The following is a 56496-nucleotide window of genomic DNA, read 5'->3' as shown; positions in this document are numbered from 1 at the left end:
AGCCGACGGCCTGACCGGCGCCGGGCGAGGCGGCGTGCAGCAGCCGTCCGGCGCCGATGCCGGGGCCGAGCGGGGCGCCCGTACCCCGGATGTCGAAGAAGTCCCCGTTCACGGCAGCGACCACGCGGCGGCCCGGACCGGCGGGGTGGCGGGCGGCGGAATCGGCGAGGGTGGCGGCGCCCCGGCCGCCGAGGTACTCCACACGCACGCCGGAGGCGGCGCCGGCGCCCGCCACCGCGCCTGCACCCCCGCCCGCGCCGGGCCCCGGACCCGGACCCTTACCCGGACCCGCCAGCTGGACGTCGAGTTCGTCGATGCGGAGCCACCGGCCCGCTTCGAGCCGGTCGTACGACTCGAGCCGTACGCCGGGGGCGATCTGCCGGGCGGTGCGGGCCGTCTCGATCCCCTCGCGCTCGCCGCTCGCGGAGGCGTGGGCCTGCGGGGGCGCCGGGGCCACGAGCAGCGCGGTGAGCAGGGCCGGCAGCATGACGGGCAACAGCGGGCGCAGGGTGGACATCCAGGCAGGATCATCCAGCGCCATGCATATGAGTACATGAACACAGCGCGAGGCCGGCGAGTATCAGCCATTCGCCCGCACCCGTCCCGGGAAGCCGTCCGCTCGAGCCAAGCCGTTCAAAGGTGCGCTCTGAAACCTTGGCCCGGCCATTGCTTCGACCGTGATCGCATGGCGGCGGGCCGGCGGGCCTTCTGCCCGTGTCACCTGTTCCCGGGGGTACGACTTCATGTCCATCAGCGCGACCGGCTCGCCGCCGCCCGTCGACCCCGCCCAGCAGAGACCGCCGCAGGCACCCTCCCCGCAGGTACCTTCCCCGGAACCCCTCGCCCTGCTGCGCCCGCCCGGTGGGCTCGCGACGGCAACGACCGTCCTGCTCGCCCTCTCCGGCCTGTACGCCCTGCTCCTGGCCGGAACCGGCCTGTACCTCGGCTCGGCCCTGCGCGCCGGGAGCTACCCGGACGCGGGAACCGAGGACGGCGGCACCCTGCCGGACACCTTGATGGCGCTGGCGGGCCTCATGGAGATTCCGCTGCTGATCATCACGGCGGTCCTCTTCGTCAGCTGGTTCCACCGCGTCCACCACAACGCCCTGGTGCTCGACCGGGACGCCGTCACCCGCTCCCCGGCCTGGGCCATCGGCGGCTGGTTCGTCCCCTTCGCCTTCGTCCGCATCCCGTACAAGATGGCGAAGGAGCTCTGGGCCGCCAGCCTGCCGCCCGGGCCGGACGGCGCCCGGCGTCCCGTCTCGAACGCGCCCATCACCACCTGGTGGCTGGTGTGGATCACCGCGCTGTTCGCCAACCGCGTCTACGACACCCTCTACGGCCGCGCCGACGACGCGGACGGGCTCGCCACCGCCGCCACCGCCGAAGCCGTGTACGGCGTGGTGCTGCTCGCGGCCTCCGTCCTCGCGATCCGCTTCGTGCGCGGGCTGACGGCGATGCAGCTCGCCAAGGCCGCGCAGGGACCCTACGCACCCGAACAGCAGCCCGCGAACCCGTTCCCGGCTGCCGCTCCACCACCCGCCCCGGCAGCCCGGCGCCTACACCGCTCCGGGCTCCGGAGACGGAGGGGCGGGAGCCGGGTGGGCGGGAGCCGGGTGGGCGGGAGCCGGGACGGCGAACTCGCACCACACGCATTTCCCGCCGCCCCGGGGCTCCACTCCCCAGGCATCCGCGAGCCGGTCCACCAGCATCAGGCCGCGCCCCGACACCGCCCAGTCGTCGGCCACCCGGCGCCGCGGCAGGGCGCTGCTGGTGTCCTCCACCTCGATCCGGATCCGGCCCTCCGGGGTCAGCCGCATGCTGACCCCGCCGACTCCGTCCGTGTGGACCAGCGCGTTGGTCATCAGCTCGTCCGCCGCCAGCTCGATCTCGTCGGCCTGTTCCCACGCACCCCATGCCGCGGCGGCCGCCCGGATCAGGTGGCGGGCCATCGCCGGGGCGTCCGGGTCCCCGGGGGTGAGCCGGTGGCGCAACGGGCCGCCGCCGCGCGGGAGCGGGGTGCCGCGGCGGCGCAGCAGGAGCAGGGCCATGTCGTCCCCGCCGCCCGAGTCCCCGACCAGCTCGCACAGCACGTCGGCGAGTTCCTCCACGTCGGCCGGCCCGTCCCGGACCGCCTCCATGAGCTCGCGCAGACCGGCGTCGGGATCCCGGCCGGGCCGTTCGGTCAGCCCGTCCGTGCACAGCAGCAGGGTGTCCCCGGGGTGCAGTTCGAGGCTGGTGACCGGGTATCCCGTACCGGCGGCGCCGGAAGCGCCCCGGGCACCGGAGGCACCCGCACCGGCCGCCCCCGGCTCGCGCGCCGGCAGGCCCAGCGGCAGCCCGCCCGCCACCTGCACCCGGTGGCAGCTGCCGTCGCCGCGCCGCACCACGGGATCGAGGTGCCCGGCGCGGACCAGCCGGGTCATGCCGCTGGTGAGGTCGATGTCCGCATACGTACAGGTGGCGAAGCGTTCCGTCTCCAGGTCCCGCAGGAAGGCCGAGGCCCGCGCCATGGCCGCGCCGGGGTCGTGGCCCTCGGCGACGTACGCGCGCAGCGCGATGCGCAGCTGCCCCATCACGGCGGCGGCGTCCGTGTCGTGGCCCTCCACGTCGCCGATCATCACGCCGACGCGGCCCTCGCCGAGCGGGACCACGTCGTACCAGTCGCCGCCGATGTCCCGCCCCATCCGGGCGGCCCGGTACCGTACGGCGATCAGCGCACCCGCCACTTCCGGGATCCGGCGCGGCAGCATGGCCTTCTGGAGCCCCTCGGCGAGGTCGTGCTCCTGCTCGAAGAGGATGGCGCGCTGGAGGCTCTGCGCGATGCCGCTGCCCAGCGCCATCAGTACGTTGCGCTCCTCGGCGTTGAAGTCGCCCTCCCGCGTGTAGAGCAGCCCGAGCGCGCCGACGGGACGGCCCTGCGCGATCAGGGGCAGGTAGACGCCGCTGCGGACGGACAGCGGCTCGATGTACGGCCACAGGTCCGGGTAGCGCTGCTGGAACTCCTCGCGGGAGCCGATGAACACCGGCCGCATCGTCCGTACGGCCTCGCTCAGCGGCAGCGGCGCGTCGATCCGCGTGTACTCGGTCTCCGGTACGTACGCGCCCAGCTGCCCCTCCGCGACCAGGTGGATCCGGCCGCCGTCGACCACGCCGAGCATGACGCTGACCGCGCCGAGGTGGCCGAGGGCCTCGGGGTCCTTGAGGACGTCGGTGACGTCGTTGACGGTGCGCGCGTGCGCCAGGATCGCCGTGGTCCGCTCGACGACCCCGGTCATGCGGCGCCGGCCCTCGTCGCGCTCACCGGCCGCGCCGGGCTCGCCGGGGTCGTGGACGGCGTCGCGGACGATCCCGATGATCCGGTACGGACGCCCGTGCGGGTCCCGCAGGATGCGGCCCTGGACATGGGTCCAGCCCGGGGCTCCCTCCCGGTCGCGGCTGCGCACGTAGGCCCCGTAGTGACTGCGGCCGGCCTTCAGCGCCTGCGCGACCCGCGCGTCGAGCCGGAGCTCCTCGCCGGGCGCGAGGCGGACCCGCAGTCCGGCGGGGGTTCCCGCGAACTCCTCGGGGCGCAGGTCGAGGACCTCGAGGGCGGTGGTGTCCAGAAACATCTGCCCGCTGTCGAGGTCCCAGTCGAAGGTGCCCATGCGGTTGAGCGACAGGCTCGTGTCCGTCCGGGCAGGCCACTCGACCTGGGGGGTCACTCCCCTTTCGGCCACACCCTCAGGGTCTCACCCTTCGGCGGTGTGCGCCGGTCTGCGGGGGCTTGCCCCGGGCGGTAGGGGGAGGGCGCGGGTTCGCAGGGAGCGCAGGACGGATCCGGCGTGTCGACGGCGTCTCGCGCCCCTTGTGCGCTAGCGACCGCCCAGGACGCCGAATATCGGGACGAAAAAGGGCCAAAGTCCCGGCCTGTCGTGACTTTCGCCTAATAGGCGACTTGTACGATTTCGCGAAGATCGATCCGTTCATGATCATCTTTGCTGGCGTCAGGAACCCCCCGGCACGGGGTCGTTGACGCCCATGGCTGTGTGGGGTGTGGCTTGTCGCAAGCGCCGAAGACGACCGGAGAACCGGCCGGAGCACCGAGGGGAGGAGTGGAAGGAGGACCGGAGGGACGGGTGGAAGGAGGGAGGGAAAGGGCGCAGGAAGGGGCGCAGACCCCGGGCCGAATATCAGCCTCGCTCGCCGACTCCGACTGCGACTCCTACTGCGACTGCGACTCCCACTGCGGTTCCGGTGACCATGGCGGTGACCATGGCGGTGGCGATGGCTCCCGCGGGGCCCGCACCGGGCGCGGGAGTCTGGTCGTGCAGCCGTACCGGGATCCGCTCGTCCTCGGCCCGCTCTTCCGCGACGAGGAACAGGCGGGCGCCCGCGCCACGGCCACCGTCCGCCCCGACGGCTCCGGCGCCCCCGGCGGCCCGGCCGGTCCCGGCCGACCCCACGGACCCCACGGACCCCACGGACTCGGCGCACTCGGCGCACTCGGCGCACGCGGCGGAGCCGGGACCCCCGGCAGCAGCCCCGACCACCCCCGCGGACGCCGCGGATCCGCCGAGCCCGACACCCTCCGGCAGGCGGCCGTCCATGCCGCGATACCCCGGCCCGCCGGACCGGCGATGGCGGCGCCGGCCGCCCCGCGGACCCTCCCCGCCGTGCTCGACCCCGAGCTCACCGAACGCCCCGCGCGGGCCTGTTCGGGCTGGTGGGCCCTGCTCACCGCCGCTCTGGCCACGGCCGGCGCCGCCGTCCTCCCGCGGTTCGAGGAGCTCCGCCCCTCCACCTCCCCCACCGAGGCCTGGCCCCTGGCCGCCGTCGTGTGCTGCGCGCTCCTCACGCTCGCCGCGCTCTGCGGACTGCGGCGCGGCCGCGCCGGCCAGGCCTGGTCACTGACCCTCTTCGGCCGCTACCGCGGCACGATCCGGCGTACCGGCCTCCTCTGGTCCAACCCGCTGCCCCGGCACACCCGCGTCGACGTACGGCTGCGCCACTGGCGCAGCGAGCCGCTCTGCGTCGTCGACTCCGAGGGCACCGCACTGCGGGCCGTGGTCCTCGTCGTATGGCGGGTCAGGGACACCGCCCGCGCGCTGCTCGCGGTCGACGACCACACCGCGTACCTGAGCGGGCAGGTGGAGTCCGCGACCGCCCGGGTTCTCTCCCGGATGCCCGCCGACTCCTTCGGCCCGGAAGCGGCCGAACCGGAAACCCTGCGCGACACCGAGGCCGTCGGCGACGAGCTGACCCGGCTGCTCGCCGCCGAGTGCAAGGCCGTCGGCGTCGAAGTCTTCTCCGCCCGGCCGCTGCACGTCGAGTACGCCCCCGAGGTCGCCGCCGCGATGCAGCGCCGCCGGGTCGCCTCGATCGACGCCCGGCACCGGGACTCCGTCCTCACCTCCGTGCTCGACGCCGTCGACGACACCGTTCACCGGATGTCGGACCGCGGGCTCGTGAGCCTGGACGACTACGAACGCAAGGCCCTGGTCAAGGACTTGACCGTGGCCTTCTACACGGCGCGCGGCCCTGCCGCCGACGCCCGTTGAAGCACCCCCGATAGAAAGCCCCCGATGGATAAGGAACCATGCATGCGCACGCCCGAGTTCACCGAAGAAATACCCGACAGCTGTGACTGCACCGGCTGCGCGCGCGGCACGACGGCCATGACGGCCGCCGCGGCCCGCCGCCGCCGCTGCACCCTGCGCGGCGCCGTGGTCGCGGCCGTCGGCGCCACGCTGCTGATGGGCACCGGAGTGGGCACCGCGTCCGCCGAGCCGGCCCCGGCACACGCGGGCTGGGACGGCTCGAAGTACTGGTACAAGGACGCGACCGGCTGGTGGCGCTGGACCCAGCACTACAGCAAGTACGTGGCGAGCAGCGGGCGTTCCTCCGCCGGCGCCTCCTCTTCCTCGTCTTCTTCCCCGTCCTCCTCCGTACGCACCTCCGAGCCGACCTTCCGCGGCCGCGCGGGCTGGGACGCGACGGACCGCGTGTACTGGTACAAGGACGGCACCGGCTGGTGGCGCTGGACCCAGCACAAGGACAAGTACGAGCGCTTCGCCGGGGGCTCCGGATCCGGCTCCGGCTCCGGATCTTCCTCAGGCTCGTCCGGTTCCTCCGGTTCCTCCGGTTCCTCCGGTTCCTCCGGCTCTTCGGGGTCCTCCGGTGCCCCCATCCGCCAGGGCACGGAGGGCGCCATCTCCTTCGCCAACCGCCACCTCGGCGACCCGTACGTCTGGGGCGGCAACGGCCCCCGCGGCTGGGACTGCTCGGGCCTGGTCCAGGCCGCGTACCGCTCCGCCGGCATCAGCCTCCCCCGCGTGGCGTCCGACCAGTACCGGGCCACCACCCCGATCTCCCGCTCCCAACTGCGCCGCGGAGACCTGGTGTTCTGGACCTCGAACGGCAGCGCCTCGGGCATCCACCACGTCGCCATCTACCTCGGCGGCGGCAAGTACATCGAGGCCCCCCGCCCGGGCAAGCAGGTCCGCGTCTCCAGCTTCAGCGCGTACAACCCGAACATGTACGGGCGCGTCCGCTAGCAGCCGCCCCCCGCATGACGGCACAGCGGCCTAACGGCACGACGGCATAACGGCGCGACCAGACCTCCCCGAGGGCCACCGGCCCTCGGGGAGGTCTTCGTGTCGGGCGGGACCCTAGCGGGTGCCGTTGGCGCTGCCGTTACCGGCGGCCGGACCGCCATCCGAGCCCTCGTCGGTACCCGGTCCGGGCCCGACCGGGGAGGGCGGGGGCGGGGGCGGGGGCGGGGGCGGGGGCGGGGGCGGGATCAGCGAGGTGACCGGGGGCGGCGGGGGCGACGGCGGCAGCACGGGCCGCACCTCGGTCGCCGGGGGCTCGGGAACCACCGGCGCCGCCGAGGAGATCTTGGGCGGGGCCGGAGGCTGCGGTTCCGACGCGCTCCGCGGGGGCGACGGCACCACCGCGCTCTTCGAGGGCGACACGGACGGCGTCGGCGAGGTCGCCCGCCGGTCCACGGACGGTGACGTGGAGGGCGACTCGGACGGCGACTTCGACGGCGACTTCGACGGCGACTTCGACGGGGACTCCGAAGGGGACTCCGAGGGGGACTCCGACCCGGTGACCGACGCCGACACTGACTCCGAAGGCGACTCGGACGGGGACTCGGAAGGCGACTCCGAGACCGACTCCGAAGGCGAGACCGACTCCGAAGGCGACTCGGACGGCGACTCGGACGGCGACTTCGACGGGGACTCGGACGGGGACACCGTCGGAGACGGCGAGGTCGGCGACGGGGAGGTCGGCGACGGGGAAGTCACCGTCGGGGACGGCGAAGTGAACGTCGGGGACGGCGCGGTGAACGTCGGCGACGGCGGCGGGGTGGTGAAGATCGGCGTCGGGATCACCGGCGGCGGGATCGGCCTGTCGCGCCGACCGCGGTCGTCGCCCCGGTCGCGCTCGTACCAGCGGCTGTCGCGGTAGTCGTAGATCACGAACTTGTTCACGATGGTCACGGACGGCGCGATGACCACGACCCGCGACGGCTGGTACGAGGTCCAGGGCTGCCCGAACCGCTTCGGGTTGGCCTTCAGCGCCACCGGCGGCCCGAGCGGGTTTCCGCAGGCGCAGCGCACCCGCGGCACCCCGCGGTCGTCCACGAGCACCGCGGTCCCGGCCTGGAGCACGGCCTGGTAGCTGGTGGGCGCACCGTCCCGGTAGCCGTGGTTGGTGACCCGGGTGTCCACCCGGAGCTGCACCGGGGTGAGGGAGCGCAGGTACGCCGGCACGGCCGTCGGCTGGATGCCGAGCGAGGAGGCGAAGGCGGCGTTCTTGGCGGGCTGCGCCGAGAGCACCCGTATCTGCTTCTCGACGTCGCAGCTGGCCACGTTCCTCGTGCCCCCGTACAGCTCGGGCGAGGCTCCGCTGACGCTGCGGGTGGCCGTGGTTCCCGTGGCCGACGGGGCCTTCGACTCGGGCTTCGTCCCCGTCGTCGGGGGCGGCGGGCTCTCGGGCGGGGCCGTGGCCTCCTTGGCGGCGGTGGACTCGGTGAAGGGGTCGGGCCCGGACGCCGCCGCGGGCTGCAGGAAGACCTCGTTGCCCGCGGAGGTGGTGGTGCCCCCGCCGCCGGTGGGCCTGGTCAGTACGACGGCCAGGGTCACGGCGGCGGCGAGGGCGACGATCGTGGTGGCGAGCCGGGGAACGGAGCGCCACCAGGCCTTGCGCGGGGGCTCCGGCGGCCCGGGGGGCACCCCGCTCCCGGATCCTCCGGGAGGGGCCGGCGGCGGAGGTGGCGGGGGGCCCTCCCGGCCCCCTGACAGGGGCCCGGAGGGCGGGCCCGTGGGGCGCCCGGACGAAGACGACGGCGGCTGCGAGGGCGGCTGTGACGGCTGTGTCGGCCACGGCGGCTGCTGGCCGGAGGGTTGAGTGGTCACGGGCTCTTCTTCCCAGGCGGAGGGGTTCCGGTCCCCTGTGGACGTTCCGCTGCGGACCCTGCGGACTGCGGGCCCTGTGAACCGCGGGCCCTGGACTGCGGGCCCTACGGCCCCTGCGGCCACTTCGGACTTCGGACGGTGCTCCGTGGACGTTCCGTTATGGAACTTCCGCGGATCATCAGCGGAAATCTCCGGATTTAGTGCACTCCTGGCGACCATTGTGTGCGCCGTCCGGGTGGTGGCCGCAAGCGGAGCTGCCTACGGTGGCAGGGTGAGCCCTACAACGGCACCGGCCGCGCGAGCCTGGCGCGACGCCCTCGTCGCGGTCCTGGCGGGCTTCGCGGTCATGGCGGCCGTCGCCTCCGCGGGGCTCGCCCTCGCCGGCGCCGGCGATCTGCCCGGCGGCGCGTTCCCGCACGTGGTGGCCGCCGTCGTACTGATGGCCGCGGGCGGCTCGGTCGACGTGACGGGCGGGGCCGGCTTCCTGGCGGGAGCCGACGCGAGCCTGTCCGTACTCCCCCTCTCCGTCAGCCTGGCCGGCGCCCTGACCACCGGCTGGCTCTTCCTGCGCCCCCTGCACAACCGGGCGGTGGCCGGGGCGCGCGAACTGCTCGCCCGCGCCACGCCCTTGGTGCTGCTGTGGCTGCTGGCGCTGACCGGCGTCGCCCTGCTGGCCCGCCAGGACTTCGCGATCTCCACCGGCGATTCGATCCTCGGCGACATCGGTGAAGTCCTCGATGCCGGCCCGACAGTGGGCTTCGAGGCCGCGATCCCCGCCACCCTCGGCTTCGGACTGCTGTGGATCCTGGGCCTGTTGCTGATCTCCCTGCTGGTGTCGCGGCGCGCGCCGCTCCCCACGGGACTGGTCCGCTTCCACACGGCGGTGCGGCCGGCGGCGTTCGCGGTGGTCGCGCTGCTCCTCGCGTACGTCGTGATCGGGATCGGCGCCGGCCTGGTGGTGGCGGGGACCCGCGGGCACGCGGACCGCACCCTGGCCGTGATCCTGCTGGGCCTGCCCAACCTGGTCTGGCCCGCCCTGACCCTCGGCTTCGGCGGGGCCTGGGAGGGCAAGGCCGAGGGACCGTTCGGGCTGCCCGTACCGAAGGTCCTGGACGAGGTGCTGCGCGCCACCGGCCAGGGCTCCGGCTCCACCCCGGACCTGTCCACCATCGACGTGGCCTCGCTCGCGGAGCGGGACTCCCGGGCCTGGTGGCTCGTCGTAGTGGCGGTCGTCCTCCTGCTCGGCGCCGGCGCGCTGGCCGCCGCCCGCTCGCCCGCGCACGTCCGCCCCTGGCAGCACGCCCTCCACCTGGCCGTCGCCCTGGCCCTGGCCACCCTGGTGGTCTGCCTGCTGGCCCGGATCCAGGCCCAGTTCGGCCTCTCCCTGCTGGGCATCGGCGACGTCTCCGGCCTCAGCGGCAAGGTGGAGCTGAGCCCGCTGCTCTGGCGTACGGTCGGCCTCGCCTTCCTCGCGGGCGCGGTGGCGGGCTTCCTCGGCGCCCTGGTCCCCGGCCGCCGGGGCGAACCCGGCCGCCGGGCACCCGCCGAGCCGGCCGGTCCCGCGGGCCGCTGACCCGGCCGCCCACCCCGCCCACCCCGGCCACCCCGGCCACCCGTTGCGCCGTTCGAGTGAACAGGCGCAAATCGGCTCATCGGGGGATCGTTTCCGCATGACACGCTCGTCTCCGTGAACATGACCAAAGGCCTGTTCCGGCCGCTTCACGCCGCTGGCCTGATCGCCCTCTCCGCGCTCGCCCTGACCCTCTCCACCGCCCTCCCCACCCAGGCGACAGGCCCCGGTGCACGCCACCTCTCCGGCGACACCGGCCGCAAGGACGCCTCCGCCCAGGCGGTGTCCGTCAGCAGGGTGTTCTGTCCGCGCGGCACGGCCGTGCAGTCCGGCGGGTACTCCACCACCCACTGGGACCACGGCCGCGACGGCACGCTCCGGCACACCGTCCTGGCCTCCCACCCCGTCGTCGACGAGGACGGCCGCAGGGGCTGGTACGCCTCCGCCGCGCACGCCGAGGTCACGGCCCACGTCGTGTGCGCGCCGTCCCCCGAAGAGGACTAGAGGACGAGAGGACGGGGGGCGGGCCGATCGTTGGGTGGGGTTGAGAGGTGCTGGCGGATGTGCCGGCGGCGGGCCGGGATACCCTCGCCGGAGTTTCGCCTGTGGGGGGCCGCTGAGCAGTCGCATCCGTAGGGATGCGGGGTGCTCGACGTTCGTGCGGATCGGCGACATGAACAACGACGAATGCAACGACATGCTGGTCCGCTCTGCCGACGGGAAGCTGCGCCGCTACACACCCCCCCTGCTCGGATTCCATCGCTCCGGGCGTCACCAACAAGCTCATCGGTGCAGGCTGGGGCATCTACGACACCCTCGTCTCGCCCGGTGACGTCACCGGTGACGGCCGCGCCGACCTGCTCGCCCGGGAGACCAGCTCGGGCAAGCTGTACCTCTACGCCCAGACCAGCGACGGACTCTTCGCCCCCCGCAAGCAGGTTCCGGGTGACTTCACCGGCTACAAGCGGATCGTCGGCGCCTCCGACCTCGACAACGACGGACACGCCGACGTCGTCCTGCACGACAAGGCAAACCGCCTCTGGCGCATGAACGGTTCGGGATCCGGCGGGTTCGCCGCTCCCGTCAAGATCGCCGACAACTGTTGCAGCTCCTACAACGCCCTCATCGGTATCGACGGCACCGGCTCCGGCACCTTCAAGGCACCCGTCAAGATCGGCACGGGGTGGCAGACGTACAGCGGTCTGTTCTGAGCCCCACCCGCCCCAACCCCAACCCCAGCCATACCGGACCGGACCGGACCGACCGTCACATGATCCGCCGGACAGAACCTGGACCGCCGGAAGGAGGCTAGAACACCGGCAGCGCCCACCTGGGCGGTGGTGGCGGCGGTCCGTCGGAGGCCGCCCGGGCGGGCGCGCGGACGAACGCCGCCACGCCGGGGCCCGCGCCCTCCCCCGCGCCCGCGCGCCGCAACGCCCCCGTGAATTCCAGGCAGCTCCCCCACCGGTCCTCGGGCGCCTTCGCGAGGGCCCGCGCCAGCACCTCGTCCACCCCCGGCGGGAGGCCTTCCCGCCGCGAGGACACCGCCGGCGGCGGGTCGTACTGGTGGGCCCAGAGCAGCGCCATGTCGTCGTCGCGCTCGAACGGCGGGCCGCCGGCCAGGGTTTCGTAGACCACGCACCCCAGGCTGTAGACGTCGCACCGGCCGTCGACCGGCTTCCCGGCGATCTGCTCGGGCGCGACGTAGTCCAGGGTCCCGACGAACTGCCCGACGCTCGTGAACCCGGTCAGCGACAGCGATTTCTTCGTCAGCCCGAAGTCGGTCAGGTAGACGTGCTCGGGGTGTTCGCTGTCGGTACCGCCCGCGACCAGGATGTTGCCGGGCTTCACGTCCCGGTGGACCAGGTCGTGGGCGTGCGCCGCGTCCAGCGCCGAGGCGACCTGGCCGGCGATCCGGGCCGCCGCCTCCAGGGGCAGCGGGCCCGTCCGGTCCAGCATGGCCCGCAGGTCCTGGCCGGCCACGTACCGCATGGCGATGTAGAGCATTCCGTCGGTCTCCCCCGCCTCGAAGACGGGCACGATGTGCGGGTGGTCGATGGCCGCCGCCACCTTCGACTCGTGCGCGAACCGCTGCCGGAAGACGTCGTTGCGCGCGAGTTCGGGCGCGAGCAGTTTCAGCGCGACCGTCCGGTCCAGCCGTACGTCGTGCGCGCGGTAGACGACCGCCATCCCGCCGCGCCCGATCTCGGCCTCCACCACGTACCCGGCGATCCGCCGCCCCCGCAGGTCGGACTCACGCCCGCGGAACGGCTCCGCAGCCGGATCGGAGCCCATCAGTGCGCCTCGGTCCCGGGCAACTCCACGATCTTCGTGGGTTCGTGCGGCACGTGCGGAACAGGCGGAACAGGCGGAACATCTCGTACGTCGCCACCGCCCTCGGCGTCGGCTTCCTCCGGCGGGGTCTCCCGCGCGGCCGGGGCACCGGGTCCCGTGACGACCGCGTAGGTGGCCAGGCGGCTCCCGTCCCCGTACATCCACCGTCCCGCCGTCTCGTCGTAGAGCCACACGGACTCCCCGTCGACGACGACGCCGACCCGCAGTCCCCGCAGGGACCGCCGGAAGGATTCGGGGTCGAGCCGCCCGGCCGCGAGATCGGTGACGGCCCGCCGGTAGCGTTCCAGTTCCTCGGCGGACCGGGTGAGCAGCGGCTGCGGGTCCTCGACGCGTGTCAGCGGGCGCCCGCCGGTCGGCGGGGGCTGCGGCACGGCGAGGAGCAGGCGGCCGTCCACCCAGGCGGACCACCCGTTGGCGCACAGGATCTCCCCCCACTCACCGCGCCGGGACAGCAGCCGCACGGGGAGGAAGGCGTCGAGCGGCACCGTGGGGCGGGACAGGTCCGGGGTCTCCCAGGCGGGGAGTCCGTCCTGCGGGACGATGTGGGTGGGCCGGAAATCCGCGGCTTGGCCGGGGCTGGTCATCGCGGCTACTTCCGCATGATGGCCGGCTCGTGGCGGCGCAGCACCCGGCCCACCAGGACGCCGAACAGCACGGCCAGGCCGGCGAGCATCGCCACCTCCGTGAGCCACAGACGGGGCTTGTGGTCGAACATCGGATCCTGCGTGATCTTGCCGGGCACGATGGCGCCGAGGTCGATGGTGGCCGCCATGGCCCCCATGGCCCAGCGGGCCGGCACGAACCAGGCGAACTGTTCGATGACCGGGACCCCGGTGAGTTTCAGCAGGGAGCCGCAGAAGACGACCTGCACGATGGTGAGCAGGACCAGCAGCGGCATGGTGACCTCTTCCTTGGACACCAGGGCGGAGATCAGCAGCCCGAGCACCATGGCGGTCACGGACAGCAGGGCGACCACGAGGGTGATCTCGATCAGCGGAGGCAGGAAGAGGCCCTTGCCGCCGGGGGCGTTGGTCTTGACTCCGGCGAGGCCGACCAGGGTGAGGACCACCGCCTGCGCGACGGTGATCGCGCCGAGGACCACCACCTTGGACATCAGGTAGGCCGACCGGGACAGCCCCACGGCGCGTTCCCGCTGGTAGATGACGCGTTCCTTCACCAGCTCGCGGACGGCGTTGGCGGCTCCGGTCAGGACGCCGCCCACGGTCAGGATGAACAGGGCGTTGAGCGCCGTCTCCGGGGTGAGTTCGCTGCCGGCCAGTGCGCGGGCCATGGCACCCATGACGAACGGCAGGGCGACCATGATGATCAGGAAGGTGCGGTCGGCGCTGAGCACGGCGGCGTACCGGCGGATCAGGGTGGAGAGCTGCGAGCCCCAGCTCTGTGCCTTGGGCGGCGGCTTCGGCGGGACGCCCGCGGCCCGTTCGCCGGCCCCCGCCGGCGGGACCCGGCTGGCTACGTCGACATAGCGGCCGTACAGCGGCGAGGTCCGGTGCTCTCCGGCCCAGTCGCGCTCCCGCTCGTTCTCGAAGGCTTCGAAGGCTTCGGGCCACTGGTCGAAGCCGAAGAAGCCGAGTGCCTCGTCGGGCGGCCCGTAGTACGCGATGCGGCCGCCGGGCGCGAGGACGAGGAGGCGGTCGCAGACGCTCAGGTTGAGCACGCTGTGGGTGACGACGATGACCGTGCGGCCGTCGTCGGCGAGGCCGCGCAGCATGTTCATCACCGAGCGGTCCATGCCCGGGTCGAGGCCGGAGGTGGGCTCGTCCAGGAAGAGCAGGGAGGGCTTGGTCAGCAGTTCCAGGGCGACGGAGACCCGTTTGCGCTGGCCGCCGGAGAGGCTGTGGATGGGCTGGTCGGCGCGCTGCTGGAGGCCGAGTTCACCGATCACCTCGTCGACGCGGGCCTCGCGTTCGGCCTTGGCGGTGTCCTGGGGGAAGCGCAGCTCGGCGGCGTAGGCGAGGGCGCGCCGGACTGTGAGCTGTGCGTGCAGGATGTCGTCCTGCGGGACGAGGCCGATGCGGCTGCGCAGTTCGGCGTAGTCCCGGTAGAGGTCGCGGCCGTCGTAGAGGACGGTGCCGTGGTCGGCGGGGCGCAGGCCGGTCAGTGCCCCGAGCAGGGTGGACTTGCCGGCTCCGCTGGGGCCCACCACCGCGAGCAGGGAGGTGGCGCCGACGGGGAAGGAGACGCGGTCGAGGAGGGTCTTGCGGCCGTGGTCGACGGCCACGCCGAGGTCCTGGACGTCGAGGGAGACCTCGCCGGTGTCCACGTACTCCTGCAGCTGGTTCCCGACCAGGCAGAAGGCGGAGTGGCCGATGCCGACGATGTCGCCCTCGCCGATGGCGGTGGCGGCGGCGAGGCGGGCACCGTTGAGGTAGGTGCCGTTGTGGCTGCCGAGGTCGGCGATCTCGTACCTGCCGTCGGGGCGGGCGCGCAGTTCGGCGTGGTGGCGGGAGACGACGAGGTCGTTGATCACGAGGTCGTTGTCGGGGGCGCGGCCGATGCGGACGGCGGCCCGGTCGGCCAGCGGGCGGACCGAGGTCGGCTGCCGGAAGGTGCTGGTCCTGTCCGGGCGGGAGACGGAGGAGGGCCGGGAGACGGCGGCCGGTTCGGCGAAGCGCACGCGCGGGCCGTCGGCGGCGCTGCCGAAGCGCAGTTCGCTGCCGACGCCGACCGCCCACTCGCGGACGCGGTGGCCGTCGACCCACGTGCCGTTGGTGCTGTCCTCGTCCTCCAGCGTCCAGTGGTCGCCGTCCGGGCGCAGCACCGCGTGGTGCCAGGAGACGCGGGCGTCGTCGAGGCAGATCTCGCAGAGGGGGTCCCGGCCGACGTGGTACGTCCGGCGCGGGCTCATCGCGGTGGAGCCCCTGTCCGTTTCCAGGAGGAGCTCTGGCGCGGTCGGCACACCGGGGCGCTGGGCCATGGGGTGATTTTCCCACGATCCGGAGCGCCCGGCATAACCGCAGGTCAGGCGGGCCTTAAGGGTAATGACAACGGTCCCCGTTGCAGCCTTTGCCCATCGCCGCGAGGTGCGCTTCACTTCAGGCGATACGGATACGCCACACGCCACGCCACGCCGGATACGTACAAGCGCCGTCGGCACACCACGACTCACGGGGGACACCATGAGCGCGCACGATCACGCGCCGCACGACCACGACGCCGGCGGCCACGAGGCCCATGGCCACGGGGGCCACGGCCACGGGAGCCACGCGGGCCACAGCCACGGCGTCGCCGCCGACGCCGACCGGCGCTGGCTCGGCATCGCCCTCGGCCTGATCACGGGCTTCATGGCCATCGAGGTGGTCATCGGCGTCCTGGCCCACTCGCTGGCCCTGATCTCCGATGCCGCGCACATGCTGACGGACGCCGTCTCGATCGTCCTCGCGCTGATCGCGATGCGGCTGGCCGCCCGGCCGGCGCGCGGCGGATTCACGTACGGCCTCAAGCGCGCGGAGATACTCTCCGCCCAGGCCAACGGCCTCACCCTGCTGCTGCTCGCGGTCTGGCTGGCGTACGAGGCGGTACGACGGCTGCTCGATCCGCCGCCCGTGGAAGGCGGGCTGGTGCTGGTGACGGCGCTCGCGGGCATCGTCGTCAACATCGCGGCGGCCTGGTGCATCTCGAAGGCGAACCGCACCTCGCTCGCGGTGGAGGGCGCCTATCAGCACATCCTCAACGACCTGTTCGCCTTCATCGGCACCGCCGTCGCCGGTCTGATCGTGCTCACCACCGGCTTCCGGCAGGCCGACTCGATCGCCTCGCTCGTCGTGGTCGTCCTGATGGTCAAGGCGGGCTACGGACTGGTCCGCGAGTCCGGCCGGATCCTGCTGGAGGCCGCCCCGGCCCACGTGGACCCGGACACGGTCGGCGACCGCCTGGTCGGGCAGCCCCCGGTCACCGAGGTCCACGACCTGCACATCTGGACCATCACCTCGGGGCAGGCCGCGCTGTCCGCGCACGTGCTGGTGGCCCCGGAGGGCGACTGCCACGCCGTGCGCCGGGACCTGGAGGCCCTGCTGGCGAAGGAGTACGGGATCACGCACACCACCCTCCAGGTGGACCACGTCCAGGACTCCCTGCTCACGGTCGGCCGCCCCGGCGAGGACCAGGCCGACACGCACTGCGCGGACGCCCACGGCCCGGTCCACCGCCAGGGTCCGCACGACCACTGAGGCGCTGCCTGAGGCGTGCCCGGACGGGGTAGGGATGGGGCCATGACCGCCAAGCGCAGTGCCGGACTCCTCCTGTTCCGCGGGCACACCGGAGCCGGGGTGGAAATCCTGCTCGGCCACATGGGAGGCCCGCTCTGGGAGCGCCGCGACGCGGGCGCCTGGTCGATCCCGAAGGGCGAGTACGGCCCCGAGGAGACCCCGCGCGACGCGGCCCGCCGGGAGTTCGAGGAGGAGATCGGGCTGCCGCCGCCGGAGGGTCCGTACCTGCCGCTGGGCGAGGTGCGGATGATCGGCGGAAAGCTGGTGACCATCTGGGCGGTACGGGGGGACCTGGATCCGGCCCTCGCGGTGCCCGGCACCTTCACCATGGAGTGGCCGCCCAAGTCGGGCCGGACGGCGGAGTTCCCCGAGCTGGACCGGGTGGAGTGGTTCGCTCCCCAAGTGGCCAGAACCAAGCTGGTGGTGTCTCAGATTCCTTTCCTGGAAAGGTTGTTGGACGTACTGAAGAACGAGGATTGACCTCGCCTTTACTTGCCAACAAACCCCACTTGCATGGACATTGCACATATGACGAACGTCGTGCTGGTGGGAACCCTGGACACCAAGGGTGTGGAGTACGGCTGGTTGCGCGAGAGGCTGCTGCGCGCCGGCGTCGAAGTGATCACGGTCGACACAGGAATCATGAACGAGCCCCGCGTGCCCGCCGACGTACCGCGCGAAGCGGTGGCGCGGGCCGCGGGAACGGAACTGTACGAACTGCGCGCGGCCGCCGACCGGGGTGCGGCCGTCACCACGATGGCCCTGGGGGCGGAAGCGACCGTGTTACGCCTGCACGCCGAAGGCCGGCTGCACGGAGTGCTCGCGATAGGCGGCAGCGGCGGAACCTCCATCGCCACCCGGGCGATGCGCGCACTGCCGCTCGGCGTCCCGAAGGTGATGGTCTCCTCGATGGCGTCCGGGGACGTGGCCCCGTACGTCGGATCGGCGGACATCACCATGATGTACAGCGTCGTGGACATCGCGGGGATCAACAGCGTCTCCGCGCCGGTCCTGGCCAATGCCGTCGCGGCCGTCGCCGGGATGGCCGCGGCCTACGAGCGCTGCACCATGGAACTGCGCCGGCCCGCCCTGCTGGGCTCGGGGCCCCGGCCGCTGATCGCGGCGAGCATGGCGGGCGTGACCACGATCGGCGTGGACGCGGCCCGGGAACGGCTGACCGAACTGGGCTACGAGGTGCTCGTCTTCCACGTCAGCGGCTCCGGCGGCCGGACCCTGGAGACCCTGGCCGGCCAGGGGGTCTTCGCGGGCGTCCTCGACCTCACCCTCAGCGAGCTCGCCGACGAGCTGTGCGGCGGCATCCTGACCGCCGGGCCCGACCGGCTCAGCGCCGCCGGGAGGGCCGGGATTCCGCAGGTGGTGAGCCTGGGGGCGCTGGACATGGTGAAGTTCGGCCCGCTGGAGAGCCTCCCCGAACGGGTCCGCCACCGCCGGGTCCGCGTCCACAACCCCTCGATCACGGTGATCCGTACGACCGAGGCCGAGTGCGCCGAGCTCGGCCGCCGGGTCGCCGCCAAACTCCGTGCGGCCACCGGCCCCACGGCGGTCTGCCTGCCCCTGCGCGGACTGTCCACGCTCGGCGCACCGGGCGGGCCCTACCATGACCCCGACGCCGACGGGGCGCTGTTCTCGGCGCTGCGCGAAGGACTGCGGGGCAGCGCCGCCCGGATCCACGACTACGACACCCACATCAACGATCCGGACTTCGGGCGGGCGGCGGCCGACCGGCTGCACTCCATGATCGGAGCGCGGGCCGCGGCTGCCTGACCCGGGCTCCCCCGGCAGGGAACCGGCCGTGGCGGAAATGTGTCCCAGGTGGTGGCCGGTCCCCTGGAAGGGCCGGCTCCGGGGCGCGGTCACGCCACGGCAAGGGGGAAAGGCATGAACGGCGTGTGGTCGGTTCCCGGTTACTCGGAGGTCCGCGAGCTCGGTTCGGGCGCCAGCGGCCGCGTGGTCCTGGCGGTTCACGAGGTCACCGGCACGGCCGTCGCGGTGAAGTACCTGAACGACCGGATGCTCGAGAACCCGGTCTTCGTCCGGGAGTTCCGGGCGGAGGCCCAGCTCCTCGGCGCCTTGCGCTCCCCGTACGTGGTCGGGCTGTACGAGTACGTCGAGGCGCCCGGCGGCGCCGCGATCGTCATGGAGCTCGTGGACGGCATCCCGCTGAACGCCCTCCTGGGGCAGTGCGGGCGGACCGGACCGGAGGCGGCGCTGGTGCTGCTGAAGGGCTCCTTGCTGGGGCTCGCCGACGCCCACCGGGCCGGTGTGGTCCACCGGGACTACAAGCCGGCGAACGTCCTGGTCGCGGCCAACGGGACCTCCAAGCTGGTGGACTTCGGAATCGCCACCCCCCTGGGCACCACGCCCGGGGCGGCGGGCACCCCCGCGTACATGGCCCCGGAACAGTGGCAGGGCCGGCCCGCCTCGCCCGAGGCCGACGTGTACGCGGCGACGGCGACCTTCTTCGAATGCCTGACCGGCCGCAAGCCGTACGACGGGCAGAACTTCGCGGAGCTCGCGGTCCAGCACATCGAGGCGCCGGTCCCGGAGACCGAGGCGCCTGAGCCGGTGCGCCCCCTGATCCGGCGGGGACTGGCGAAGGCTCCCGAACAACGGCCCGAGGACGCCGACGCGTTCGTCGCGGAGCTGGAGGCGGTGGCCCTGGCCGCGTACGGGCCCCAGTGGGAGGAGCGCGGACAGCGCAAGCTGGCCGCGCTGGCGGCCCTGCTGCCGCTGCTGTTCCCCTCGGCGGGCGCCCCGGCGCAGGGCGTCACCGCCCTGGCCACGACGGTCCTGCCGGCGCCGCCCGCGGCCTGGGCCCCGGGCGGGCGCGGGCTGCTCGCGGCGGGGGCGGCGCTCGTGCTCGGGCTGGTGGCCGTACTCGGCTACCAGGCGGTCGGCTCGGAGCCGGGCGGCGCGAAGGCGCTGAACGCGTTCGCGACGTCGAGCGCGTCGGCGCCGGTCCCGGCGCCCGGACCCAGCCTGTCGGCCTCGCCGACCCCGTCGGCCTCGGCGTCCGCATCTCCGTCGCCGTCGGCGTCGGCGTCGCCGTCGGCGAGCCCCAGTCCGAGCTACACGATGCCGGCACCCACCCCGACGCCGAAGCCGACCTGGACGGTGACCAAGCCGCCGGCCCCGACCCCGTCCACGACCCCCACGCCCACCCCGAGCCCGACCCCGAAGGTCACGGTCTCCGCGGTGAACGTCACCTCCTTCCGGCGGACGGCCACGACCACCACCGAGGCCGCGTTCTCCGTCGAAAGCGACGGCGCGGGCCCGTACACCCTGGTCGTCGAGTGGTTCACCGGTGACACCAAGGGCGCCCTGACCGTGCCCGACGGCCGCGAGACGGTCGCGTTCGGCGCCGGGAGCCCCGGTACGCACACCCTCGCGCACACCTTCGCGCAGGGCGCCGGCTGTTACTGGAGCGTCCGCGCCACCACCCAGCCGGCCGCCGCCAACCAGAGTTCCGTCCAGAGCATCTACATCCGGGGGTGCAAGCCGGCATGAGCGATCCCCACGCCCCGCAGGGCGACGACGACTACAGCGCCACCGTGCTCGGCAGCCACTGGATCACCGGACCGCCCCGGGGCACGGAGCGGACCGAGCGGCTCGGTCACCCCGGCGCGACCGGACGCACCGGCCCGACCGCCCGGTTCGACGTGCCGGTCGGGGCCGTGCCGGACCGGGTCGAGGGCTCCGTACTGCGCTTCGGACCGGGGGTGACGGCCGCGCTGCCCGCGCCGTTCCCGCTGTCCCCCGGCCCGGCCCCCCGCCGGCGCCGCGAATGGCGGCGCTACACCCTGGCCGCCGTGGTCCTGATCGGGGTCCTCTGCTACCTGGGCTGGCAGCGCTACGGCCCGGCCCTGGAGGTCGGGGACGTGGTGGTGACCACCGATGCCCGGGGTCCCGGCTGCGACGGGACCGCCGACGTGGTGGCCGTCGTAACGACCAACGGGCGGCCGGGGGTCCTCACGTACCGCTGGCTGCGCAGTGACGGAACCCGCTCGGAGCAGCTCACCGAGCGGGTGCCGAGCGGCCGGAAGGAGGCCCGGCTGCACCTGCTGTGGACCTTCCAGGGCGTGGGCACCTACCCCGCGAAGGCCGAGCTCGAGCTCGTCTCGCCCGTACGCCGGACGGCCGCGGCGGAGTTCACGTACCGCTGCCGCCCGTAGCCAACGGATCTGGGGCACCGACTCGCTCGGCGTGACCTGTGGTGCCGCGGTCGACGGCGTGCTGGTGCCGGGTCAGGTCCTGCTGTACCGGGGGACCGAACAGCTCGACCGGGCGGGCACGCGGATCACCGCGAGCCCGCCGTCGAGGTCCACGCGGGAGCGGGGCGGGGCGCCGTCCTCCTCGTCGTCGCGCATGACGAGGGCGCTCTGGCGCTCCTTGAGCTCGTTCTGCTTGCCCGGCGAGAAGCTCGCGTGCAGTTGCTCGAAGCCGGTCGAGGACATCTGCCCCTTGCGGCCGTTCCAGCGCCAGGGCAGCAGGCCGGCGCGGCCCGCGCGCTCCAGCGCGAGGTCGAGGAAGGCGATCGCGGTGAGCAGCAGAGCCAGCCCCGGGAGGGTCATGAAGACGACGAAGGCCATGGCCCGACCCTAACCCCGGTCCGCGGCTCCGGTCCCCCCATGGCCCGGTCCTCCTTTCGGCCGACGGCCGGAGCCCGCCGACCCGTCCTTCCGGCCGGGGGATCGTGGCCGTGCGGCCGAGGCGCCGCCACCCCCGCCCCTGGTTGACTCGAATGTGTTGGCGAGGGCATCAGGGATGGCCCTCACGGCACCCTTGCTGCCACGTTCCAGCCGGCGATACACCCCAACGGAACGTGGCTGTCCCGCACGGATGCCAAGTCCGCGCGGGAGGCCCGCAGCCGCTTTGGGGAGTGGCTGCGGGCCGTCTTGCCTGCCCGTCCGTGGCGGGCAGCTTCAGGCCGCTCCCTCGTCAGAAGCGGGCGTGTGCGGTGATGTCCGCCGCGAACTCCCCCGTCATCGCCGGGGTCACCGTCGGCCGGCACTGCGCCACCGCCGCCAGGTAGTCCTCCGTGCTCGCGCCCAGCTGGGCCGCCGCCGCGCCGCGCGCGCCCACCGCCTCCAGGTCCCGCTCGAAGGACACCTGCGCCGCGATCCGCGCCGCGTGCTCGATGTCGGCCGGGGTGAACAGTTCGCTCGCCCCGACCAGCGCCGCCACGTCCACATCGGGACGGCCCGCCGTGTACCGGGCCCAGATCGCGGCGCGGGCGCCCGCGTCCGGGGTGCCGATCGGGATCAGGTAGTCGAAGCGGCCGGGGCGCAGGAAGGCCGGGTCGAGGGAGCGGATGGAGTTCGTCGCGCAGACCAGGAGCCGTTCGTCGCCCTCGCGGAAGCCGGGTATCAGCTTGAGCAGTTCGTTGGTCACCCCGTGGATCCCGCCGGGCTGGGCGGGTTCGGTGCGCACGGGCGCGATCTCCTCGACCTCGTCGATGAAGACGAGCACACGCTCCAGCTCGGCGATGCGGGCGAACGCGTCGCGCAGCGCCGCCGCGAGGTTCCCCTCGTCGGCGAGGCGGGAGGGCAGCAGTTCCACGAAGGGCCAGCCGAGCCGGGAGGCGATCGCCCGGGCGAAGGTGGTCTTGCCGGTTCCGGGCGGGCCGAAGAGGGTGATGGCGCGCGGCGGCCGCACGCCATGCGCGGCGGCCCGCTCGGGCTCGGCGAGCGGCAGCACTACGCGCCGCTCGATGAGGTCCTTCTCCGTCTCCATGCCGGCGACCTTGGCCCACAGGTCGTTCGGCAGGAAGCGGCCGCCGAGGTCGTCGAGGAGGCCGGCGGCCGGGCCGTGCAGCGGCTCGGTCTTCTCGAAGTAGGCGACGGCGGGCTGGCGGGTGTAGCCGGCGTTGAGCAGGCCCTCGCCGAGCAGGTCCTCCTCGGGCAGGACGTAGGCGATGCGCCCGACGCGGGCGGCGATGAGCCGCCGCTCCAGCTCCACGAGCAGCGCACTGGCCAGGCCCCGGCCGCGCCAGCCGGCGGCGATGGCGATGCGCATGACCCAGGCGCGTTCGCCGGTGACGCAGGCGAGGGCGGCGCCGATGGGGACGCCCTGGTGGACGGCGACCACGCAGGGCTGCCGGTCGGTGAGGGCGCTGATGCATTCGGCGAGTGAGAAGACCGACTCCTGGCCGAGTTCGGCCGTGGTGTCGATCAGATGGACAACGGCCGCGAGATCGCTCTCACGGTAGTCGTGGATCAGCCAGTTCACCGGGTACCGCCCCTCGTTCGTGCTCCTGCGTGCCTGCTGCGTGCCTGTTGCGCACCTTGCTGCCGCGAGGCTAGGGGCGGACCCGCCCGTTGATCACGCTCCGTCGTGCACAACACCCGGTCGGGGAACCCTCCGTATCGTCCATAGACTGGTGGTTTCCGCCCGAACTGCTGCCCGAGGATCGTCAAGCCTTCATGACTTCCCACATATCCACCGGCCTGCGACGGCCGTATCTCGTGTGGCTGGTTCCGGTCCTCTGGACGCTGTCGCTCGGACTGTGGGGGCTCTCCCGGCAGAACAGCGTGTGGCGGGACGAGGCGGCGACCTGGCAGGTGGCCGGGCGCTCGCCCGGTGAGATCTGGCATCTCCTCGGACATGTGGACGCCGTCCACGGCCTGTACTACCTGCTGATGCACGTGCTCTTCGAGGTGTTCGGGGCGAGCACGACCACCCTGCGCCTCCCCTCGGTGCTGGCGGTGGCGGTCGCCGCCGGCTGTGTGGCGCTGATCGGGCGCCGGCTGGCGGGCCCATGGGCCGGGCTGGGCGGCGGGCTGGCACTCGGGCTGCTGCCGGCCGTGCAGTTCCAGCTCCAGGAGGGCCGGTCCTACGCGCTGATCGCGGGCGGGGCCGGGCTGTCGACCCTGCTGCTCGTCTCGCTGATCGCGCAGACCGGCGCCGGTCCCGTGCGGCGGACCCGGCTGCGCTGGACGGCGTACGGGGCTCTCGTGCTGGTCTGCGCCCTGCTGAACTGGTTCTCCCTGCTGATCCTGCCCGCACACGCGGTGACCCTGTGGTGGGCGCGGGCCCGGCGCGGTGTCGTGGCGCCCTGGCTGCTCGCCTCCGCCGCGGCCGTGGCGGGGGCACTGCCGCTGATCCTGTTCAGCCGGACGCAGTCCGGCCAGGTCTCCTGGATACCGCCCCTGACCTGGCACATGATGATCGGCCCGGGCGTCCTCCTGGCGGTCGGCGTGCTGGGCGCGTGGGCGGACCGCCGGGGCGGGCCGCGCACCGGTCTGCCCGCCCGGCTGACGGCGGCCTCGGTCGGGCTGCCGCTGCTGGCGGTGCCCCTGCTGGGGCTGGCCGCCGCCTCGCTGATACAGCCGCTGTTCCTGGACCGGTACGTGCTGTTCTCCATGCTGGGTCTGGCCCTGCTGACCGGTGCGGCGCTGGGCGCGGCCGTACGGGCCCTCGCGCCCCGGTACCCGAAGGCGTCGGGCGCGCTCGTGCCGGTCGTGGTCGCGGTCTCGGCGGTGGCGCTGCTGCCCGTGGCGCTGGCCGACCGGTCTCCGGCCAGCCGGGTGGACGACGTACTGGCGGTGGCCGGGGAGGTGTCCGCGCTGAAGCGGGACGGCGACGCGGTGCTCTTCGTCCCGGCGGCCCGGCGGGACACCGCACTGGTCTCGCCGGGGGCGTTCGCCGGCCTGAAGGACATCGCCCTGTCCCGCGGCCCCGCGGAGTCGGGCACCCTCAAGGGCGAGGAGGCCTCCCCGGCACGGATCTCGGCGGCCCTGCGGGAGCAGCGGCGGGTCCTCCTGGTGACGGACTCGCGGAAGGCGGCCAAGCCCTCGGGCTCTGCGGCGGACCGGGCGAAGGCGGCCGTCCTGCGGGCGGAGTTCACCGTGGTGGAGGACCGGGAGGTCCGCGGCCGCCGGGTGACGGTGTACGAGCGGCACGGCTGACGGGCGGTGCGGCTGAGGCGGGCGGTGCGGCTGAGGCTGACCGGCAGTGGGGGCGGCGGGCGGTGCGGCCGGCGCTCAGCTCTCCGCCGGTTTGCGGTCGACCGGGGTGGGGACCTCGATGGGGCCGCCGCCGCGGCGGCGGGGGCCGGACCAGGGCGCGGGTACCGCGTCGATGCGGTAGGCCAGGGCATAGGCGACCGCCTCGTAGTTGACGCGCCAGCCGCAGAAGTGCGGCCAGGCCTGCTCCGGGTCGCGCGCCATGGTCACCCCGCGCTCGCGCATCCGTACGACCCCGTCGAGGAACTCCTCGTAGGTCAGCTCGATGGGGTCGTCCGGCAGCGGATCGGGGTCGTAGGCGATGCCCTCCTCGTGGGCCAGGTCGCGCAGGCAGTTGAAGCCCGCGCGCAGCGTCACCCGCATCTGGGTCTGTGGGGCCGTGGGGTTGAAGGCCAGGTGGAGCGCGGCGGCGTCCAGGACGGCGAGGAGGCTGATCAGCCAGTTGCGCTCCCAGCTCGGTGAGCGGAAGTGGATCAGCCCGGGGTGGTTGGTGTGGCTCTCGCTGACCTCCGCGGCCCAGCGCTCCCAGTCCCGGAACAGGTCGGGCAGGGTGTCCACCAGGTCGACCTGGGCGTGCCGGGCCAGCAGCTGCGGACCCCAGGACGGTACGCCGCCGCGGATGCGCAGCAGGCTGACCTCGGCCTCCCGGCGGGCGTAGGCGGCGTAGAGGGTCGGCAGGTAGCCGATCTGGAGGCCGATGACGATGGGGCCGGTGGCCGCCGCGCAGAAGTCCACGGCGGTCAGCTGGCCGCGGTCGACGCTGGCGAAGCCGAGGGTGAGGACGGAGGAGCCGGCTTCGCGCAGGGCGACGGTGAGCGGCATGCCGGAGACGCCGTGTTCGAGGAGCCCGTAGCCGAGGAGGAACAGCAGCAGCCAGATCACCAGCAGGAACAGCATCGCGACCGGTGCGGCCGGGGCCAGGACGCGGTCCTTGAGCTGTTCGGTGGGCATCCGGTCGGCGACGAACCGGTAGGGGGCCCGGATCAGGACGCGCACGATCCGCGGCAGCTTCGAGCGCATGGCCCGGGGCGTCACCAGGGCCTGGGTGACCGACACGAAGGTGCCGAGGACCACGAGGAACCCGACGGCCGAGCTGAGTACCCGCACGCTGCGCCCTCCGCCTCGGGGTGACCGGCCTCCCCCGGCCGCCTCATGCCCCCGGCCGCCTGATATCCCCGACTACCTCACATCCCCGCGCCCGCGGCCATCGGGCGGCGCCCATCCGGTCGGCGGACCGCACGGCGCGCCGGCCGCGCCGACGGCGGAGGCGATCCGGCCCGTGAAGATCCGACCCGTGAAGATCCGGCCCGTGAGATCCGGCCCGTGAGATCCGGCCCGTGAAGGGGCTCGCCGGCCTCCCCCGCCGATTCACAGCGGATTCATATGGATTCCCCGGCTCCGGTCACAGGTTGCCCCGTGAGGCTCGGAGCATGATCCAGCGCCTCCCCTCCCGACCGGACCGCCGCGCCCGTGCCCGCGCCCGTGCCCGTGGCCGGCGCGCTGCGCGGATCCTGCTCGCCCTGGCCACCATGACGGCCCTGCTCGGCATGGACGCCCCCGACGCGTCGGCCGGACCGCCGCTCGGCGTCACCGTCACGGCGGCCGCCGACGAGACGGCCGGGCGGGTGGGGGCGCTCTTCGCGGGCGGGCTCGACGGCGGCCACTTCTGCACCGCGTCCGTGGTGCGCAGCCCGGACCGCGACGTGATCGTCACCGCCGCGCACTGTCTGGGCAGCCCGGACACCACCGTCTTCGCCCCCGGCTACCGCGACGGGGAGGCCCCGTACGGCCTGTGGAAGCTGACCGGCACGTACGTGGCCGCGGGCTGGACGGACGGCGAGGAGGCCGACGCCGACATCGCCTTCGCGACGGTGGCCCCGCTGGACGGCCAGCAGCCGGACGGCCACCCGCTGAACGGCCGGCAGATCGAGGACCTGGTCGGGGGCTTCCCGGTCGCGGCGGAACAGCCGGCCGATGCCACGGTGTCCATCGTGGGCTACCCGAGCCGCGAGGAGGCCCCGCTGTACTGCGCCAACGCCACGACCCTGTTCTCAGCGACCCAGCGCCGCGTCGAGTGCCCGGACCTCGGCGGCGGCACCAGCGGCAGCCCCTGGCTCGTCGACGGCGCCCTGGCGGGCGTCCTCGGGGGCCACGAGGGCGGCGGGACCGTCCCGGAGGTCTCGTACAGCGCGGTCATGGGCGGGCAGGCCGTGGAGCTCTACCGCGAGGCCTCCGGCCACGGCTGAGCCGGGGCGGTGGGCGCCGGGGCGGTCGCCGCCCGCGGCCGGGCGGTCAGTTGCCGGGGCCGACCGGGGCGGGGGCCGCGAACCAGGTCGGCTCGTCCCGCAGGGCCTGGCGGATCCGGTCGACCGCGAAGGACTCCAGCGGCTCCGGCAGCGCGTCCGGCTCGAACCAGGCCACCTCCAGCGACTCGTTGTCGTTGACCCGTGCCGCCCCGCCCGTGGCCCGGCAGCGGAAGGTGATGTCCTGGAACTGGCAGACGTCACCGTTCGGGTAGGTGATCGGCGGGAGCATCTGCACCAGCACCACCCGGTCCGGTACGCACCGCACCGCCGTCTCCTCGTACACCTCGCGCACCGCCGTGTCGGCCGGCTGCTCCCCCGGCTCCGCGATCCCGCCGACGACCGACCACCGTCCGGTGTCGGCGCGTCGGCCCAGCAGGACCCGCCCCCGGTCGTCGACGACGACGGCGGTCACCCCGGGCAGCAGCAGCAACTGGTTACCGGCGGTGGCGCGCAGGGTACGGATGAAGTCAGGTGTGGTCATTCCCCGACCCTACGAGGCCCTGCGCATCCGGCGTGCGAACGTCCAGCCGAGGCCGGCCGCGGCAACGGCCAGCAGGAGGTACTCGGCGAGCGGACCGAAGCGGGTGGCCGGGGTCTGCGTGGAGCGCAGCGGGATCTCCGCGACCAGGGCGTCGGCGGTGAACAGCTTCGTCTGCTGCACGATCTCGCCGTCGGGGCGGATCACGGCGCTGACCCCGCTGGTGACGGGGACCAGTACGGTCCGGCTGTGCTCCACGGCCCGGACCCGGTCCATGGCGAGCTGCTGGTAGGTCATCTCGGTGCGGCCGAAGGTGGCGTTGTTGCTGGGTACCGCGATGACCTGGGCGCCGGCCCGGACGGTGGAGCGGACCGCGTCGTCGAAGGCGGCCTCGTAGCAGGTGACCATGCCGACTCCGCTGCCCGCCATGTCGAAGACCCCGGGCTCCTTGCCGGGGCCGAAGTCGCGCCGCACCCGGTCCACGTCGGAGCTGAAGAGCCGGACGAAGGAGCGCATCGGGATGCGCTCGCCGAAGGGCTGGATCTTGCGCTTGTCGTAGGTGTCCACGGGGCCCTTGACCGGGTCCCACAGGATCATCGTGTTGCGCAGCGGGCCGGTCTCCGGGGCGAGGACGGAGCCGATGGCGACGGGCACCCCGATGGTCTTGACCGCGTTGTCGATGACGCCGTAGGCATCGGGCTCGGTGTATGGGTCGATGTCGGAGGAGTTCTCCGGCCAGACGACGAAGTCCGGTTTCGCGACCTTGCCGAGCTTGATGTCCTCGGCGAGCTGGATCGTGCGGTTGGCGTGGTTGTCCAGGACCTGGCGGCGCTGGGCGTTGAAGTCGAACCCGGCGCGCGGGACGTTGCCCTGGATGACGGCGGCCACCACGGTGCCGTCCTCGGCCGCGTCGGAGACCAGCGGCCGGGCTGCCAGCGCCCCGGCGAGCGGAGCGGCCACGGCGGTGGCGGCGAGCAGCGCGGCGGTGGCCCGGCGGGTGTCGGCGCCGACGCGCAGGACCTCGTACAGGCCGAATCCGCACAGGGCCACGGCGAAGGAGAGCAGCGGGGTGCCGCCGAGCGCGGCGAGCGGCAGGAAGACCCCGTCGGGCTGGCCGAAGGCCAGCTTGCCCCAGGGGAAGCCGCCGAAGGGGGCCCGGGCGCGCAGTGCCTCGCCGGCGATCCAGACGGCGGCGCCCCACAGCGGCCAGGCGGGGAGCCGGCTGACGAGCGAGATGCCGAGGGTGGTGAGGCCGATCAGCAGGGATTCGAGGGTGACGAGCGCCAGCCACGGCACCGGGCCGACGCCCTCGCCGGTCCAGACGAGCAGCGGCAGCAGGAAGCCGAGGCCGTGCAGCACCCCCAGGCCGAAACCGCCGCGCGCGCGGCGCCCGTACAGGCACCAGCCGAGCAGGGCGAGGGCGAGGGTGGCCAGCCACCACAGGGGGCGGGGCGGGAAGCTGAGGTAGAGGAGCACGCCGGACAGGACGGCGGCCCCGGGCCGCGCGGACCGGCCGGCCCACCGGCGCGCGACGGCCCCGGCCTCGGGCGCTTGCGCAGGCCGCCCGCCGGCTCCGTCTTGCCCCGGACCCTGCCCTTGGGACTCGATCCCGGCTTCGTTCCCGGCTTCGTTCCCGGCCGCGCGGGTCGCACTGCTGCTCATCTGGCGGAGTGTACGTCCCCTGCCTGTGCCGGCGGCGGAGTCAGTGGGCCAGGGCACGCAGATGGGCGCGGATCACGAGGACCGCGTTCTGCGCGTCGTCGACCGTCACGGTGAAGAGCTTGCCGTCGCCGAGCCGCAGCTCCAGTCCCTCGCCGCGCCGGACGATGATGGCGGTGCCGCGCTCGGGACGCCAGCGGTAGCCCCAGCCGCCCCACTGCTGCGGGGTGATCCGGGGCACGTACTCGGCGGCCTCCACCTCCGTGAGCCGGATCCTGCGGCGCGGCAGCCCGATGTGCCCGCAGCGCACGTCGATGGCCTCGGCGTCGACGGTGACGGCGGCGTGCACGAAGGCGAGGGTGCCGAAGAGGATGAGCAGGCCCGCGGCGAGGCAGCCGATCACCGCCATGAGCAGCGCGACGATGCCGGCGCCCCAGGCGTGGCCGACGGCGAGCTGGATTCCGAGCGCCAGACAGGCCGCACCGGCTCCGGCGAGGATCCACTGCGCACGGTTGGAGGCCCGGCCCGTCCAGAGCGGACCCGGGGGGTGACCCGTCATGTGTAGCAGCGTACTCACGTTCTGCAGGGACGCCACCGGCCCTCTTGACCTGAATCGCACTTGAGGTCCTACGGTCACGGACATGACGAACAACGAGGCGGCAGAGGTGTCAGGACAGACGATCCCGGAGCGCTATCGCACGGCGGTGGTGCCGCACATCATGGTGGCCGACGCGGTCGGCGCCCTGGATTTCTACGTACGGGCCTTCGGGGCCGTGGAGGAGTTCCGGCTGGACGCACCGGGCGGCGGCGTCCTGCACGCGGAGATCCGCATCGGCGGGGCGGTGCTGATGCTGGGCGACACCGCCGAGGGCGGGTTCACCGCGCCGACGGCGCTGGGCGGGACCTCGGTGGCGCTGCACGTGTTCGTCGCGGACGTGGACGGACTCGTCCGGACGGCCGCGGCGGCGGGCGCGGAAGTGCTGCAGGAGCCCGCGGACCAGTTCCACGGCGACCGGACGGCCCACCTGCGAGACCCGTACGGACACACGTGGATCTTCTTGACCCACCTGGAGGACATGTCGGGGGAAGAAGTGGAACGCCGGCTCGCCGCTGCCGGGACGGCCTAGCCCGGACGGGCTGACCGGGACCGGCTCACCGGGGACGGTCTGACCGGGACGGGCTACCCGGGCAGCAGGCCGACGAGCGCGTCCCGCAGGGCCGGGTGGCGGACGGTCATGAAGCGGTGCAGGGTCCGGGAGCCGAATGCCGCCCGCTGGGCGCTGCGGCGGCGCTCGCCGTCGTACGCGCGCAGTGCGGCGGGCAGGCTGCCGGCGCCGTGGGCGGCCACGGCCCGGGTGAAGGCCTCCGCGTCGAGGAGAGCGGTGCAGGCGCCCTGGCCGAGGTTCGGGGTCATGGCATGCGCCGCGTCGCCGACCAGCACGACCGGCCCGGGCCCGGCCGTGCGGGTGAAGGAGGGCAGCGCCGGGTGGAGGTGACGCATCCGGTAGCGGATCCAGGTCTGCGGGTCGGTGTCGGCGAGCACGCGCGGGATGGGGTCGTGCCAGTCGGCGAAGGCGGCCCGCAGATCCTCCGCCGTGGTGGCCTCGGGCACGGTGGCGTACCAGTTGGTGCGGCCGGGTTCGACCGGGGTCATCCCGAAGAAACGGCCCCGGCCCCAGGTCTCGCCGTAGACGCCGGTCTCGAACCCGGCGGTGCCGATCCAGGCCGTGGTGCCGAGCTCGCGCGGCCGGCTCCCGCCCTCGAAGTGAGCGCCGCGGACCGCGCTGTTGATCCCGTCGGCTCCGACGAGGAGGTCTGCGCCCTGCGCGGCCGAAGCCTCGTAGGCCCGGCCGTACGCGATGTCCGTGCCGCCGAGCCGCGCGAGCTCGGCGAGCAGCGCTTCGATCAAGTAGGGCCGTGAGATGAGGAGTTCGGGGCGGCCTGCCGTACGTTCGATCCGCTCCAGCGGGAGCGCGGCCAGGACCCGGCCGTCGGGGCGCCGGATCCGCGCGTCGCGGTACGGGACCGCGCGCACCCGGAGCGCCCCGCCGAGGCCGAGCCGGTCGAGGGCCGCCTGAGCCGTGGGGTGGATGCCGAAGGCGGTGCCGTACCGCTCCGGCTCGGCCCGGCGCTCCAGAACGGTCACCTCCCATCCGGTCCGGCGCAGGCCGATGGCGGTGGCGAGACCGCCGACCCCGGCGCCGACGACCACCGCCGAGCCCCGCTGCGCACCCCTGCCCCCAGCACTCACGCCCATGACACACCCCTCCTCCGCGCCGCCCACCCACCACCACACCCGTGGTGCCACATCTGTGGTACCACGGGTGTGGTTAAGCTGGCAAGGTGAACCAGGACCGAAGGAACCGGCTGCGGGACGCGGCCATCACGGTGCTCGCCGAAGCGGGCGGGCGGGGGCTGACGCACCGAGCCGTCGACGCGGCGGCCGACGTGCCGCTCGGCACCGCCAAGAACTACTTCCCGACCCGCGACGCGCTGCTGCGCGCGGTCGCCGAGCGCTGCCTGGAGCAGTACCGGGCACTCGCCGACCGGCTCGCGGGGGCCGGCGCCGGCCCCGCCGACCGGGCCGGACTCGCCGCGCTGCTCGCCGGCCTGCTCCGCGATACGGCCGGAGCCGGGCGGCCGCGCGTGGTGGCCTACTTGGAGCTACAGGCCGAGGCGACCCGACGGCCGTGGCTGGCGCAGCTGCTGGACCCGATCGCGGCGGCGGACTTCGCGGCGTTCGGGCACCTGCTGGCCGCCGCCGGACTGCCGGCCGGTCCGGAGCACGCCCGCGACCTCACCCTCTCGCTGCACGGAGCCGTCCCCCACCTCCTGACGGGCGCCCCGCATACCCTGGCCGCGGCCGGGCTCACCGACCTGGACACCTTCACGCGCGGGGTGCTGGACCGCGTATGCCCCGCACCACAGGAGGGGACCCCGTGACCACCCGGACCACCCGGACCACCCGGATCGACCGTGCCGTCGGAGCCGTGCTCGGCTCGGCGGCCGGGGACGCCCTCGGTGCGCCCTACGAGTTCGGCCCCGCCGGGCAGTTGAGCGCCCGAGGCGAGGAGATGCGCGGAGGCGGCGGCTGGGATCCGGGCGAGGCCACCGACGACACGCAGATGGCGGTACTGGTCGGGGAATCCCTGCTGGACTGCGGCGGGCTGGAACTCCCCGACGTCTTCGGCCGGTTCCGGCGCTGGGCGGCCGGGGACCCCAAGGACATCGGGCTGCAGACGAAGACCGTGCTGACGAGCGGCGACCCGTGGGACCTGGCCGCCGCGCTGCACTTCCAGGTCGGCGCGCGGGCGGCGGGCAACGGTTCCCTGAAAAGGCTTCCCAATGGAGAAGTCAAGCCTCGGAGCCCGTGTTGAGCCCGGCGGACCGCGTCCGGCGAGAGTGACGTTCAATTAGCGGGTCGGGAAGGAAGCCAGGGCAAGATCCCACTGGTCTGCTGCGTGAAGCAGTGCAGCCGTATGCGTCCGTACTTCCACGAAGTACTGGTAGATGTCCGGCCTGTCATCGCCCTGGTGCCATGGAGGTATCGCTTCTAGGGACAGGTGGAGGCGAATCGTCACCCCGGTTTCGTCTCGGTAGGCGAGACTGAAGGCCAGGACTGGTTCGTTGAACCATGTATCCGGGGACAAATAGCCTTCGGCATCAGGCCGCGTCACAGCTACCGTCCCTGCGGCTGCCGCACGCATCCACGCGCTGACCTCGCGGGCTTCGTCGGTCAGCAAAGCCGGATCGCTGAAGGACCAGCTTCCGTCGGGAGTCGTCACCGTGCCACCAATGACGAGCCAGTTGTCGTCGTAGCGGTCGCCCTGGGCCGCAGAGAACTGATAGTTCAGTGGGCAGAGCTCGACGCTGTTTGCATGATCACTCAAAAGCACTGCCGCAGGATGTCACGGCCCTCCCGGCTTGCCCAGCATTGGCCGACGATCAGGGCGACGCCGTGACAGGCGGCGGTGTGATCTCGTGGAGGCGGCGGTCTCGGATCAGAGCCCACAAGACGTTGACGCGGCGGCGGGCGAGGGCGATCACGGCCTGGGTATGACGCTTTCCCTCGGCTCGTTTGCGGTCGTAGAAGGTCCGGGAGTTCGGGTCGTAGCGGACGCTGGTCAGGGCGGACATGTAGAAGACGCGCTGGAGACCGCGGTGGTAGTGGCGGGGACGGTGGAGGTTGCCGCTCTTCTTCCCCGAGTCGTGCGGCGCCGGCGCAAGCCCGGCGAACGCGGCCAGCCGGTCCGGGGTCCCGAAGAAGTTGAGGTCGCTGCCGACTCCGGCGAGGAACTCGGCGCCGAGGAGCGGTCCGATACCGGGCATGCTCGTGATGATCTCCGCAAGGTCGTGAGCGCGGAAGCGGTCCTCGATAAGCTTCTCGTTCAACACCCGCACGTCTGCGGCGAGAGTCCGCACCAGCTGGGCGATGACCGCCTCGCCGGGGACCGCGGTGTGCTGCTGTTCGGCGGCCGGCTCCGTGCCCTCTTCGCAGGTCACAGTCCCTCTCCTGCCACCGCGAGAGACGTGGCACGCGTCAAGAGTAGGGACAGGGAGAAGACAGGGGGGATGGAGCAGGCGACGGGGTCGTACCGGATACGGGCGGAGCGCCGGCGCGCGGTGCGCGGAACCGGGGAGGCCCGGGACGATGGCTGGATGCGCACCGAGGCGGACGGTCAACTCCTCGCGCTCGCGACGCGGTACGGGACGCTGACCCTCCAACAGGCGGCCACCGCGTGCTGGGGCGGGAGGCGCGAGACGGCGCGCCTGCGGATCCGGGTGATGGCCGAGGCCGGGCTGCTGGACCGCTCCGCAGAGGTGAGGTGGGCGGGCCCCATCGTGTGGACCACCGAGCGCGGAGCGCACATCGCGGGCACCCGGTTGTCGGGGCCGTCCCGCCCGGGCGAGCGGCTGCTGCACCGCCTGGCGGCCGCCGACGTCGGGCTCGCCCTGGAGACGGCCGGGAACACCGTGCTCACCGAGAGGGAGGTCCGCACGGCGGAGTCGGTCCCCTGAAGGCCGGCGGAGCTCCTCGCGGACCTCGGCGTGCCCGGAGTACACGAGGGTGCCCGGCGCGGGGAGACCCTCACGGTCCCGTCCGGCGCCCGCGCGGTGCACTGACCCGACCTGGTCCTGCTGTCGCCCGCCGGCCCGGTGGCCGTCGAGGTCGAGCTCACCCCGAAGACCCGCAGCGAGCTGCGGACGAACCTGCGTGCCTACCGGCTGGCCCGCCGTCCGGTCGTCTACCTCGGCACCGCACCGGTCGTCCGCCAGCTGCAGGGCCGTCCCGGCCCGGGCGGCTGGTGGATCGACGGCGTCGCCCAGGAGGCCGGGCTCCTCCCGTCCGGAGGGCCCGACCCGGGCACCGGCGGACTCCTGCGCGTACGGCCGCTCACCGTCACGGACCGGGGCGTCGCCCGTCAGGTCAAACTCCAGGCCGGACGCACCGCGACCTGGCGTGACCCGACCGCGCGGAGTCCGTACACGCCGCGCGGACCCGCACCCGGGTGGGAATGGGCGGGTGCATGAGGGGAACGGGGAGACGTCGGGCCCATCCCGTATACGGCACTCCTGACCTACTCCAGCGCCCATGGGCAGACCTCATGACGCAAACTTCCCTTCGCCTCATCGAAGCCGCTCACCGCCAGACCAACGGCGACATGGAGGTTGAAAGCCTGGAGGAACTACGAGAGGACGGGAAGGAGATACATCGCGCGATTGCTGCCGACCTGGTGAAATGCACGGAAAAGCTCGACGGCACCACTGTGCTGTCCGTGGCGTACGCCCCAGCACCTGGCTTGCCCGCTGACAGGTAGGTGAACCGGCGCGGGTGACGGGGCCGGGCCCTCACGGATTCAAGATCATCCCATGGCCCCTTCTGGGCTCACCTCGGCGATACCCCTTGTCCGGGCTCTGGGACCAGATCGGGAAGGATGTCCTGCCGTCCCACGGGACTGGACAGCGGCGCATGGACCCCGCTCCGGCAGGAGGCCTGGTGCTTCTGCGGTCAGCTGGGTCTTGTGGCGACGAGCAACGCCGCGACGGTGACCACGAGTGCCATCGCAGCGAGCGCCCGGTCCTGTCCGCATCGGCAGCGACAAGGCCCTTGGGGAGGATCGCACCGGCCAGTAGCAACTCCGCGTAGAGGGCACGCCGCACTCGTACTGACCGACCTCGATCCGGCCGGTTGGGTTACGGAAGAGGATGTCGCACACCCGAGGCCGGGGGCGGGCCGTCGTTTCAGCGTTTGACGCGGTTTCGGACGGCGAGGATCGCGAGGCCCAGGAGGATGGGTTCGGTGAGGCGGGAGGTCATCTCGATGTAGGTGCCGGCGGTGGTCAGGTCCTGGCCGGAGGAGCGGAACACCACCGAGTTGAGCGTGACGTTCAGCGCCTTCTCGAAGCGCTTTCCGGTGTACCGGTTCCCGGTGGGGTTCTGGGGATCGGCTTTGTCCATCTCGAAGGTGGCCTTGCCGCCGCCGGCCGGCACGGTGCCGGTGGCCCGCTGCTTCGGGTCGTCCTGGGGCAGCCCGAATCCCATCATCAGCACGATGGTGGCCAGCATGGTGGCAGCGAGCCAGCCCAGGGCGCGGGAGGCCCGCAGGCCGTAGCCGGACATCGCCCAGTAGGCGGTCAGAGCTTCGCTCGCTTCGGGGGATGTCGTCAGCGTGGCGGCGCATCTCCATCTCTCCGTAGTAGAAGTCGGCGGCTCCGGGCTCGTGTTTGCCGTCCTCGAACGGTTTGCGCAGCGCCCGTAACACCGGCGCCAGCTGCAGCGGCCCGACACGCCCGGCGCCGGACGCGGCCCCGTTCCAGCCCGGGACCGCTGCAGGCCGTCTGGCGCGCCAGTGGTGCTCTTCGGCGAGCGTGCGGCGCTGGGTGAACTGCACTGGGCGCCAGCCCCGCCAGTGTCTGCCGGACGGGACTGCGGCGAAGGAGCAGGCGCCCTCCAAGCGCACCTGGTCCAGGTGCACGGTTCCGGTGAACAGGCACTCCGACAGGTTGATGTCGGACAGGACGAGGTGGGCCGCGTCCACTCCGCGCAGCGAGGCCATCCGCACGGAGGCATCGGATTGGGTGGCGAAGAGGGTCTCTGCCGTCTGCTGTCCGTCGAGGTTCAGGAACGGGTCCGTCTCCGCTGCGATGGTGAGGGGGTACTCGAAAACAGCGTGGGCGAAGTCCACCCTGGTGTAGCGAAGACGTATCTCGGCCGTAGACGACCAGCGGGTGCGTCGACACTCCAGGTGTCGCGCGGCGAACGCGAGGGTGACCGGACTACCGAACACCGCCCCGGACAAGACGACCCGCCCGGCACACGCCAACGGCCCCAGACTGACCGCCCGCTCGAAGGTCGCCGACCCGAAATCGGCGTCGCCCTCGAAGATCGCCGACCTGAAGCCGGCGGCGCCCTCGAAGATCGCCGACCTGAAGCCGGCGGCGCCGAAGCGGGGGTATCCGGTCGCGGGGTCGTGAACTGCGTTGAGGAGGTCGGCGAGAAGGAGCGGGGTGAAGGTGGTGCCGCTGTGGTGATGCTGCTGCCGGGGGCGAGGCTGGTCAGGTAGGTGTTGCGGTCGGCGTCGATCAGGTGGGTAAGACATGCGGTGTGGCCGGGCACGCGAATGCCGGGGCAGCCGACCGGGTCCTGCGGGCTGCTGCCGTGAGCACAGTGCGGCCAGACCGGCGGAATCGGGAGGGGTGCGGGATTCGGCTGCGGCATCCCCCGGAGGACGACTAGGTACAGCTGGACGGTTGCGGGCCGCGCCGCGGGGCGTGCGAGGCAACAGCCCGGCAGCGCAAGCAGACGTTTTCGTGTTCGCCGCTTCGGGAGAACAAGGCCCTCTAGCGGGGTCGCTACTGGCCGGTCCGATCCTCCCCAAGGGCCTCTCCCCCCATCACACAGCAGCGAATCGGCTCCGGTGAGGTGCCGGGGCGGCCGGAGGGTCGGGCGCGTCAGGGAATGGGTAGCGGAAGGCCGGACCTCTGCGGGTGCCGCAGTGCTGCCCTCCGTCGTAGACGTGCATGGTGCACGTCTACGGTTCCCGGGCGGCCTGCATCGGCGTAACCGTCAGCATGTTCTCGACGCGCTCGTACAGCCGGCCGTGACTTCTGCGAGTGCTGTTGTCGACGGTCACGAAATTCCCCATGGCCTGGTTTGGTCCGGGGCTGTTGGGAGTCGCTAGTGTGCTGCGGTGATCGAGATCCCCGAGAGGTTCACGCAGAGCACCATCGAGCGAGAGGGTGAGCACGGTCGAGCCTGGGTTGCGTCGCTTCCTGCTCTGGCTGGTGAGCTCCTGGAGCAGTGGAACTGTCGGCCAGCCGGGCCGGCCGGGCATGGCCAGGTAGGGATCATCGTTCCGGTGCGGTCAGCTGACGGAGCGTCCGCGGTCTTGAAGATCTCGTTCCCCCATCCCGGCAACGTCCACGAACCGGACGCCTTCGCGGTCTGGGGCGGACGCGGTGCCGTGTTGCTGCACCAGCGTGACGACGCGCGCTTTGCCATGCTGCTGGAGCAGGCCGGGGACGGCACCCTGGTCAGTCTCGACGATGTCGACGAGGCCGTGGCCGTGGCCGGTCAGCTCGCTCGGAGGCTTACCGTCCAGGCCCCACCCGACCTGCCACGCCTTCGCGATCAGGTTGCGAGATGGGAGAAGGACCTTCTCAACGGCGCCGAGCGGCTGCCGCGTCCGTTGCCGCAGCGCGTCGTGCAGGCAGCGGTCGCGACCGTCCGAGAACTCGGTCGCGACCAGCCGGACACGCTCGTCCATGGCGACCTGCACTTCGGGAACGTGTTGCGGGCCGAGCGAGAGCCTTGGCTGGCCATCGACCCCAAGGGATATGTCGGTGACCCGGCCTTCGACGCGATCACGCTGGTGCGGAGCCGGTTCGAGGACTTGCTCGCCGCCGATGACCCGAAAGCCGCTCTGCTGCGTCGCTTGGCCATCTTCGCCGACGCTGCCGAACTCGACAGCGAGCGCGTCCGCCGCTGGGTCCAGGCCCGCGCAGTGATGGCTGCCCAATGGGGCCGCGAGCACGGTGATCCGGCATGGCTCATCCAGGTCACCGACCGCATTGCCGAGCTGTTGACCTGATCGACGTCTCTCTAGCCCTTTGAGGGTTTGTCGGGCTTTTCGGTGGAGCTTCGGGTCGCTTGTTCGGCGGTAACTGGGGCCGTTCATGATGACCTGGTGGCTGGTGTTGATCAGCCGGTCGAGGAGGGACTCGGCGACGACGGGGTTGGGGAAGAGCGGATACCAGTCGCTGGGCGCCCGGTTGCTGGTGATGATCAGGCACCGGCCTTGCCGCTCGCTGACCAGTTCGTAGAGGTCGTCGGCCTGGGCCGCGGTGAGCTGGCGCATCGCAAAGTCGTCGAGGATGAGGACGTCGGGGCGAATCAGCTCGCGGATCCGCTTCTCCCAGGTGCGGTCCGCGTGGCCGCCGGCCAGGTCTGCCAGGTCTGCCAGGTCTGCCAGGAACCGGCTGGTCTTGGCGAAGCGGACCGAAACTCCGGCAGTGATCCTCGGTCTCAGTCAGACTGCCGAAGAGAGAGTCACGCCGCCCTCGCGGTCACCGTCCCCATGGGGAATTTCGTGACCGCGAGGGTGGGGAATTACGTGACGCCGAAACCACCCCCAGCTGGGAATTTCGTGACCGCTGACAGCTGTGACCGGGAACGTACGCCGGGTTGGTGCGAGTTGTCTTCCTGCCGGGGGATGTGACGGCACTCGCAGCTGGGTGTGGTGCCCGGTATCCGTTACGGCTTGGTGGTCACCGTGGCGGTGAATCCGCAGCATTCGAACTTCTGGATCGGGTCTCCCGAGGTCTTCGTGATCTTCACCCGGTTCAGCCGTGCGGTGGTGTCGATGGCCGAGGCGATGACCGCGACGCCGCCCCCGCCGCCCCTGATGGTGTCCTTGACCGCGTCGAACGTGCCGTCTTGGAGGGCCATCCCGAAGTAGTCGTTGTCGATGAGGGTGTTGTGGCTGGTCTCCACCGTGCCGAACGCGTAGATGCCGAGCTGATTGCCGGTGAGGCGGTTCTTGGTGACCGCGACCCCGGTGTTGGCCAGGATGCCGGCGTGCTGGGTCTCGGTGAAGAAATCAGTGCCGCACCCCGGATCCGGCTCGCGGCAGGAGTTGTCGCTCACGGTGTTCTGCTCGGCCCGGCCGGTCGCCTCGACGAACTCGATTCCGTCGGTGGAGATGCTCTTCTGGCCGGTGACGACGTTGCGGAGCAACGTGGCGTTCGAGCTCTCGCTGAGCACGACGATGCCGGCGCCCTGATAGTCCGTGATCCTGGAATCCCGGATGGCGGCCGAGCCCGCGCCGACGGGAAAGTCCCCGATGAGGATGGCATTGGCACTCCTGAAGCACGGGGCCATCGGGGTGTCCTTGATGTGGGACACCGCCGCGTGGCTCAGGTCCAGGTGCGCTCCGCCCAGGACCCGGATGCCTGCTCCGAGCGCGCCCGCGTCGCAGGTGCCGGAACCCGGCCCGCTCACCGCGAGGCGGGAGATCGTCACGGACGCCGCATTGTCGAGGAAGACGATCGAGTTGAGGCCGTCGGAGCCCGGCACGAGGTTCTCGGGAGCGAGGATGGTGGTCTTCCCGGCCCCCGCCCCCGTGATGGTGAGGTCCTTGCGGATCGTCACCTGCTCCCGGTAGGTGCCAGGGCGGACGGCGATGTGGTCTCCGGGCTGCGCGGCGTCGACCGCGGACTGGATGGTCGGGTAGGCCGCAGTGGGGACGACCAGGTCGGGTGGGTTCGCCGCGGCGGATGCCGGCGCGAGGGCGCCGGTCGCCGCAAGGGCCATACCCCCGAGCAGCAAACCCATAATGCGTGCAGACCGCATGATGCTCCTTCAAGCCATCGGATAAGCAGGCGAATCCGACCAGGGCATACGCGCCGATCCCGCTTGCGTCGTACGCGTGGGGCCAGGCTGATTCGGCAACATCATTGACAGAGCGCGAGGCAGAGCCCCTGAGCTTCACCTGGGGAGGGCACTCATTGCAGTAGCGGACTCACCTCAACGGCCCACTGCGGACCAGGGCGGACACCATCGCAGCCTCACGCACCCCGTGGAGAGTCACAAAGGTGGTCTTCGCCTGCGCGGAGCATGAAGGGGGTACTCCGGGGTCCGGGGCCGTCCCGATGGCTCCGGCACGGCGGGGCGGCGTTTCATAGGTCGCTCATGAAACACCGCATCGCGCGGCGGCTCATCTTTTCGGCGATCATGTTTCATGAGTTGTTGCTTTACTCGTATGGCTGCCGCCAGGTGGCGGGTAGCTCCCTGTAGTCGCCATTGGCCCGTGGGGATGTCCCGGGGCCAGTTGACCGATAGCCGGGCTGGGGAAGCACTTTGGCGCCCGTCGGAACGCTGACCTGAGAGTCGGCTGAGTTCGGTACTCATGAACTGCCCGGGTCGGCTGAAGGGGACTCAGAGCGGATCCGTAGCAGTGTTCACCGGGTTGCGATGTAGGCGTCCGCGTTGGCGAGGGCCGCTTCGGTGGCCCCTGCCGTGAGGGCCTGGCGTATCAGGGTCCAGGGGGCCTCGGGTTCCTGGCCTGCGAGCTGCTGCAGCAGTTCTGCGGCGAGTGTGGTGGCCTGCTGGCGGATCATGGAGGGGATCTGGGAACGGAAGTACGCGAGGTCCTGGGCCATCATGTGGGTGGCGAGCAGGGTTCCGTGGGTCGGGTTGTCCACGGAGACTTGCTCCAGGAGGCGGATGGGGAAGTCCTCCCGCCTGGCCATGCGGGCGATCAGTGTGGCGGCCACCGAAGGGGCAAGATCGAGTGTGCCCGTAAGGGCCCGGGCCGTCACCTGTGTGGCATCACCCTGGGCGGATGTGGTCTCCATCAGGTACAGCAGGTCGGCTGCGCTACGGGAGTTGAAGCGCAGGAATTGGAGCAGGACCCGGGCGGCGACAGTGCTGTCGGCGCCGGCAACGTGCAGGAACGAGGCGGTGATCCGGCGTTCCGGGGTGTTGTGGCCGGTAAGGCTCCAGTCCACGGCCACGACGTTGAGGACGCGGGCGGTTTGCTGGTGGTCGCCCACCGCCATGCAGTGCAGGACCTCGGTACGGTGCGGCAGCTCCATCAGCAGGTCGGCCGGCTCTTTCGCACCCTGGCCGTCACGCGCGGCAGCGAGCAGGAAGTCGGCAGCGACCGGGGCCGGTGCCCGCGCCAGCAGCGCTTCGGTGGCCCCGAATCCGATGGTCATGAAGCCCACGGTGGTCGAGGCGCGCAAGACGGCGAGTGCCTGGGGACGGGGCACGGCCTGCAGGATGTCGGTGGCCAACGCTGTGTCGTCCTCGCCGAGCCGCCGAAGGACGACGGCGGCGAGCTCTGCGTGGCCCCGCAGGACGAGGGATCCAAGGACGGCCGCCAGCGTGTGCAGGTCCTCCGCGTCACCCTGCCGCAGGGCCAGGACCCCGTCGGCGGCGTTGGGGATGTGGACGCCGTCATGCCCGAGGCTCATCCCGCTGAGGATGTCGGTCCGCGCACTGTCGTTCTCCGGATCGGGCGTTGCCCGGACGAGGATGTCCGTGGCAGCTTGGGCCACGTCACCGCGGCGAACCAGCAGTGCCAGGCGCTTGCCCTCGAAGGCCGTCGGGTCGAGGTCCGCGATGCTCACCGCGGGTACGGCCGGCTCGGGCGGGTCCACAACGTCCGGCACGTCGGGCGGCAGATGACGTCGCACTGCGGCGGCGACATCCTCCGCACAGTCTTCCAGGGCTTGCATCCAGGTATCGGCCATGTCCCGGCGGCCCTGTGCGACTGCCGCCTGGATCACGGCGGCCGCCGCGCCCGGGCTGCGGTTCCCGATCTCCTTCAGCACCTCACCCACACCTGATGCGTCGACCGGGCCGGCATCGGCCAGGTGCTCCGCCACCAGCTCGTACCGGCCTTCCAGGACGAGCCCCAGCAGCGGAACCAGGGGTCCAGGACCGGGCAAGGGCCCCGGATCCGGATCCGGGGCGGGCAGCGCGGTGGCCGCGCCCGTGCCGGGTGCGGTGGTCCGCGACTTCTCCCAGAGTCCGTTGACCTCCTTGAGCCAGCCGTGCCGGTCCTGACCGCCCGTCTCCTCGATGCAGTACGTCACGACCAGCTCGACCACATGCCAGTCGGGTTGTGCCTTGTGCAGCAGGCGGTCCAGGGTCTGCCTCTGCATGCCCCGCCTCTGGGCCGCCTCGGCCAGGGCGCCTCCGGAGTTGTTGACGATCTGGTGGATCCGCGCGATGAGCTCGTTGGCCTCTGGTGACCCGTACGCCATCCGGGCCGGGTCCTCGGCCAGCTTCCGCCCGGGCCGGCGCTTCGGAGTCAAAGTCATCGAATGTCCTCCTGGCCTCGCGCGCCTCGGTGGCTCCGGACAATCCTCGCCCCTGCTGACCGTTCGCGTGATGACATTCGACAAAGTCACGAAAGTGCAGGTCAAAGCATTGACCGGCTTGGTGAATATTTTCCCGGCGCCGTAGAACTGGAGGCACCCACAAGGCCCGCCGGGCAGGCTCCTGCACCTTCGCCCCGGCGGGCCCCGATCCTCACAAGGGAGGGAACCCATGCTCGACCGAAAGCCGCCCACCGGCAACGGGCAGCAGCCCTACACGAACGACCCGGCCCCCCGCAGCCGCCCTCAGGGAGGTGCCGCGTGAGCGCACACTCCCTCCTGCTGCTGTTCCTCGCCCTCACGGTGCTCCTTGTGCTGTGCGCGGTCATCGGCGTCCTCGGCTACGGCACCGCCCGGTTGGGCGGCGCACCGGTGACCACCGCCTTCAACCGGGGTGCGTTCGTCTTCTTCTGCGCGCTGACCGCCGGCCTCGCCCTGGTCGGCATCCTCCTGCCCGCCATCACATAGGCGACGGAGGAAAGCGTGTCCTCTCGGAGGGTGCACACCCGGGAGGACACGTACGTCACCATCAGCATCAGTAGGGATCTAATTACTTGTAACAGACCTGAGCTCACCCTCCCCGCCCGCGGCTTTACCAAGGTCCGGTACCCATAGGTGCGGCGCGAGGCGGGGCCCTGCGCCCTCAGGCGAGTGGGTGGGACGGGGTCTGTTACATATAACTTGATGCTGTGTGGTGCAGGGGTCGCAGCCTCCGTGGCGGCTCGCTCCGAGGCCCCCTCAGCATCCCGAGCCGCGGGCGGCGGGCGGCGGGCGGCGGGCACGGGACGTGACCGTTCCCTCTCGCCGCTCCCCCGGGGTTCCAGTAGTCCTCGCCGAAAAAACAACGGAGTAGCCCCTGAACTGGGGTGATGGGTGTGACTGAGCACGTCACTTGGCCAGTGAGCGGCTGAGTTGACCCGGCCGTGCTCAGCGCGCGGCAGCAGTGGTCGGCCTGTAGGGGTCACGCGCGTGCTAGTTTGTGAGCGATCGTTCAACTACGGGGGGCGTTGATGGGCCGCAAACAGGTCTGGGACCAGGAGGAGGTGCTGGCCTCCGCCATGCGCCTGTTCCGTCGTCGTGGATACCTCGGCGCCTCGCTGCGCGACCTCGAAGAGGCGACCGGAATGCACCCGGGCAGCCTGTACCGGGCGTTCCACAGCAAGGAAGGCCTGTTCAGTGCCGCGCTGGACGCCTACAACGAGCGTGTGGTGGAGGGCAGGGTCCGCGTCCACCTGCGGGACGCGGAGGACCCCGTGGCCGGCATCCACTCGTTCTTCACCTCGGCGTTCGACACCGGCATCGGCCCCGAACCCGATCCGGGGTGCCTGCTCACCAACACCGCGGTGGAGTCGTTCACCGTTCCGCAGGCGACGCCAGGCGTGCGCCGGGGGCTGGAGACGATCGAGTCCGGCTTCGCCGACGCGCTGACGCGCGCCCGTTCCCAGCGGCTACTGCCCGCGGAACTCGACGTCGAGGAGTCAGCCGCCCAGCTTCTGGCGCTCTACCAGGGACTGCTGGTGCTCGTCCGGTCCGGTACGGCCGCCGCCAAACTGCACACCATCACCGACGGAGCCCTGGCATCGATCGGCGCCAGGCAAGCCAAGACAGCCGAGCAAGCCAACGAAGAGGAACAGCGATGAGTGACCAACAGCAGCTCTGGGACGACTACGCCGCGTGCTGGTCGGCCGACCCCTCGATACGGCTCACCGCGCTCGGCACGGTCGCGGTCGACGACGTCACCTACCGGGACCCGGGGACCGAGGTCGGCGGCCTGGCCGAACTGGACGCGTACATGGACGGCTTCGCCGGGGCGTTTCCCGGACACCGCTTCCGCATCGACGAGGTCCTCGACCACCACGACCGGTCACTGGCCCGCTGGACCCAGGTCGGCCCGGACGGTGAGACCTTCATGACGGGCGTGAGCAGCGCGGTGCACCGCGACGGCTTGCTCGCCGACGTGACCGGATTCTTCCTCCCCGCCTGACGACTCCGGCCGGGCGGCCACCTACGTGCATCGCTCGGCGACTTCGACGGCCGGGCACTGCACGGGTGTGTGAACTGTGTCTGAGCACGCTTGTTGGCCACACGGGCCAACTGGCGCCGCTACCCCTCGGACACCACCGACGCCGAGTGGGCCCTGATCGAACCCCTCCTCCCCGTCCCGGCCTGCGAAACCGAGAGCGGCGGGGCCCCGGAGAAACACCCCAGGCGAGAGATCGTCGACGCCATCCGCTACGTCGTCGACACGGGCTGCAAGTGGAGAGCCCTCCCGGCCGACTACCCACCATGGCGCACGGTCTGGGGCTCCACGGCAAGGTGGACTGCCGCTGGCGTCGTCGGCCAGATCCGTGACCACCTGCGCGGACGCATCCGCCGCGACATGGGTAAGGCTCCCAGAGCAGTCGCGACTGTGATCGACTCCCAGAGTGTGAAGGCCGCCGAGACCGTCGGCAAGGCCTCCCGCGGCTACGACGCGGCGAAGAAGATCAACGGCCGCAAACGGCACATCGTCGTGGACACCCGCGGCCTTCCGCTGCTGGTCATGGTCACTCCGGCCGACACGACCGACCGTGACGCGGCCAAGGAAGTACTCTTCCGGCTCCGGCTCATGCACCCCGAGATCACCATCGTCTGGGCTGACTCCGCCTACGCCGGCCAGCTCGTCAGCTGGGCAAAGACTTACCTCAGGCTCACCATCAAGACCGTCAGTCGACCCAAGGACGCCACCGGATCCATCGTTCTGCCCCGCCGCTGGGTCGTCGAGCGCACGCTGGCCTGGCTCATGCACGCCCGCCGCCACGCGCGTGACTACGAGAGGCTCGTCCAGCACAGCGAAGCCCTCATCACCTGGGCTGCCATCACCCTCATGACCCGCAGGATCGTCCAGAAGAAAATCTTCACGGAGCCAAGGGAGGACACGCAAAGATAGGGCCTCGTGAACGACACCTCGAACTGGCCCACCGACAAGCTGACCGCACTCCGCCTCGGGAGGAGGCTGGTGGCGGAAGTCCTGGCCACACGGACTGACCGCCGGGCGTTCGTGGACATCACCCCCAGGCAGACCTCACGCGATTCCAAGGCATGTCCAGCCCCCTTCCGGTGCAACCCTCACTAAAGGGTGTTGCAGAAGGCTCGATTTTGGGGTTTTTGCCTGTATGGGTGGGGTGTTGCGGGCTGAGCCGGTGTGGGTGGAGACGTTTACGGGCTTGCGGATCGAGCAGTTCGCGAAGCTGGTGAAGGTGGTGCGGGAGCGGGGCGGGAACGGGCCCGGTGGCGGCCGGCCCTGGTGCCTGCCGCTGCCCGACCGGGTGCTGTTGGTGGCCGTGTACTACCGCACGAACCTGACCAAGCGGCAGCTCGCTCCGCTCTTCCGGATCTCCTCCGTCGCGGTGACCGCGCCAGTGAACGTCTTGGCCGTGGTGGCGCCGACCACGACGTTCTTGCCGCCGTTGACAACCACCTTGATGATGGCGGTGTCACCATGGCTACCGTCCGCCCGGGCGGCCGGGACGGCGAGGGCGGACAGGGCCAGGGCGCCGGAAACGGCAGCCACCGTGGCACGAATGCGCATGTACGTTCCCCCTGTTCGATGCGATCCCTCCACGGCTCCCCCGGACGGAATCTCGGAGTGCTGAGCGAAGTACGCAACGGCCGCCCCAGAGCCGGTCTGGCTCGGGGGCGGCCGCCGCTTCCCCCTCGAAGGAGGGGGGTCAGTGCTTACTGCACGTCGATGTAGTCACCGGCCGCGGAGACCGCCGGGGTGGTGGTCGTACCCGCGAACGAGTAGCGGTAGTAACCGTCGTACGCCGCCGTGACGGTGGTCGACAGGTCGCCGGTGCTGTTCGTGTTGATCGTCTTGACCGTGGTGTACGTGCTGGTGCCGGCCTTCTTGAACTGCAGCTTCACCGGCTGGGCGCTGTAGCCCGAGTAGGTGAAGGTGCTCCAGTTGGCGCGGGTCAGCTTGCCCGTGACCGTGATGGTCTTGCCCTTGACGACCGGCTCGGGGGAAGCGTTGGCCGTCAGCTTGGAGTAGCGCTGCAGCTTGAAGGAGGAGGCCTTGTCGACGCTGGCGTAGTCACCGTCTTTGGCGTCCACCCAGACATTGACGTACCAGGTACCGGCCATGTCGTTGGAGTAGGCCAGGTCGACCTGCGGGTCCACGGTGAAGCTGGCGGTGCAGGTCGACGTGGTGGCGCTCACGGCGGTGCAGGTCGAGGAGCCGGTCGGGGTGAGCATGCCGAAACCCGGACCCTCGAGCCAGAGCAGGTCGTCGTCGAGGCCCGCGATACCGGAGTCGTCCGTGGCGGTCACGGAGACGGAGAACGTCTTCGCGGTGCTGGTACCGACCGCAACGTTCTTGCCGCCGTTGACAACCACCTTGGTGATCTTCGTGTCGCCTTCACTGTCTGTGGCCGCCTGCGCGGACGGCACGGCGAGGGCGGACAGGGCCAGGGCGCCGGAAACGGCAGCCACAGTGGCACGAATACGCATTCTTTTCCCCTAGGGACACGGAGGCGCACGGGTGAGAAGGTCACCCATGCGCCCCAATGGTTCTGTGGAGTCTCCTGACTCCACAGAACAGACACGCGACTCCCGTAAATGGTTGCGCACTTACGGGAAGAAGATTCTTACTGCACGTCGATGTGGTCACCGGCCGCGGAGACCGGGGGGGTGGTGGTCGTACCCGCGAACGAGTAGCGGTAGTAGCCGTCGTACGCCGCGGTGGTGGTCTTACGAGCCACCGCCGCACCCTCGCGCACCAGATGTTGTTCGCTGGAATGGGACCGTTGCCATCGAAGCAGGATCACGTGTCGTGGGCGGCTACAGGCCAGAAGCTGGTTCGGCGCGCTCCCACTGCTCCTCGAACTCTTCCCTCGTGATCTCCTGGCCTGCCAACTCCGGGTCGAAGAAGTCGACGACCGGCGGGTTGAAGGGCCAGTCGTCAGGTCCGCTCCTGATGCGGCCGCTCCCGTCGTCAGCCAGCTCCACTTCGCGGGTCCGGCGCCCATCCGATTCAACCTCCATGAGATAGACCGGGCCGCCGTCGTCCTCGCTGTCCCAGTGACGCCGCACGTACACGATGGTCCTGTCCGCGAGTGCGCCGAAGCCAGGAAGCCCGCGCTGTGCGTCGCGTTCGACCCGCAGGTCGTCCAGGCCTGGAGGCATCAGTGGCGCCTCGATGTCGACTTCTTCGAGCTTCTCGCCCTCGGCCCAGGTCACCGACTCCGGCCTGGTGACAACCTCGGTCCACGCGAACGTCTCCAGGATCTCCCGAGCCGACCTCGCATGGACCCACCACCATGAACCGCCCATCCCATAGTCGTGCAGGACGAGGAACCGCGTTTTGGCTGCGAGATTGGGAAGGGTCACAGACCGGACCCTAACAACGGAACCATCAGACCTGTTCAGCTGGTCGGTCCACCTTGAGTGGCAAGCGATCCAGGTTCAGCGACAGCAGACAGATGTCATGAACGGCTCAGACACAGGTACTAAGAGGGCGTTTAGCCCACTTCTGCAACCTCTTGCCCTGGTTTATGGCGAGTGACTGGTGAGGCGAGAGGAAGACATGGTGTTGATGTGATGGAAGGGGCCGTGAGGTCGCTGTTGCGCCCTATCTGCTCCTGTTTCATCCCAGGAGGCGCCAGTTCACTCCGAATGCCTCAGCTTCGGCCTCGCGCGCCCTGCCGGGCCGCTCACGGCTGTCGCCTCCTGGAAATATGAGCGAACGTCGACGGTATCCAAGCGACTTGTCCGATGCCCGGTGGGCCCTGGTGGAACCGCTGTTGACGAGCTGGCGGGACGACAAGGCCCGTCACGGACTCAACATCGGCACTCCGCCCCAGCACAACCTCCGCGACCTGCTCGACGCGATCCTCTACGTGGCCCGCACCGGCATCCCCTGGCGCTACCTCCCGCACGACTACCCGCACTGGAACACCGTCTACCACTACTTCGGCAAGTGGGAACGCGACGGCATCTTCGAGCACCTCAATGCCCTCCTGCGGCGCCGGGTCCGCGAAGACGAGGGCCGCGGCCCGGAGCCGACCGGCTTCGTGATCGACGCGCAAAGCGTGAAGACCTCCACCAACGTCCCCACCCGCGAACAAGGCGCTGACGTGGGCAAAAAGATCGTCGGCCGCAAGCGGAGCATCATCATCGACACCACCGGCCTGATGCTCACCGTGCTCGTCACAGCCGCCAGCATCCAGGACTCCGTCGCCGGCGAACGCCTCCTCAACAGGCTCGCCGCCGACCACCCCAGCATCCGCAAGGGCTGGGCCGACCGCGGCTACCGCGAGTACCTCGTGGACCATGCCGCCCGCCTCGGCATCGACCTCGAAGTCGTCCGCAGGGCCCCCGGGACCAAGGGCTTCACCGTCCTTCCCCGCAGGTGGGTAGTCGAACGCACCCTGGGCTGGCTCATGCACCACCGCCGCCTGGCCCGCGACTACGAGGCCCTGCCCACCCGCTCCACCGCCATGATCTACATCGCGATGATCGCCCTCATGACCCGCCGCCTCACCCACGAATCAACACCAACCTGGCGAGGAGCGTGAACCACATTAAGTACGCAGACCGGGATGAAACAACGGGTCAAAACGCCCTCTAAGCAGCCGACCGAACGCGTCCCGGAGCGTACCGGCCTGCCTCAGCCGGTGCCGTCCTGCACCGGATAGTGGATGATGACCGCACCGCCGGTGGCGTAGTTGGCGACATCGGCGGCCAGCCGCTGGCCGTGCGGCGACGCCAGCGCCGCGTCCATGGCGGAGGCGTCAGCGAAGTCGGCTTCGAAGACCGCGAAATACGGCGCTTCTCCCTCGAGCGCCGCCACGTCGAAGCTGTAGCGCCACGCAAGCGGGCCGGGCCAATTCATGACCAGCGGAAGGTGGTTGGTCACGTAGTAGTCGCGGAAGTGGTCAGGGTCGGCGGGCTCGGAATACAGGACAACAAGCTTATGCATGACGACCTCCGTCCAGAGACGTCAGCTGGCTGCCCAACTCGTAGCGACCCCACCCGTGCATGGCGCCAGCCATCGGGAGGTTTCTGGCGAACATGCGGAACAGCCCGATCGGCGGGGCGTCCCCGGGCATCATGCGCGCGAGCAGTGCGCCGGCCTGGTCGGTGTACGGCGGGTCCAGCAGGGCTATCCGCGACATCGGCTCTCCCGTCGAGTTCGTTTCGAAATCAGAAACACCTGGGGTGGATGCTAGTGTTTCGAATAACGAAACGCAAGGAGGGTCATGCCGACACCGCGCCCAGGAACACCGGTTCGTGGATCGACGACCGGCCGTCCCCTCATGGCCGCGATGGACCTGTTCGGCCGTCGGTGGGCGCTGCGAATTCTCTGGGAACTGCGTGCGGGTCCGCTCGGCGCCCGCGCGCTGCTGGCACGGTGCGAAGGGCTGTCATCCAGCGTCCTCTACCAGCGGCTCCGCGAACTCACATCGAGCGGGATCATCGCGCCCTCGGCCGATGGCTACGAGCTCACTCGGCTGGGGGCAGCACTCGGTCACGCCCTCCGTCCGCTCGACGAATGGGCGATCACCTGGGCGCAGGAGCAAGAACACAACGATCAGGAGCCCACGGAGACGTGAAGATCACGCCCGACCAGGTGGAGCGGTGATCTGACGGCCGCCGACTCGGGACACGGGCTCACGCGGCCTGCGAGAAACCCTCGGTCGCCGGCTCGTCGCCGCGCAGAGGGGTGAAGTCGACGTCCAGGCGCGGGTCGTACGCGTCGGGCTCGTCGCCGAGCTCGTGGGTGGAGTATTCGCCGAAGCGCCGGATGTGCTCGGTCAGGTACGGCGAGACCTGTGCCAGGCCGTCCGGGGCGATGTCCATCCCCTCGGCCTGCAGCTGGCGGGGTAGCGGTAGCACTCGCCGCAAAAACAACGGATACCGCTGGCCTTGGCCCTGGGGAGCCCATCTCTGACTACAGGTGCGAGATGGATGTCAGGGCTCCGTGGCCGCGGTCTTTCGCGTCGTCAGACGGCCATTTTCCCTGCCTTCGGCGCCTAGATGATTGATTCCAAGGCCTCAGTGGTCGTAGGCGGTCAGTGATCGGATGGCCGGTCCACCGGTGTTGTGGTTGTGCCAGATCGCCGCGGTGAGGGCGAGTAGTCGCTGTAGGACCCGGACGGTGACCCCGGCGGGCGTGCGGCCGCCGTGCCGTTCGAGGTCAAGTTGTCCCTTGAGGGTCTGGTTGACCGACTCGATCAGCTGACGCAACGGCTTGAACAGCTCGGCTCCGGCCCGCTCGGGTTCACCCTTGCGGGCCGGCCGCAGCAGCCGGACCCCCAGGTCGGCGAGGCCCCTCTCGAAGGCACGGCCGTAGTAGTTCCTGTCCGCCAGCAGCGTCGGTGGCGGCCGGTTGGCGAGCAGGCCCGATTCCACATGGAAGATGTCCAGCAGCACTTCGCGTTCGACGGCCTTGGCGCCGGTCAGCGCGAACGCTATGGGCAGGCCGTGCAGGGTGCAGACCAGGTGCAGGCGCAGCCCCCAGAAGAACCGTGAGTGGCTGGCGCAGTAGCCGTACTCGGCCCATCCCGCCAGGTCGGAGCGTTTCGCGGTCTCGCGGGAGCGTCCGCACTCCACCGGTGTGGAGTCCACGATCCACACGTCATCGCCCCACAGGGCGGTGTCTGTGGCCAGCTCCCGCAGGACCCCTCTGACCAGTGTCGGGAGTCTTGTCGTATCGGGTGTCTCACCGTCCCAGTTCCGGCCTCCTGGTACGTCACGCTCTGGGGCGGGTGAGGCACGTGGAGCCGACGTGAGCCGACCGGTGCACTGATGTCCGGGCGGGGACTCATGGGACATGGCCCGGCACCCGGCTCAGGTTCCGGGGAGGATACGGCGCGTTTCGTAGGCCCACATCGCGATCTCGACCCGGTTGCGGGCGCCGAGTTTGGCCATCAGGCTGGCCAGATGCGTCTTCACCGTGCTGAGGCTGATGTGCAGTGCATCGGCGATCTCGGTGTTGGTCAGCCCGCGGGCGACGGCGAGGAGCACCTGCTCCTCGCGGGCGGTGACGGGGGAGACCGGCTGGGCCACGGGCCGGCCGGCGGGCAGGTCTGCGAATGCCTGGAGCAGACGGACGGTGACGCTGGGCGCGATGAGCGCCTCACCGTCGGACGCCGACCGTACGGCCTGCGCCAGAAGGTCCGGTCCCGTGTCCTTGAGGAGGAATCCGCGGGCGCCGGCACGCAGTGAGCCGTAGACGTACTCGTCGAGGTCGAACGTGGTGATGACGACCACGGCCAGGGGGTCGGCGACGCCCGGGCCGGCGACCAGCCGGGTGGCCTCGAGCCCGTCGAGTACGGGCATGCGGATGTCGAACAGGCAGACGTCGGGGCGTAGTTCGCGGGCCAGACGTACTGCTTCCCGCCCGTCGGCGGCCTCGCCGACCACCTCGATGCCGGGCTGGGCGTTCAGCATGATCCGCAACCCGGTGCGGATGATCGTCTGGTCGTCAGCGACGAGGACGCGAATGGACACCGCTCTCGCTCCTCGCTCTCGGCAGTTCGGCTTCGACATGCCAGCCCCGGTCGGTACCCGGGCCGGCTCGTAGTGTGCCGCCGAGCAGGGTCGCGCGCTCGCGCAGTCCGGTAAGTCCGTATCCGTCGCGACCCCGGCCGGTGCGCCGGCCGTTGTCGCGCACGCTCACCCGTACCGTGTGCCGTTCCGCGGCGACCCGAACGACGAGCTCGGTCGCGTCGACCGCATGGCGCAGCGCGTTGGTCACCGACTCCTGCACGATCCGGTAGACGGCCGCGTCCACGGCCGGGGGCAGCGCGTCCAGTTCGCCGTCGAGCCCCAGGTCGACCCTGAGGCGACCACCCGGGGTGCGCACCAGGCGCTCCAGATCCGCGACTCCGGCAGGGGGCGCCAGCTCGGCGCCGACCCCGCGGTCGCGCAGCGCGGCGACCATGGCGCGCATTTCCTCCAGCGTGCGCGCCCCTTCCTCCTCGATCCCCTCCAGCGCCTCGACGGCGGCGAACGGGTCGGTGCCCGCGAGCACCCGGCCCGCCTGGGCGATGATCACCATGGCCGACACGTGGTGGGCCACCGTGTCGTGCAGTTCCCGGGCGAGCTGTTCGCGCTCGCGGGAGCGTACCTGCTCCAACTGCCGCTCGCGAGCGGTCACCCGGAACCGCACGGCAGCCCCGACCACGCCGGGCAGCAGCAGGAAGACGAAGCCCACGACCTTTTCGACGACCGGGGTCTCGTCCGTGACGACACACAGCGCGCCCGTCGCGAGGATCACCGCGCCGCCCAGCACGATCTCGCGTCCCGATCCCCACCGGGGCAGCGCGTACACCAGCACGAGCACGACCGCGCTGGTGTACAGGCCGACGGGCTCGCGCGGTGCGGCGACGAGCGAGGCCACCGGAAGCAGGATCACCGAGCCGAACGCCAGCGTCACCGTCGCCAGCGGGCGGGTCCGGCGCCACAGGGGCAGCAGGCACAGCCATACGGCCAACACCACCGCCACCGGCCGCCACACGACGTTCTCGCGCAGGGTGGCCTCCAGCACCACACCGCCCAGGCCCGCGGCGAGCAGCGCCCAGTCCCGCCACACCCGGGCGGGCGGGTCGGGCGGCCGGGGTTCGGTCCACAGGGTTCGCAGGTCGTCTCGTAGCACGTTACTCAGCCTAGGGACCGCGGCGTGCCGCGCATCGGCCGAAAGGACGGGTCGTCACTCCGCCCCGGGGCCGAGGGATCCGCGGCCCGCGGGCCGATGCCGCGGAGCGCCGTGTCGAGGAGCCTCGGCATCGGCGGCCGTACAAGGACGGCCGCCGAGGTGGTTGGAGGACCCGATGCTCTCGAAAGCCCTGTTGCGCCTGGGCGCAAGCGCCGCCCGCCATCCCTGGCGGGTGATCGCGGCATGGCTGATCGCCGCCACGCTCGCCGTCCTCGCCGCCGTCGCCTTCGGCGGGCGGACCGCGGACTCGATGACCGCTCCGGGACTGGACTCCCAGCGGGCCGCGGAACTGATCGAGCGGGCAGGCACCGGCCAGGAGGGGATGACCGCCCAAGTGGTCGTCACCCCCTTCGACGGCGCCGCGACGTTCTTCGACCACGACGGCGCGCGCACCGCTCTCACGCGGCTGCAGACCGAGGTGAAGCGGCTGCCGCACGTGCTCGGCACGAGCGACCCGGCGGGGGCACTCGACGCGGGCGGGGACACCGCCGTGCGCGGCGGCCTCGTCTCGGCCGACGGGCGGATCGCGGTCGTCCGGGTGCAGTACCCCGACCAGAGCCGGCTGTCGGCCGAAGACCTCGATGCCCTCGTCGATCTCGGCGACCGGCTGCGCGCCGAACTGCCCCTGCGCATCGAGATGGGCGGGAACCTCTTCTACGCCTTCTCCGACCCCGACGGCGGCGCGAGCGAGCTGATCGGCCTCCTCGCCGCGGCCGCGATCCTGTTCCTGGCGTTCGGTTCGCTCGTCGCCGCCGCGCTGCCGATCGGCATGGCGGTCTTCGGACTGACCGTCGGGGTCGCCACGATGACGGTACTGGCAGGGGTGACAGAGGTCCCCACCTTCGCACCGGTCCTGGGCAGCATGGTCGGGCTCGGAGTGGGCATCGACTACGCGCTGTTCGTGCTCGCCAGGCACCGGGAGTACCTCGCGTGCGGGCTCGATCCGCAGGCGGCGGCCGGACGAGCGGTGGCAACGGCGGGGCGGCCGGTGGTCTTCGCCGGCGGCACCGTCGTCGTGTCGATCCTCGGCCTGGCGGTCGCGAACGTGCCGTTCATGACGGTGGGCGGGGTTGCCGTCTCGATCGTCGTCCTGACGATGGTGCTCGCGTCGGTGACGCTGCTGCCGGCCTTCCTCGCCGCGGCGGGCCCGCGCCTGGCACGGGCCGGCCGGATCGGCCGGGCTCTGCAGACCAGGAAGCTGGGCCGACTCGCACGGCGGCGGGACCCGGCGGCAGGCGCCGCCCACGCCGCCGGGTGGCGTCGCTGGATCGGGCACGTCAGCCGGCACCCGGTGCCGTACGCGGTCGGCGCCGCGGGGCTGCTGCTGACCGCGACGCTGCCCGTGCTCGACCTGCGCGTCGGCCTGCCGGACGACGGCTCACTGCCCCACAGCCGTACCGAGCGCCGGGCCTACGACCTCGTCGCCGAGGGATTCGGCCCGGGCACCAACGGTCCCCTCGTCATCGCCGCGGACCCCACCGGTGATCCGGGAGTGCTGGACCGACTCGTCGGGGCGGTCGCGGCGGATCCGGGCATCGCATCCGTCGCGCCGACGCACATCGATCGGGCCACCGGCATCGCGACCCTCGTGGTGTTCGCGACCACCAGCCCTCAGGACAAGGCCACGGCCGACACCATCGCCCGGCTGCGCACCGACGTGCTGCCCACGGCGATCGGGCACGGCCCGGCCAGGGCCCACGTCGGCGGCGCCGCCGCGAGCCTGTCCGATGTGGGCCAACGCACCAGCCAACGTCTGCCGTTGGTCGTCGCCGCCGTGCTGGTGATGTCGTTCCTGCTGCTGATGCTGGTCTTCCGCTCGATACTCGTACCGCTCAAGGCGGTACTGCTGAATCTGCTGAGCATCGGCGCGGCCTACGGCATCATGGTCGCGGTCTTCCAGTGGGGCTGGGGAGGCACACTCATCGGGCTGGAAGCCACGGTTCCGATCGTGTCGTTCATCCCGATGTTCCTCTTCGCCATCCTGTTCGGCCTGTCGATGGACTACGAGGTGTTCCTCCTCTCCCGCGTACGCGAGGAGTACTTGCGCACCGGCGACAACGGCACGGCGATCGTTGAGGGCGTCTCGCGCACCGCCCGGATCATCACCTCGGCCGCCCTCATCATGGTGGCGGTCTTCCTGTCCTTCGCCGTCGCCGAGGACCCCTCCACCAAAATGTTCGGGCTCGGCCTGGCCACCGCGATCTTCATCGACGCCACGGTCGTACGCATGGTGCTGGTACCGGCGACCATGACACTCCTCGGCCGGACCAACTGGTGGCTGCCGAAGTGGCTGGACTGGATGCTTCCCCGCGGCCCGGTCGGCACCGACGACACCGACGACACCGACGCGGAAATCCACGGGTGAGGCCCCGGGTCCACGGCTGGTCGACCGTTGACTCAACTCCTGCCCGCCCTTGGCGTCCGGCACCTCAGCGCGTCACCCAGGGGCATATCGAGTCGTGATCATCGGGTGGTCCTGGTGAGGTCCTTGATCCAGATCATCGAGGCGCGCAGGTCGAGACCGGCGAGGTAGCTGTCGGGAGTCTTGTCGTATCGGGTGGCGATGCCTCGCCACCCCCGGCGACCGCGTCCCGCCGGATGCGGGGTCGGCCGACGGGCCCGCGTACCCGTACCTTCTTCAGGACGGGGATGAACTGCGGGCTGTCCGCTGCCTGGCCTGTGGTCAGGATGAACGCCAGCGGGCGGCACGTGCGGTCGGCGGCGAGGTGGACCTTGCTGGTCTGCCCGCCTCTGGAACGTCCGAGGAGGGCGGCCTTCAGCCGGAGTTTCCGCCGACGCCGGATGCGTCGTCGTTCTTCCAGCGCGGGATCACTTTCGGTCTCTTGCCCGTTTTGCTCTTCGAGGCCGCCCCCTTTGACCTGGCCTTCTCCTCCTCGGCGGCGGCTTTCTCCAGGGCGGTGACGACGTCCTCGTCGAGGTGCATCCCGGCCGCGTCGTGGTGGGCTCGGGCGGTGGTGGAGTCGATGCTGACCAGGGACAGGTCCACCTCACCCCGCTTCACGGCTTCCGTGATCAGGCCCTCCAGCAGGGCCTCGAAGACGCCGGCGTCACGCCACTGCCGGAAGCGGTTGCGGACGGTCGACCAGGCGCCGAACTCCGTCGGCATCTCCCGCCACTGCCCGCCCGTCTTGAACCGCCAGATCACGCCCTCGAACTGCTGCCGCAGTCGCTCGGGGTACGGGCCGTACTCGCCGATCGGCAGGTACGGCTCGATGAACTCCCAATCCGGATCGGTCAGTTGCAATCGCGTCACGTAAGACCGTCTATCGGACCGGACCGGACCACGAAGGCACATCCCGCAAATTGATCACGACTCGATACGCGCCCTAGTACTCCAGCAGTACTTTGTGGCTTGACCTGGGAAACGTCGAGCGGTGGGAGTGTAGCGGGCAGGTTGCCGT

The 56496-nt window shown here is 71.6% G+C and carries 49 protein-coding genes and 9 pseudogenes (1 of these 58 only partly in view); 29 read left to right on the top strand and 29 right to left on the bottom strand.

The genetic code is table 11. The features are described 5' to 3' along the window. Nucleotides 1-517 carry the start of a phosphodiester glycosidase family protein gene (locus MTF69_RS36835; RefSeq protein ID WP_243340800.1) on the bottom strand. It extends 2375 nt beyond the left edge of the window, so only the first 517 of its 2892 coding nucleotides appear in the window; its start codon is at nt 515-517; its stop codon lies beyond the left edge, outside the window. Between the two features lie 226 nt (nt 518-743). On the opposite strand from MTF69_RS36835, the pseudogene MTF69_RS43930 reads away from it, so the two are divergent. Beyond that, nucleotides 744-1394, top strand: a pseudogene (locus MTF69_RS43930) (DUF4328 domain-containing protein); the annotation flags it as partial. Between the two features lie 165 nt (nt 1395-1559). On the opposite strand, the gene MTF69_RS36825 reads toward MTF69_RS43930, so the two are convergent. Next, nucleotides 1560-3719: a SpoIIE family protein phosphatase gene (locus MTF69_RS36825; protein WP_374325111.1), complete on the bottom strand. Its 2160-nt coding sequence runs from the start codon at nt 3717-3719 to the stop codon at nt 1560-1562. A 588-nt stretch (nt 3720-4307) separates the two neighbouring features. On the opposite strand from MTF69_RS36825, the gene MTF69_RS36815 reads away from it, so the two are divergent. After that, nucleotides 4308-5540 (top strand): SPFH domain-containing protein, encoded by a 1233-nt coding sequence (locus tag MTF69_RS36815; protein ID WP_308401501.1) that lies wholly within the window; start codon nt 4308-4310, stop codon nt 5538-5540. A gap of 42 nt (nt 5541-5582) precedes the next feature. Then, nucleotides 5583-6536 carry a C40 family peptidase gene (locus MTF69_RS36810; protein WP_243340794.1) on the top strand — a complete coding sequence of 318 codons (954 nt, stop codon included), beginning with the start codon at nt 5583-5585 and terminating at the stop codon, nt 6534-6536. 549 nt (nt 6537-7085) lie between these two features. Here the strand turns inward: MTF69_RS36810 and MTF69_RS36805 are convergent. Further along, nucleotides 7086-8291: pseudogene (locus tag MTF69_RS36805) on the bottom strand (DUF6777 domain-containing protein); the annotation flags it as partial. A 385-nt stretch (nt 8292-8676) separates the two neighbouring features. Between MTF69_RS36805 and MTF69_RS36795 the strand changes: the two are divergent. The 4 genes and pseudogenes from MTF69_RS36795 to MTF69_RS36785 all read left to right on the top strand — a co-directional run bounded on the left by MTF69_RS36795 (nt 8677) and on the right by MTF69_RS36785 (nt 11186). Then, entirely contained in the window at nt 8677-9978 is a 1302-nt protein-coding gene (locus MTF69_RS36795; RefSeq protein WP_243340792.1) for a streptophobe family protein, read from the top strand. A 114-nt stretch (nt 9979-10092) separates the two neighbouring features. Beyond that, on the top strand, nt 10093-10479 hold the full coding sequence (locus tag MTF69_RS36790) for a hypothetical protein (protein WP_243340790.1): 387 nt from the start codon (nt 10093-10095) through the stop codon (nt 10477-10479). A gap of 206 nt (nt 10480-10685) precedes the next feature. Further along, nucleotides 10686-10979: pseudogene (locus MTF69_RS43925) on the top strand (FG-GAP repeat domain-containing protein); the annotation flags it as partial. 42 nt (nt 10980-11021) lie between these two features. Next, nucleotides 11022-11186 (top strand): hypothetical protein, encoded by a 165-nt coding sequence (locus MTF69_RS36785; protein WP_243340788.1) that lies wholly within the window; start codon nt 11022-11024, stop codon nt 11184-11186. Nucleotides 11187-11283: 97 nt separating this feature from the next. On the opposite strand, the gene MTF69_RS36780 is transcribed toward MTF69_RS36785, so the two are convergent. The 3 genes from MTF69_RS36780 to MTF69_RS36770 are packed head-to-tail and all read right to left on the bottom strand — an operon-like array spanning nt 11284 to nt 15268. Next, the gene (locus tag MTF69_RS36780) at nt 11284-12270 is read right to left on the bottom strand and encodes a serine/threonine-protein kinase (protein ID WP_243340786.1); all 987 of its coding nucleotides are present in this window, start codon (nt 12268-12270) and stop codon (nt 11284-11286) included. Further along, nucleotides 12270-12914, bottom strand: a complete 645-nt coding sequence (locus MTF69_RS36775; protein ID WP_243340785.1) for a hypothetical protein — start codon at nt 12912-12914, stop codon at nt 12270-12272. The genes MTF69_RS36780 and MTF69_RS36775 overlap by 1 nt, the downstream gene beginning before the upstream one ends. 5 nt (nt 12915-12919) lie before the next feature. Beyond that, entirely contained in the window at nt 12920-15268 is a 2349-nt protein-coding gene (locus MTF69_RS36770; protein WP_243340783.1) for an FHA domain-containing protein, read from the bottom strand. Between the two features lie 202 nt (nt 15269-15470). On the opposite strand from MTF69_RS36770, the gene MTF69_RS36765 reads away from it, so the two are divergent. The 5 genes from MTF69_RS36765 to MTF69_RS36745 all read left to right on the top strand — a co-directional run bounded on the left by MTF69_RS36765 (nt 15471) and on the right by MTF69_RS36745 (nt 20752). Beyond that, nucleotides 15471-16520: a cation diffusion facilitator family transporter gene (locus tag MTF69_RS36765; protein WP_243340781.1), complete on the top strand. Its 1050-nt coding sequence runs from the start codon at nt 15471-15473 to the stop codon at nt 16518-16520. Between the two features lie 42 nt (nt 16521-16562). Beyond that, nucleotides 16563-17039 carry an NUDIX domain-containing protein gene (locus MTF69_RS36760; RefSeq protein WP_243340779.1) on the top strand — a complete coding sequence of 159 codons (477 nt, stop codon included), beginning with the start codon at nt 16563-16565 and terminating at the stop codon, nt 17037-17039. 48 nt (nt 17040-17087) lie between these two features. Further along, complete coding sequence (locus tag MTF69_RS36755) at nt 17088-18344, top strand: Tm-1-like ATP-binding domain-containing protein (RefSeq protein ID WP_243340777.1); 1257 nt, start codon at nt 17088-17090, stop codon at nt 18342-18344. Between the two features lie 114 nt (nt 18345-18458). Continuing rightward, nucleotides 18459-20087 carry a serine/threonine-protein kinase gene (locus tag MTF69_RS36750; protein WP_243340775.1) on the top strand — a complete coding sequence of 543 codons (1629 nt, stop codon included), beginning with the start codon at nt 18459-18461 and terminating at the stop codon, nt 20085-20087. After that, nucleotides 20084-20752, top strand: a complete 669-nt coding sequence (locus tag MTF69_RS36745; RefSeq protein WP_243340773.1) for a hypothetical protein — start codon at nt 20084-20086, stop codon at nt 20750-20752. The genes MTF69_RS36750 and MTF69_RS36745 overlap by 4 nt, the downstream gene beginning before the upstream one ends. A 72-nt stretch (nt 20753-20824) precedes the next feature. Here MTF69_RS36745 and MTF69_RS36740 read toward each other — a convergent pair whose 3' ends face one another. Then, nucleotides 20825-21169: a DUF6191 domain-containing protein gene (locus tag MTF69_RS36740; protein ID WP_243340771.1), complete on the bottom strand. Its 345-nt coding sequence runs from the start codon at nt 21167-21169 to the stop codon at nt 20825-20827. A gap of 349 nt (nt 21170-21518) precedes the next feature. Beyond that, nucleotides 21519-22808: an ATP-binding protein gene (locus tag MTF69_RS36735; protein ID WP_243340769.1), complete on the bottom strand. Its 1290-nt coding sequence runs from the start codon at nt 22806-22808 to the stop codon at nt 21519-21521. A 194-nt stretch (nt 22809-23002) separates the two neighbouring features. Here MTF69_RS36735 and MTF69_RS36730 point away from each other — a divergent pair, with 194 nt between their 5' ends. Then, nucleotides 23003-24487 carry a hypothetical protein gene (locus MTF69_RS36730; RefSeq protein WP_243340767.1) on the top strand — a complete coding sequence of 495 codons (1485 nt, stop codon included), beginning with the start codon at nt 23003-23005 and terminating at the stop codon, nt 24485-24487. Nucleotides 24488-24562: 75 nt separating this feature from the next. Here MTF69_RS36730 and MTF69_RS36725 read toward each other — a convergent pair whose 3' ends face one another. Then, nucleotides 24563-25651 carry a hypothetical protein gene (locus MTF69_RS36725; protein ID WP_243340766.1) on the bottom strand — a complete coding sequence of 363 codons (1089 nt, stop codon included), beginning with the start codon at nt 25649-25651 and terminating at the stop codon, nt 24563-24565. A gap of 323 nt (nt 25652-25974) precedes the next feature. Between MTF69_RS36725 and MTF69_RS36720 the strand changes: the two genes are divergently transcribed. After that, complete coding sequence (locus MTF69_RS36720) at nt 25975-26790, top strand: serine protease (RefSeq protein WP_243340764.1); 816 nt, start codon at nt 25975-25977, stop codon at nt 26788-26790. 46 nt (nt 26791-26836) lie between these two features. On the opposite strand, the gene MTF69_RS36715 is transcribed toward MTF69_RS36720, so the two are convergent. The 3 genes from MTF69_RS36715 to MTF69_RS36705 are packed head-to-tail and all read right to left on the bottom strand — an operon-like array spanning nt 26837 to nt 29546. Further along, a complete protein-coding gene (locus tag MTF69_RS36715; protein WP_243340761.1) occupies nt 26837-27331 on the bottom strand; it encodes an NUDIX domain-containing protein in 495 nt (164 codons plus the stop codon). A gap of 9 nt (nt 27332-27340) precedes the next feature. Further along, nucleotides 27341-28990, bottom strand: a complete 1650-nt coding sequence (lnt, locus tag MTF69_RS36710; RefSeq protein ID WP_243340759.1) for an apolipoprotein N-acyltransferase — start codon at nt 28988-28990, stop codon at nt 27341-27343. A gap of 40 nt (nt 28991-29030) precedes the next feature. After that, nucleotides 29031-29546, bottom strand: a complete 516-nt coding sequence (locus tag MTF69_RS36705; protein WP_243340758.1) for a hypothetical protein — start codon at nt 29544-29546, stop codon at nt 29031-29033. Between the two features lie 82 nt (nt 29547-29628). On the opposite strand from MTF69_RS36705, the gene MTF69_RS36700 reads away from it, so the two are divergent. Then, nucleotides 29629-30114: a VOC family protein gene (locus tag MTF69_RS36700; protein ID WP_243340756.1), complete on the top strand. Its 486-nt coding sequence runs from the start codon at nt 29629-29631 to the stop codon at nt 30112-30114. A 53-nt stretch (nt 30115-30167) separates the two neighbouring features. Here the strand turns inward: MTF69_RS36700 and MTF69_RS36695 are convergent, their stop codons facing one another. Further along, complete coding sequence (locus MTF69_RS36695; protein WP_243340755.1) at nt 30168-31244, bottom strand: NAD(P)/FAD-dependent oxidoreductase; 1077 nt, start codon at nt 31242-31244, stop codon at nt 30168-30170. A gap of 86 nt (nt 31245-31330) precedes the next feature. Here MTF69_RS36695 and MTF69_RS36690 point away from each other — a divergent pair, with 86 nt between their 5' ends. Together MTF69_RS36690 and MTF69_RS36685 are read left to right on the top strand one after the other, a co-directional pair. Then, nucleotides 31331-31930, top strand: coding sequence for a TetR/AcrR family transcriptional regulator (locus MTF69_RS36690; protein WP_243340751.1), 600 nt, complete (start codon nt 31331-31333; stop codon nt 31928-31930). Beyond that, nucleotides 31900-32343, top strand: a pseudogene (locus MTF69_RS36685) (ADP-ribosylglycohydrolase family protein); the annotation flags it as partial. The gene MTF69_RS36690 and the pseudogene MTF69_RS36685, both read left to right, overlap by 31 nt. A gap of 57 nt (nt 32344-32400) precedes the next feature. Here MTF69_RS36685 and MTF69_RS36680 read toward each other — a convergent pair. Further along, the gene (locus MTF69_RS36680) at nt 32401-32883 is read right to left on the bottom strand and encodes a hypothetical protein (protein WP_243340750.1); all 483 of its coding nucleotides are present in this window, start codon (nt 32881-32883) and stop codon (nt 32401-32403) included. A 49-nt stretch (nt 32884-32932) separates the two neighbouring features. After that, nucleotides 32933-33463, bottom strand: a pseudogene (locus tag MTF69_RS36675) (transposase); the annotation flags it as partial. A gap of 96 nt (nt 33464-33559) precedes the next feature. Between MTF69_RS36675 and MTF69_RS36670 the strand changes: the two are divergent. Together MTF69_RS36670 and MTF69_RS36665 are read left to right on the top strand one after the other, a co-directional pair. After that, nucleotides 33560-34006 carry a hypothetical protein gene (locus MTF69_RS36670; protein WP_243340747.1) on the top strand — a complete coding sequence of 149 codons (447 nt, stop codon included), beginning with the start codon at nt 33560-33562 and terminating at the stop codon, nt 34004-34006. 138 nt (nt 34007-34144) lie between these two features. Beyond that, nucleotides 34145-34519 (top strand): hypothetical protein, encoded by a 375-nt coding sequence (locus tag MTF69_RS36665; protein ID WP_243340745.1) that lies wholly within the window; start codon nt 34145-34147, stop codon nt 34517-34519. 711 nt (nt 34520-35230) lie between these two features. Here MTF69_RS36665 and MTF69_RS43615 read toward each other — a convergent pair. Beyond that, nucleotides 35231-35608: a hypothetical protein gene (locus MTF69_RS43615; RefSeq protein WP_308401500.1), complete on the bottom strand. Its 378-nt coding sequence runs from the start codon at nt 35606-35608 to the stop codon at nt 35231-35233. Nucleotides 35609-36255: 647 nt separating this feature from the next. Here MTF69_RS43615 and MTF69_RS43610 point away from each other — a divergent pair. Together MTF69_RS43610 and MTF69_RS36655 are read left to right on the top strand one after the other, a co-directional pair. Next, nucleotides 36256-36462 carry a hypothetical protein gene (locus tag MTF69_RS43610; RefSeq protein WP_308401499.1) on the top strand — a complete coding sequence of 69 codons (207 nt, stop codon included), beginning with the start codon at nt 36256-36258 and terminating at the stop codon, nt 36460-36462. Nucleotides 36463-37178: 716 nt separating this feature from the next. Next, nucleotides 37179-38078, top strand: coding sequence for an aminoglycoside phosphotransferase family protein (locus MTF69_RS36655; RefSeq protein WP_243340743.1), 900 nt, complete (start codon nt 37179-37181; stop codon nt 38076-38078). A gap of 120 nt (nt 38079-38198) precedes the next feature. Here the strand turns inward: MTF69_RS36655 and MTF69_RS36650 are convergent. The 3 genes and pseudogenes from MTF69_RS36650 to MTF69_RS36640 form a co-directional block, all read right to left on the bottom strand. Next, nucleotides 38199-38450: pseudogene (locus MTF69_RS36650) on the bottom strand (ATP-binding protein); the annotation flags it as partial. A gap of 290 nt (nt 38451-38740) precedes the next feature. Beyond that, entirely contained in the window at nt 38741-39838 is a 1098-nt protein-coding gene (locus MTF69_RS36645) for a nitrous oxide reductase family maturation protein NosD (protein ID WP_243340742.1), read from the bottom strand. Between the two features lie 608 nt (nt 39839-40446). Then, nucleotides 40447-42315: a hypothetical protein gene (locus MTF69_RS36640; RefSeq protein ID WP_243340740.1), complete on the bottom strand. Its 1869-nt coding sequence runs from the start codon at nt 42313-42315 to the stop codon at nt 40447-40449. A gap of 318 nt (nt 42316-42633) precedes the next feature. Here MTF69_RS36640 and MTF69_RS36635 point away from each other — a divergent pair, with 318 nt between their 5' ends. From MTF69_RS36635 to MTF69_RS36615, 5 genes and pseudogenes are all read left to right on the top strand, one after another. Then, nucleotides 42634-42840 carry a hypothetical protein gene (locus tag MTF69_RS36635; protein ID WP_243340737.1) on the top strand — a complete coding sequence of 69 codons (207 nt, stop codon included), beginning with the start codon at nt 42634-42636 and terminating at the stop codon, nt 42838-42840. Nucleotides 42841-43382: 542 nt separating this feature from the next. Further along, a complete protein-coding gene (locus tag MTF69_RS36630; protein ID WP_243340734.1) occupies nt 43383-44012 on the top strand; it encodes a TetR/AcrR family transcriptional regulator in 630 nt (209 codons plus the stop codon). Then, nucleotides 44009-44356: a nuclear transport factor 2 family protein gene (locus MTF69_RS36625; RefSeq protein WP_243340733.1), complete on the top strand. Its 348-nt coding sequence runs from the start codon at nt 44009-44011 to the stop codon at nt 44354-44356. Before MTF69_RS36630 ends, MTF69_RS36625 begins: the two co-directional genes overlap by 4 nt. Nucleotides 44357-44449: 93 nt before the next feature. Then, entirely contained in the window at nt 44450-45301 is an 852-nt protein-coding gene (locus tag MTF69_RS36620; RefSeq protein WP_308401502.1) for an IS5 family transposase, read from the top strand. Nucleotides 45302-45527: 226 nt separating this feature from the next. Continuing rightward, nucleotides 45528-45785 (top strand): annotated as a pseudogene (locus MTF69_RS36615) (transposase family protein); the annotation flags it as partial. On the opposite strand, the gene MTF69_RS36610 reads toward MTF69_RS36615, so the two are convergent. From MTF69_RS36610 to MTF69_RS36600, 3 genes are all read right to left on the bottom strand, one after another. Continuing rightward, nucleotides 45701-45943 carry a hypothetical protein gene (locus MTF69_RS36610; RefSeq protein WP_374325144.1) on the bottom strand — a complete coding sequence of 81 codons (243 nt, stop codon included), beginning with the start codon at nt 45941-45943 and terminating at the stop codon, nt 45701-45703. The pseudogene MTF69_RS36615 and the gene MTF69_RS36610 sit on opposite strands and share 85 nt — an antisense overlap. Before the next feature lie 146 nt (nt 45944-46089). Then, nucleotides 46090-46863: a calcium-binding protein gene (locus MTF69_RS36605; protein ID WP_243340731.1), complete on the bottom strand. Its 774-nt coding sequence runs from the start codon at nt 46861-46863 to the stop codon at nt 46090-46092. Between the two features lie 330 nt (nt 46864-47193). Continuing rightward, the gene (locus tag MTF69_RS36600; protein WP_243340729.1) at nt 47194-47742 is read right to left on the bottom strand and encodes a hypothetical protein; all 549 of its coding nucleotides are present in this window, start codon (nt 47740-47742) and stop codon (nt 47194-47196) included. Between the two features lie 347 nt (nt 47743-48089). Between MTF69_RS36600 and MTF69_RS36595 the strand changes: the two genes are divergently transcribed. After that, the gene (locus MTF69_RS36595; protein WP_243340728.1) at nt 48090-48929 is read left to right on the top strand and encodes an IS5 family transposase; all 840 of its coding nucleotides are present in this window, start codon (nt 48090-48092) and stop codon (nt 48927-48929) included. 92 nt (nt 48930-49021) lie between these two features. Here the strand turns inward: MTF69_RS36595 and MTF69_RS36590 are convergent, their stop codons facing one another. Then, nucleotides 49022-49333 carry an EthD family reductase gene (locus MTF69_RS36590; RefSeq protein WP_243340725.1) on the bottom strand — a complete coding sequence of 104 codons (312 nt, stop codon included), beginning with the start codon at nt 49331-49333 and terminating at the stop codon, nt 49022-49024. After that, entirely contained in the window at nt 49326-49529 is a 204-nt protein-coding gene (locus tag MTF69_RS36585) for a hypothetical protein (protein WP_243340721.1), read from the bottom strand. The genes MTF69_RS36590 and MTF69_RS36585 overlap by 8 nt, the downstream gene beginning before the upstream one ends. Nucleotides 49530-49670: 141 nt before the next feature. Between MTF69_RS36585 and MTF69_RS36580 the strand changes: the two genes are divergently transcribed. Then, nucleotides 49671-49967 carry a helix-turn-helix domain-containing protein gene (locus MTF69_RS36580; protein ID WP_243340719.1) on the top strand — a complete coding sequence of 99 codons (297 nt, stop codon included), beginning with the start codon at nt 49671-49673 and terminating at the stop codon, nt 49965-49967. 58 nt (nt 49968-50025) lie between these two features. On the opposite strand, the gene MTF69_RS36575 is transcribed toward MTF69_RS36580, so the two are convergent. The 4 genes and pseudogenes from MTF69_RS36575 to MTF69_RS36560 form a co-directional block, all read right to left on the bottom strand. Beyond that, nucleotides 50026-50214, bottom strand: a complete 189-nt coding sequence (locus MTF69_RS36575; protein WP_243340718.1) for a transposase — start codon at nt 50212-50214, stop codon at nt 50026-50028. Between the two features lie 195 nt (nt 50215-50409). Continuing rightward, a pseudogene (locus MTF69_RS36570) lies at nt 50410-51048 on the bottom strand (IS982 family transposase); the annotation flags it as partial. Between the two features lie 156 nt (nt 51049-51204). Further along, nucleotides 51205-51867, bottom strand: coding sequence for a response regulator transcription factor (locus MTF69_RS36565; protein ID WP_150497990.1), 663 nt, complete (start codon nt 51865-51867; stop codon nt 51205-51207). Continuing rightward, nucleotides 51842-53014, bottom strand: coding sequence for a sensor histidine kinase (locus MTF69_RS36560; protein ID WP_243340716.1), 1173 nt, complete (start codon nt 53012-53014; stop codon nt 51842-51844). Before MTF69_RS36560 ends, MTF69_RS36565 begins: the two co-directional genes overlap by 26 nt. A 175-nt stretch (nt 53015-53189) precedes the next feature. On the opposite strand from MTF69_RS36560, the gene MTF69_RS36555 reads away from it, so the two are divergent. Further along, a complete protein-coding gene (locus MTF69_RS36555) occupies nt 53190-55439 on the top strand; it encodes an MMPL family transporter (protein WP_243340714.1) in 2250 nt (749 codons plus the stop codon). 98 nt (nt 55440-55537) lie between these two features. On the opposite strand, the pseudogene MTF69_RS36550 reads toward MTF69_RS36555, so the two are convergent. Then, a pseudogene (locus MTF69_RS36550) lies at nt 55538-56348 on the bottom strand (transposase). Between the last annotated feature and the right edge of the window lie 148 nt (nt 56349-56496).

Source organism: Streptomyces sp. AP-93 (assembly GCF_022808175.1).
GTDB lineage: Bacteria > Actinomycetota > Actinomycetes > Streptomycetales > Streptomycetaceae > Streptomyces.
Note: the sequence above shows the minus strand (reverse complement) of the source record. Positions and strands in the feature narration are given on the sequence as shown.

Excerpts from the sequence above, each read along its gene's own strand:
- MTF69_RS36695 (WP_243340755.1), bottom strand. The coding sequence starts at position 31,244 with ATGGGCGTGAGTGCTGGGGGCAGGGGTGCGCAGCGGGGCTCGGCGGTG.
- lnt (WP_243340759.1), bottom strand. The coding sequence starts at position 28,990 with ATGAGCAGCAGTGCGACCCGCGCGGCCGGGAACGAAGCCGGGAACGAA.
- MTF69_RS36555 (WP_243340714.1), top strand. The coding sequence starts at position 53,190 with ATGCTCTCGAAAGCCCTGTTGCGCCTGGGCGCAAGCGCCGCCCGCCAT.
- MTF69_RS36575 (WP_243340718.1), bottom strand. The coding sequence starts at position 50,214 with ATGGACATCGCCCCGGACGGCCTGGCACAGGTCTCGCCGTACCTGACC.
- MTF69_RS36700 (WP_243340756.1), top strand. The coding sequence starts at position 29,629 with ATGACGAACAACGAGGCGGCAGAGGTGTCAGGACAGACGATCCCGGAG.
- MTF69_RS36590 (WP_243340725.1), bottom strand. The coding sequence starts at position 49,333 with ATGCATAAGCTTGTTGTCCTGTATTCCGAGCCCGCCGACCCTGACCAC.
- MTF69_RS36755 (WP_243340777.1), top strand. The coding sequence starts at position 17,088 with ATGACGAACGTCGTGCTGGTGGGAACCCTGGACACCAAGGGTGTGGAG.
- MTF69_RS36720 (WP_243340764.1), top strand. The coding sequence starts at position 25,975 with ATGATCCAGCGCCTCCCCTCCCGACCGGACCGCCGCGCCCGTGCCCGC.
- MTF69_RS36645 (WP_243340742.1), bottom strand. The coding sequence starts at position 39,838 with ATGCGGTCTGCACGCATTATGGGTTTGCTGCTCGGGGGTATGGCCCTT.
- MTF69_RS36740 (WP_243340771.1), bottom strand. The coding sequence starts at position 21,169 with ATGGCCTTCGTCGTCTTCATGACCCTCCCGGGGCTGGCTCTGCTGCTC.
- MTF69_RS36670 (WP_243340747.1), top strand. The coding sequence starts at position 33,560 with ATGGAGCAGGCGACGGGGTCGTACCGGATACGGGCGGAGCGCCGGCGC.
- MTF69_RS36785 (WP_243340788.1), top strand. The coding sequence starts at position 11,022 with ATGAACGGTTCGGGATCCGGCGGGTTCGCCGCTCCCGTCAAGATCGCC.
- MTF69_RS36605 (WP_243340731.1), bottom strand. The coding sequence starts at position 46,863 with ATGCGTATTCGTGCCACTGTGGCTGCCGTTTCCGGCGCCCTGGCCCTG.
- MTF69_RS36745 (WP_243340773.1), top strand. The coding sequence starts at position 20,084 with ATGAGCGATCCCCACGCCCCGCAGGGCGACGACGACTACAGCGCCACC.
- MTF69_RS36730 (WP_243340767.1), top strand. The coding sequence starts at position 23,003 with ATGACTTCCCACATATCCACCGGCCTGCGACGGCCGTATCTCGTGTGG.
- MTF69_RS36580 (WP_243340719.1), top strand. The coding sequence starts at position 49,671 with ATGGCCGCGATGGACCTGTTCGGCCGTCGGTGGGCGCTGCGAATTCTC.
- MTF69_RS36625 (WP_243340733.1), top strand. The coding sequence starts at position 44,009 with ATGAGTGACCAACAGCAGCTCTGGGACGACTACGCCGCGTGCTGGTCG.
- MTF69_RS36715 (WP_243340761.1), bottom strand. The coding sequence starts at position 27,331 with ATGACCACACCTGACTTCATCCGTACCCTGCGCGCCACCGCCGGTAAC.
- MTF69_RS36630 (WP_243340734.1), top strand. The coding sequence starts at position 43,383 with ATGGGCCGCAAACAGGTCTGGGACCAGGAGGAGGTGCTGGCCTCCGCC.
- MTF69_RS36760 (WP_243340779.1), top strand. The coding sequence starts at position 16,563 with ATGACCGCCAAGCGCAGTGCCGGACTCCTCCTGTTCCGCGGGCACACC.
- MTF69_RS36780 (WP_243340786.1), bottom strand. The coding sequence starts at position 12,270 with ATGGGCTCCGATCCGGCTGCGGAGCCGTTCCGCGGGCGTGAGTCCGAC.
- MTF69_RS36585 (WP_243340721.1), bottom strand. The coding sequence starts at position 49,529 with ATGTCGCGGATAGCCCTGCTGGACCCGCCGTACACCGACCAGGCCGGC.
- MTF69_RS36705 (WP_243340758.1), bottom strand. The coding sequence starts at position 29,546 with ATGACGGGTCACCCCCCGGGTCCGCTCTGGACGGGCCGGGCCTCCAAC.
- MTF69_RS36640 (WP_243340740.1), bottom strand. The coding sequence starts at position 42,315 with ATGACTTTGACTCCGAAGCGCCGGCCCGGGCGGAAGCTGGCCGAGGAC.
- MTF69_RS36765 (WP_243340781.1), top strand. The coding sequence starts at position 15,471 with ATGAGCGCGCACGATCACGCGCCGCACGACCACGACGCCGGCGGCCAC.
- MTF69_RS36750 (WP_243340775.1), top strand. The coding sequence starts at position 18,459 with ATGAACGGCGTGTGGTCGGTTCCCGGTTACTCGGAGGTCCGCGAGCTC.
- MTF69_RS36610 (WP_374325144.1), bottom strand. The coding sequence starts at position 45,943 with ATGCGCATTCGTGCCACGGTGGCTGCCGTTTCCGGCGCCCTGGCCCTG.
- MTF69_RS36810 (WP_243340794.1), top strand. The coding sequence starts at position 5,583 with ATGCGCACGCCCGAGTTCACCGAAGAAATACCCGACAGCTGTGACTGC.
- MTF69_RS36775 (WP_243340785.1), bottom strand. The coding sequence starts at position 12,914 with ATGACCAGCCCCGGCCAAGCCGCGGATTTCCGGCCCACCCACATCGTC.
- MTF69_RS43615 (WP_308401500.1), bottom strand. The coding sequence starts at position 35,608 with ATGTCCGGCTACGGCCTGCGGGCCTCCCGCGCCCTGGGCTGGCTCGCT.
- MTF69_RS36770 (WP_243340783.1), bottom strand. The coding sequence starts at position 15,268 with ATGGCCCAGCGCCCCGGTGTGCCGACCGCGCCAGAGCTCCTCCTGGAA.
- MTF69_RS36595 (WP_243340728.1), top strand. The coding sequence starts at position 48,090 with ATGAGCGAACGTCGACGGTATCCAAGCGACTTGTCCGATGCCCGGTGG.